The following is a 57671-nucleotide window of genomic DNA, read 5'->3' on the forward strand; positions in this document are numbered from 1 at the left end:
CCTTCGGTTCCGTGAGGTCTGAGTAGATGGACAGGAACGTGTTGGCGGTCGGGCTGATCGCCGTCACGTCGACCATCAGCGCGCTGACGCCGCTGGACGGGATGCCAGCGATGCCGATGGCGTTGAACGTGGTGACGGACTTGGCGCCCCGAACACCTGTAGTGCCGCCGGTGCCGTCCCGGGTGTCCAGCAGGGTCACGCTGTCGATCGGGACGAAGTCACCACCCCTGCCGGCCGCGTCGGCGCGGACTGCCGTTGACGCGACAGCGATCAGTCCAACGGACAGTGTCGTAACGAGTAACGCCGCGACCATCTTATCGGGCAGCAGCCACACTCGGATTCGATGAATCAAGTTCCATCCCCCGTTTCGCATCTAATCTCGTAGAACGATCTCGTCAACAATGGTGTGGACTACACCACACTACCAATTTCGCACAAACCGAAACCCACCCTCGTCGCCACTTTCTTCGTACCCCATGGCCTGGATCGTCTTGTCCGCAGGCGACCTGCGCAGGAAATCAAGCAGACCGTTTGCACGGCCTCCGGAAAGATCATTCGCCGTAGCGAACTCCGAATTGGGATCATGACCAATGATCTCAGAGGCTCGATAGAGCAATGAGAGCGCAGCCAGCGGCTCTCGCGGATCACCCGTGATTGCCTGGGAAATCGCCGCAGCTAGTATGCCGGCACGAAGCTCACGTGCACTCTGATGACGGACCGCAAGGGACGCGGCTCGCTCCGCGAACGCATTGAGCACCCGGTCAGCGCCACCTGGCATGAGCCGCTTGATCTGTTCGAATTCGGCGCCGTCCGCCACCTCGAGGAGCAGGTCTTGAATCTGGCCGTCCCGGGCAGACGGCAGGCTGTCGCGGCCGTAGTTCACGTTGTTGTTCGGCTCAAAGATTGAGAATTCCTGCCCGTCGCGGTTCACAACGATCAACTCCTTGGAGGGCGCAGATAGCCCGCATCCCACTTGTAATCAGCATCTGCGAGCATCTTAAGTTCCCGAGCCATAACGGTCAATCGACCGTTGGTAGAGTCCCACAAATTCCCGCGTATCGGGGACGCTAGGTAAACATCCTGCTTGTTCTTTATAACCGCGTCTACCCATGCGTCGTTCTTTGCGATGGTCCAGTCCGGGATGTTGAGAACGTCGTGGCCAGCCCAGCCCTGGGCCACCTCGGTGTCCGGCAGACGACCGATAACTGCAATGTTTCCTGGCTTCGGAGCGCCAGCACCGAGGATTGAGCAATTATGGACCAATACCGGGCTACTGCCGGAGATTACATAGTACGTATGGATGGCGTCGACGGTGAGGTTATAAACCTGGCGCTGCTCAGTCCACTCCCGAGTTGCAACCACAGACGCTGGCCGGTGGTCAGCCGTCTCGAAAACGTAACCATTAACCAGATCCTGCGCCTCGACCCAGCGGCTCTGATCCGCGACCCAGAACGGGTGGCCGCCCGTAGCGGTCAGCCTCTCCGTTCGATCACCCTTCTTGCCGTCAGTGTCGATGGTGATCTCGACGAGGTCCTTGCTGCCCACACCGACGATCAGCGCCGTAACCGCACGCTTTTCGGTACGTCCGGTCGTGGGGTCCGTTGCCAGCACCCTTTCGCCGACCCGCACCTGGTCGATGCTCTTGGATCTGCCGTCCGCCATCAGCACCCGGGTTTCGCCGGTGAAGCTGTTACTGGCGCACTTGCCGAGCAGGCCCCGACCAATGCTGCGGGCCTCGCCCATACCCGCGTTCAGCGCCTTACTGCCGGCCGACCGGAGACCGCCGCCCAGGCCCCGGATGCCCGCACCCAGCGCCTGGCCGCCCATGGACCCGAGCGCACCACCCAGGGCGCCGGTGAGGCCGCCCATGGCGGTGGCGCCAGCGAGGTCCCAGCCGCGCTTGCCGTTCATGTAGCCGGTGACCGCCGAGCCGACCGCGCCGGCGAGCGCCCCGCAGGCCACCGCCCCGACACCGGTCCAGCCGATGGCCGCCCCGCAGCCCAGGCCGACGACCGCACCGACGGCGAACCCGGCGATCTCAGCGGCGTGGTCCTCGACGAACTGGGTCGCCTTGTCCCACATCTTCTCGGTGCCCTCGACGAGCGGCGCCAACTTCTGTGCGGCTGCCAGCCAGAGGTTCTGTTTGAACTTCTGTGGGTCCTGGATGGCCATTGTGGTGACCGCGACGACGCTCGCCGCCATCTTGAAGCCGGTGGAGACCACCTTGCCGAGCGTGATGAGCGGCTTGGTCAGGGCCTGGATCACCGGCAGCTTGGTGAACTTGACAGCTTGTTTGATGGCCGACTTCGCGGCGGCTGTCACCGCGACCTTTGCCTGGTAGATGCGTTGCGCGACCATCTTGGCCTGTTGTTTGGCCCAGTCGGCGGCGCGGGCGACCTGGTTGAGTCCGGACTGGATCTTGTTGCCGACGTACTTGGCGGCGCTCACCGCCTTTTCGGCGATCCACTTCGCGCTGTTGGAGATCGCTCGGCCGACCGCCTTGATGCCGGACCACGCGTAGTGAGCGACAGTTGACACGAAGTTCCTGGCGTAGCTGTACGCCGTGTACGCGCCACTGACGACGTTGGAGACGGTGTTGCTCACCGCGCTCGCGGCACGCTTCATCCAGCGTGGCCAGTGGCCGTCCGGGTCGTCGAAGTCCAGTGGGGCGCCAGCACCGTAGGTGTAGCGGTTGGCCAGGATCGAGTCGCCGGAGGTGTAGTTGACGCTGTCCCGCGAGGTGAACGTGCCGGTGCCGGGCTGGTACCAGCGGGCACCCATGTCGACCTGCCCGGTGTCCGGGTCGGTCCAGTCCCCCTGGAAGCCCAGTCGGCCCGTGCTGCCGGTGCTTGTCACCTTCTTGCCGAACGGGTCGTACGCGGTGGAGTCGTTCAGCGTGGACAGTTGGGTGTCGGCCGGGTTGATGGCCGCCACCACGTCACCGTGGGCGTCGGTCAGCGACAGCCGCTTGTTGGCGGCCTGGGCGGTGGCGAGCAGCTCGTCGTTCGGGCCCCGGCCGTAGTACTCGTACCCGTCGTGCACGACCTCGTCGCCCAGACCCGCGTAGACGAAGGAGTTGCCGGTGCGAGACGCGACCCGGTCCAGGCCGTCGTAGGTGTAGGTCTGGTCCTGCGCCCCGGTGAGCCGGTCGAAGGCGTCGAACGAGAACTGCTCGGCCAACCCGGAGCTGGTGCGGGTCCGCAGGGTGCCCCGCGCGGTGTACGCGTAGGTGTAGTCGCCGTCGGAGAGCAACCGGTTGCGCTCGTCGAAGGTCGCGGACTTGGATCCGGCCCGTACCCGGTTTCCGCTGGCGTCCCAGGCGTACGTGACGGTCCCGGCCGGGCTGGTCCAGGAGATCAGCCGGCCGGCCTTGTCATAGTCGTAGGTGTTGTTGCCGGCACCGGCGGTGCCTGTGGTGTTCTTGCTGCTGAGGTGGCCGTTCAGGTCGAAGCCGTAGGTGACCGAGGCCACCGTCTGGCCACCTGCGTTGCGCAGCACGTCGCTGGCGACCCGCCCGTAGTCGTCGTACCCGAAGGTGCGGACGCGGCCGGCGCCGTAGTCGACGGTCTTGACGTCACCGGCGGCGTCGTAGCCAAGCTTCTGCTGCTGGCCGGTGATGCTGTCGGTGAGCGTGTCGAGGCGACCCTTGACGTAGCCGAAGCTGGCGGTGCCGGTCAGATCGGTGCGGCTGGTCACCCGGCCGTCGTCGTTGTAGTCGAAGCTCGCCGTGCCGGAGGGGCCGGCGGTGGACAGCAGCCCACCCCTGTCGTTCCAGCTGTACGTGTTGCTGCCACCGGGGGCATTGACGCTCTTCAGCCGGCCGTCTTGGTCGTAGTCCAGGGTCCGGGTCGCGGTCGGGGTGTCACCCCCGGAACCGGTCTCCACTGTCAGTCGGCCGGCCGCGTCGTAGGTCCGCGTGCGGCTCACCCCACCCGGGGCGCTGAGCCGCACCGCGTTGCCGTCGGCGTCGTAGGCGACGGTCCAGGTGCGGTCCGCGGAGGTCGGGTGGCTCGCCGTGGACGGCTCGATCGCCGACTCCGGCAGACCCAGAGTGTTGTACGTGTAGATGGTGGAGTTGTTGCGGCCGTCGGTGTAGCGGGTTCGGTTGCCGGCGGCGTCGTACCCGAACGTGGTGGTGATCGGGTCGGCGTCGGTCGGCTCGATCTGCTTGACGAGCTGGTCCGCCGCGTCGTACTCGTAGGTGGTGACGGTGTTGTAGGGGTCCTTCGACGAGGTCATGTTGCCGGCCACGTCGTAGCCGTAGCTCTGGGTGCGCAGGACCGTGCCGTCGGCCTTGAGGTTCATGGTGCTGACCCGGTTGCCGAACTGGTCGTACCCGCTCCGGGTGGTGCGGCCGAGGCCGTCGGAGACCCGGACCTGGCGGCCGGCGAAGTCGTACCCGAAGATCATGGCCTCGCCGGTCGGGGCGGTGCTGCGGGTGATGTCGCCGGCCCCGTTGAAGGTGTTGACAGTGGTTGCCCCGGTCGGGGACGACGACGAGGTCAGGTTGCCCGCGTCGTCGTAGGCGAGCTTGCTGACCAGGTTGCGGGTGCTCGGCCGGCGCTCGACGACGGTCTGGGTGACCTGCCGGTCGAGGTCGTCGTAGGTCGACTCGATACGGGCGCCGGTCGGCCCGGTGACCGAGAGGACCTCGCCGGTGCGGGTGTAGGTGTAGCGGGTGAGCGCCCGGTCGTCGTTGGTCTTCGACGGTTCGTCCCGGACGGTCAGACGGTTGAGCTGGTCGTACGTGTAGCTGGTGACGCCCGCCGGGTCGGTTTCCTCCAGCACGTTGCCCAGGGCGTCGTAGCGGCGCTTGTGCTCCGGGGTGACCGTCTGGGACACCCCGGGCGCCTGGTACGTCGGCGCGAGGCTGCGCACCACCCGGCCGAGCTTGTCGTACTCGGAGGTGGAGACCCGCCCGAGCGGGTCCTTGACCGCGACCTGCTCATTGAAAGTGTTGTAGCCCACCGAGCTGCTCGGGTTGGTGGAGACGGCCGTGTTGCCGTCGCTCTCGGCCAAAACGGTCGGGCCGCTCTGCCCGATCTGACGGCCAAGTTCGTCGTAGCGGAAGGTGCTTGTGTACTTCGCCTTGTCGGCGCCGCTCACATTGCCACGCGGGTCGGTGACCGAGGTGCGCAACCCGCGCTGGTCGTACGTGTAGCTGGTCACCCTGCTCTCACTGCCGGCGGTGACCTTCTCGGTCTTCACGTTGCCGGCGTCGTCGTAGGTGTAGTCGACGACCTCGGAGGTGGCCAGCACATCCCAGTTCAGGTTCGACGGGTTGCCGGTCCGGACAGTCTGGGTGACGTTGCCGTTGTAGTCGTAGGTGAAGGTGTTGGTGCGCCGTACCCCGCTGGGGTCGATCACGGAGCTCTTCACCTTGCCGGTCTTGTCCGGCGTGTGGTCGGTGATCTGGGTGCCGTTGGCGCCAACCTTGCGGGTCACGTTGCCGGCGCCGTCGTAGGTGTTCTCCTCCACGACGTAGTCCCGTTTGGAGCCGTCGGGGTTACGGAAATCCTTGAGGGTGATCTTTTCCAGCAGGTCGTCGCGGTAGTACTTGTACTCCAGTCGCCGGCCCATGGCGTCGGTGTCGCTGGCGAGCCGCCCGGCGAAGTCGTACGAGTAGGAGTGCAGGATCAGGTAGTCGCCGGTGCCCGTGCCGGGGGTGCCGGCCGGGTCGCTGCGCCAGTCCCGCAGCCGCACCTCGGCCACCTTGTTCTGGGCGGTGTACGCCCAGTCGTAGCGGTTGCCGTTGGCGTCGGTCATGGTCGTCTTGTTGCCGAACCGGTCATAGCCGTAGCTGGTCTCGTTGCCCTCCGGGTCGACTACCCGGACCGGTCGGCCCTCGTCGTCGTACTCGGTGCTGGTGACCCGCTCGGGGTCACCGCCGAGCAGGTCGGAGACGGTGACCTTGGTGGGGTTGCCGTCGGCGTCGTACTCGTTGACCGTCCGGCTCTGGTGCTGCTTGCCGGCGACGGCGTCAGCGGTGACCGGGCCGGTGACGGTGGCGACCCGCGAGTGCGCGTCGTAGGTGATCGTGGTGGTGACACCCGCGGGATAGGTGTCGGAGATGACCTTCTCGGTGATCCGCCGGCCGAGCGCGTCGTAGGTGTACTCGGTCACCAGCCCGGACGGCTCGGTCACCTTGTGCAGGTCACCGTTGGCGTAGTACGCGTAGGCGGTGGGCTTGGTCTGCGCGTTGGTGATGCTCCTGGCCAGCAACCCGGGCGGGATGATGCCGTTGACGCCGACTTCGCCGCCGGAGGTGTAGGCGTGGGTGACCGCGCTGCCGTCGGGGTTGGTCTGGGTGAGGAGCTGTCCGGTCGGGTGGTACGTGAAGGCGGTCCGGTAGTTGTTGTCGGTCGGTCCGGTCGAGCGGCCGTCGCGCTGCTCGACGGCCAGGTCGACCCGGGGGTCGAACGGGTCGGTGACGGTTGTCGAGTAGGTGTAGTAGTTCGTGAAGCACTGTGTGGGCGTACGGCAGCTCTTGCGGGTGGCGAGACGCCCCCGGCTGTCGTAGGTCATCTCGACCGTGTCGCCGTTCTCGTTGGTGACCTTGCTCTGCTGGCCGTCCTCGTTGTAGGAGAACGAGCGGATGGCCATGCCGTCCAACGGGTGGCGCACGAAGATCGGCCCACCGGCGTCGCCAGGAATCACCGTGCAGAAGGCGGGATCGTTCGGGTCGGGCTGGGTGCAGACCTCGGTCGGTGGTGGGCTCGGGGTCGGGCTGGTCTGCCCGGGGCGGTCCTCCTCCCGGGTCTCCAGTCCGAGCGGGGTGCCGGAGCGCAGCAGACGACCGGCAAGCGCGTCGTACTCGTACAGGTAGGGGCGGTTGGCCGGGTCGAGGACCTGGACGCTGCGCCGCAGATCCGTGTCGCCGCCGTAGACGGTGGGCTGGCCCACCTTCCAGGTGCCGCCGTTGTCGTCGGTGTACTCCTTGACTCGGTCGGTGGCCGTGTCGTACTCGACCTCGGTGGCGACCCGGCCGCTGGGCAGGGTGACGCGGGTCAGCTGTTGAGCGGCCGGCTTCGCGTACCGGAAGTGCGCCTTGGCCGTGTCCGGCCCGATCGGGTGGGAGTAGACGGCAACCTCGTCGATCGTGCCGGCGAAGTAACGCTGGGCTGTGCTGCCCCAGCCCGACCACGACCCGGGCGTGGTCGCCGAGGCGAGACCGACCTGGTTGAAGGTCAGCAGCGAGTGCTCGATCGGCTGCCCGGTCTGCCCGGCCGGGTTGGGGACCTTCTCACCGTCGAGGTACATGGTCTGGGTGTTGGCCATCGCGGACAGCACGACGTGGTGCCACTTGTTGTCGTTGACGGTGCTGGCCGAGGTGATCGGTGCGATCGTGCCGTTGGCGAACTGGCCGCGCAGCTTGCCGTCGGTGCCGGTGTAGAGCAGGGGCGCGCCGCTGGTGGCGGCGGTGCCGACGGCCTTGTCCTGGTAGCCGATGAGCGGGCCACCGGTCTGGGTCAGGCCGATCTTGAACCACAGCTCGACGGAGACGTCGCGGCTCTTCTTCACCAGCCCCTTGGGCAGTTCCAGATACGCCGAGGTGCCGTTGAAAGCAGCGGCGGTGCCGGTGGTGCCCTCCACCACACCGGGCTGGCCCAGCGTGACGTTGTTGCGGTACGTGCCGGCGTCCTTGCCCAGGTTGATCGCCACGTCGCTGGCCGCGCCGGTGCCCTCGGCCTCGCCGAGGCGGTAGTACGAGTCGGGCTTGGCGTCGAGCACGGCGGTGCGGTAGTGCGATCCGGCCGCGTAGGCGTAGTTGGTGCAGGCCGACTCCGGGCCGCAGACAGTGGTCAGCAGGTCACCGTTGTAGGTGTAGTTCCAGGTCAGTCTCGCGCCGTTGACCTGGTCGGTGCTCACCGTGGCGATGTGGTTGCCGTTCCAGGTGAAGATCAGCGACCGGCCGGCCGTGTTGCTCTGGCTGTTGGAGACCTGAGCCCGAGCGAGTTTGCCGGTCATCGGGTCGAGGGTCAGATTCACTGAGCGGCCGGATTTGTCGCTGATCTTCTGGAGCTTGTAGAGCAGCGAGAACTGGTACGTGCTGCCGGAGCGGTCGACCAGCTTCCAGTTGCTGCTGTCGACGGTGAGCTTCGCGACCCGGCCCGGCGGCGGCGCGTACGTGCCGTCCGGGTTCTTGCCGAACCGCACCTCCTGGCCGTCCGGGTAGCGGACCACCACGTTGCCGGTGCCGTCGTTGTCGGGGACCAGCGTCATATCGTACCGGCTCGACCAGCCGGCGCCGAAGACGCCGGACGTGCGGGGGTCGAGGCTGTTGTAGGTGCGGACCAGGTTCAGCTCCGGCCCGACGGTGACCACAGTGGCGTCCACCGCGGAGGTGGCGAAGTTGCCGGTCTGAGCGTCGAACTCGCGGCCCTGCTCGGCGTTGGGTGAGGTGGCGATCCGGGACAGCAGGTCCGGTTGTGGCACCGACGCGAGCATCGTCGAGTACGGCGAGATGACCTCGTTGGCGCTGTCCTTGACGAAGGACCGCCACAGGTAGCTCTTGCCCCAGACCATTCGGCCGGCGGGCACCACCCAGGACTGCTTGGCCTGGTAGCCGGAGTTGGTGCAGTTGGTCGCCGCACCGGCGTCGGTGCGGTCGCAGATCTCGAACTTGAACGACAGGGAGGCGCCGGGCGCGGCGTCGGTGTCCACGGCCCGGGCCCAGAGCAACGGGGTGAGCGTGGGCGCCTGGTAGCCGTTCTCCGGGTAGAGCTCCTGCACGACCGGCGGCACGTCGAACACCTGGAGCACGATCCGCCCGGGTGGCACCTGGTGGTCGGTGAAGACCGCCCCACCCGTACGCACCATCGTGAAGTCGAGGAAGTAGTTGCCGGGCTCCAACCGCTTGACTGTCGCGTCGAGGGTGACCTTCGCGCCACGGGCCAGCGTGGTGGGCAGGTTTGCCGCCCGCTGCTGGGTCACCGCGGCGCCGGTCTGCGCGTTGTAGACCCGGTAGGCGAGGTAGTAGTTGGCCGGCGTCCAGGCCTCGGCACCGAGGTTGGTGACTGTCACCTTCACCTTGCCGTCCTGGTTGCGCAGGACGGCCGGCTCCGGCGTGGGCTTCGGGATCGCATACCCGGCGTTGTACGGGCTGTGGGTGACGTAGAGCGCCGGGGGGTTGGCCGTGTCGGTACCGGCGAACTTCTTCCACGCCAAGGTGTCGGTGGTCGACGCGCGCAGCGAAAGGCCGTTGTTGGCCTGCTGGCCGTTGGCCCAACGCTGCACGAGGTTACGACCGGCGACGCCGAGGTCGAACATCTCGCCGGCCGCCGGGCACGCGGACTGGGACTGGCCGAGAGCGACGTACCCGTGGGCGAAGGAGCGGCTGACCAGCGAGCCACCCACCGACGGACCCGGGTACGAGTAGCCGGTGCCGGCCGACCACGACCCGGTGACCGGGTGGACGGTGACCGCTCGTGCCTTGCAGGAGCCGGCGTCGAAGTTGACCGCAGAGAGCGCCGCGCCGTGGATGGTGTGGTTCTGGAGTCGGCTGACCAGGTCACCGAACTTGAGGTAGGCCGCCGCGTTGTCATTGGCGGAGCGACCGACGAGCAACTCGTCCTTACCCACGACGGAGCGGTCACCGTGCACGTACATGCTGCTGTCGGCCTTGACCGCGTCCACCGGCGGGCCGACCGTCGGGTCGACCTCCACCGGGTACCGCCGGGCCGGGTCGGCCAGCCACGCCCGGTCGGGGGTGACCTTCAGCGCCGTCTGCCCACCCGTGGTGACCAGCTCGTACGCGACCTTGGTGGAGGTGGCGGGGCCGGCCGTGCCCGATCCGGCGTCCACCATGTATCCCGGCGGGATCACCCCCCGTGCGTGTCCGTCCCGGTCGCTGAGGACAACCTGACCGTCGACCAGCTTCGCGGTGAGGTTGCGCAGACTCAGCGGGAACACGTACGACGCGGGTGCCTTGGCCGAGTGCAGGACCAGGGTTTCCTTCACACCACCGGCCCGGGGCTCCAGACGCAGGTCGACGTCGGGGCGTACGCCGGAGTAGGTGACGGCGTTCCCGTCCACCCGGCCCGGTGCGTTGGTGGCCTCGGCCAGACCGTAGCCGAACTCGGTGTCACCGTCGAAACTCAGCCGGACCAACTGGCTCGCGGCGGCGTGACCGGCGAGGCGCAGACCTACCGAGTCGGCGGTGGTCCCCCACCCGTCTGCGGCCGGCACCAGGGCGTGGTCGATGGGTGCCCAGGTGCCGTCCGGCTTGCGGTAGTTGATCGGGGCGGAGGAGAACTCGGTGGTCTGGGTGCCGTCGGCGTTGTCGAAGACGCGCTGGTCGACACCGCGCTCGGCCGGTCGTTCCCGGCTGGTGCGCTTGTCGAAGCCCTTGGTGTCGTCGACGGGTGCGGTGGCGACCGACGCCTTGTTGCGTCCGGGGGCGGGCTTGTCGGCGAGCTTGTGCGGCGGGTACTGCGCGCGCTGCGACTTCGGGAGGTCGCGGTTGGGTCGTCCGGACGTGACGTGGGCCTTGCCCGCCGCCGAGCCCCATGCCTGGGTCGGCTTCTTGCCGCCGCCGTGGCCGGTGGAGGTGGCACCGTCGCGGTCCCGGGCACCGCCCGTCGGCAGCGCGGTTACCCCACTGCCGCCCAGGTTCAGCATCAGCACACCGGCCAGGGCGGCCGCCAGGACCGACCGGGTGGCGCCGGACCCGAACACCGAGCGTTGCCGGGGTAGCCGACCACGCAGATCGGTCAGCCGACCACGCAGATCGGTCAGCCGACCGCGCGGGTCGGGCAGACGGCGGATGCTGAAGGACATGGTCACCCCTGGATCGAGGACGGGTTGAGAGGCGGAGCGAGGCAAGCGAGGGCCGCGAGACCGGCGTCGGTCACGCGAAACCGTGTGTGATCACCGTTCCCTTCACGGGCACGGCAGTACTCGTCGACCCATCGGTCGACGAGAATTCAGGAGAAACGAAGACGAAAATCGGGTGGACGGAAGTCACGTCGGAACGGTTCGCCCAACAAATCCGATCTCGCCTCGCCACGGCAGAACGCCGCCAGGTTCACGGTCACAGCTTCACACCCCCGTGTGCTGCTACTCGTCAATATGCCGCTGTAGGTTGCAGCACTGTCAATCGACTGTCAAGCGACGGCGGCGAAGGGCGTGCGGATCAGCGCTGCGACCTGGGAGGATTACTTTCCGTCAAGACACTGGGCGTTTGACGGCTTAGGTCCGTTTGCTACGCGCTCCGATCCGCGTCGACAATCCATCGTGGACACCGTCGGACTTCCCGATCCGCACCGAACCTCCGCCCGTCGACCGCCCTCGGCAGGCGATCCACGGCCGTAAATGACGGATCGCATCCATGGTGGATGAATGCACGCGGCGAACAAGGTAGGCAGTTTCGGACCGGCCGGGAATCGCGCCCTTCGTGATCTATAGCAGTCTATTTGTTTGTTGTTGATGGAGGATACGTTAACGGGACGATCCGCATCGGCTTGCCTGCTGCCCTACTCTGAAGGAGCCGCGGCGCCACTTCGGCAAGTCGAGGCCTTAGCGCCTGCATCCCGGGCGGATGGAAGCCACCGTATGATCTGGACGAAGTTCAGAAGCGACCGCACCCCTCGCCGACTCCACGCCGTGTCCGACCTGCGGTTTCCTGCCAGCGGACGTCAGCACCTACGAAATCGGTATCCCCACCTCAGCGACGACGACATCGTTCTCGTCGAAACCGCGACCCGGCAGTGGTTCCGGATCATCGCCCGCCAGCCCAACGCGAAGCTGTCGATGCCCTCGGTGGTCGTGGACGACCTGTGGCAGGAGTTGACCCTCCACGCGCAGGACTACGCCACCTTCTGCGACGCGGCGTTCGGGCGTTCCACGCACCACCGACCGATGTCCGCGATGAGCGGCGACACGACCGACGCCAATCGCGGGCCTCTCCTGCTCGCCACGCTGGGCCACGGCCGGCGGGACGAGGGGTGCGGCCCGACCGGCCTTCCTCTGTTGTTCCGGGTGGACCAGGAACTGCACATCCGCGATGGCAACCGCTACCTGGCCGACTGCGGAGGCCGAGGCGAATGCTTCCCGGTTTCCGGGCGGGTCTGCCTGCAGCACCTGGCAGGGCCGGGCAAGCGGCCCAAACCAGCCGGCATTCGCGGCGATCTGCCCTTCAACGACGGCCGCCACGGCTACGCCGGCGGCGGAGGCGGCGGCGGCGAGTTCAGCGGTGGGGGCGATGGCGGAGGCGGCGACGGCGGTGGGGGCGGTGGGGGCGGCAACTGAGGCCCGGCTCGGCCACCTGGGACGGTCGGCACCTTGTCAGCGGGCGTGGCGTTCTGCGGCCGTATGCCACCAGGCGGGCGGGCTAGGGTGGGTGACCGTCGCAGTCGGCTGGTCAGGGTGCAGGCCGATTCTCCAAAGAAGTCCTGACCCACCAGGCCAAGCGACAGTCGGCCGCAGAAACAGCATTGTTCAGGGACACCCGCGTCGCGGAACTGATCCTCGTGGGAGCCGACGTCCCGCACCCGGATTCCCCCGCTCGGACAATGAGGCGCTGAGACTAGCGGAGCCGGGTCAGCGCGGTCACCGTCCGGTCCGTGCCGTCGTAGCTGCGCGCGGCGTCGAAGTCGCCCGTCGGGCGCTGCCCACAGGCGACGGCGCGGGCCAACCGCAGGTCCGCGTTGCGGAACCGCAGGGCCAGGCTCAGGTGCGGCACCCACACCTCCGGCGCGTGCCACGGGCGGTGTCCGTCGGCCTCGGCGAGGACGTCCCAGACGGCGGCGTGCAGCGCGGTCAGCGCCGGAGTGGGTCGGACGAGCCAGACCAGTGGGGCGCTGCCGTCGAGGACGACGACCCGGTCTAGCGGCACCGGCACCGGCAGCGCGGCGTCGAACAGCTCGGCCAGGCGGTGCTCGACTCCCGGCGGGAACTCGTCGACGGCGGCGAGGGTGAGGTGCGGCCGGTTGGTCGGGTGGGTGTTGCGGGCCAGGCTGGGCAACCCGGCGGCGGCCAGACGGCCCCAGACCGCCCGGACCGCGACCTCCAGGCCGGGTGAGCAGACCAGTTCCACAGTACGCACGCGCCTACGCTAGCCGGACGGTTCACGCCGCCCCCACGGATCGGAACCGAGCCACACCCTTCAGGCTGAGTGGCGGCGGTGAGCGTCCCCGGCCGACACCGGGTTGACCTCACCCGCGATCCGGGCGCGGTGGGTCAGATCGAAGATGGCGACGACGGTGATGGTGGCCGCGCCCAGCAGGCCCACCGCCAGCGGCGGGAGTCGCGCCGCGACCGGGCTCAGGATCAGGCACGCCACCACGGCCGCGAGGCAGTGCCTCGTCAGGCGGCCGAACACCCAGATCTCGAAGATCATCCGCCCGATGAGGAAGGTCAGCGGCCCGACCAGGATCGCCACGACGTTGCCGGCCGACCGCTGCGCGTCGGGCTCCTTCAGCATCAGTTCGCCTCCGATGCCGGTGAGCAGGATGCCCGCCACCATCACCAGGTGGGTGTAGCTCGCCCGGAGGTTGAGCCGGTACGGGTCCACCGCGGTGTCGATCTTCACGGCGAGGCTGCTCGTGGTGCGATAGAAGTAGGTCCACCAGAGGAAGACCACCGTCCAGAAGGTGAGCAGAAATGCTGTGGTGTCCGCCAGGTCCCGCGTCGATAACCGGTAGAAGTTGCCGGTGGCCAGGATCGTCTCGCCGAGGGCCAGGATGATGAACTGCCGGTACCGCTCGTTCAGGTGTTCGCCCGAGAGGTGCCACTCGTTGGCCCGCGCCCGGCCGAGCCACGGCACTGGCCATCCCAGGACCGGCCCCGAGTAGTCGATCGCCAGCGCGCATGCCCACAGCAGGACTCGGGCTTCGCCGCCGCTGGCCGCCGCCCCGGCGAACCAGACCGTCGCGGACATCAAATACCAGACGACTCCCCGTACCGGCCGACGCCAGGCCGGGGTGCCGCGCAGGTAGAGGGCCATGACCAGGGTCCGGCCGAGGTGGATCCCCAGGTACGCGCTCACGAAGACGAAGCCCTGGTCACCGAAGGCGTCCGGAACGTTGATGGACATCAGCAGGCTGCCGAGCATGACGCAGATGATCAGGATCTGCACCGTGGGCCGTTCGCAGTCGAGGCTGTCGGTGGCCAGGTTGGTGTTGTACCAGATCCACCAGAAGGCCAGCAGGAAGATCACGGCCTGCGCGTCGGCGAGCAGACTGGGCTCCTCGACCAGGGTCGCCGACAAGCGGCCGAGGGTGAAGATGAAGACGAGGTCGAAGAACAGCTCGACGGCGCTGGACCGCACCGGGTCGACCGGACCCGCCGCGACTTTCCTGGGCATTTGCCCATTTTCGCAGTCGATCGGAAGACGAGGACTCGACTGTCTTTATTGACGGGTCAGAGCCAGCCGTTGTCCCGAGCGGTGCGGACGGCCTCGGCCCGGTCGGCGGCGCCGAGCTTCTGCACGGCGGCGGAGAGGTGGTTGCGCACGGTGCCGGTGGACAGGTGCACCCGGCGGGCGATCACGGCGACCGGTGCGCCGACCTCGGCCAGCCGCAGCGTCTCCAGTTCTCGTGGGGTCAGCGGGCACGGGGGCAGGGTCAGCGCGTCGGCGGCCAGCGACGGGTCGACGTAGCGACCTCCGGCGTGCACCCGGCGGATCACGTCGGCCAGGGCCCAACCCGGCGAGCCCTTGGGCAGGAACCCTCGGGCGCCGGCGGTCAACGCGTGGCGCAGGTGCCCGGGGCGGCCGTGTCCGGTCAGCACGACCACCGCGCAGTCGGGTCGGACCCGGCTCAGCTCGGCGGCTACCGCGATGCCGTCCAGGCCGGGCATCTCCAGGTCCACCACTGCCACGTCCGGGCGGTGCGCCAGTGCCGCGGTGACGGCCGCCGGCCCATCGGCGGCGTGTGCCACCACCTCGATGTCCGGTTCCAGGTCGAGCAGCGCGGCGACGGCGACCCGGATCAGGTCCTCGTCGTCGGCGAGCAGGACGCGGATCACGACCGCGCCGGCACTGTGGCTTCGAGGGTGAAGATCGCGCCCTCCCGGCGTACCCGCAGCTCGCCACCGGCAGCGGCGAGCCGGTCGGCCAGCCCACGCAGGCCGTGGCTGTGCGCGTCCGGGGCACTGTCGTCGGCGCCGTCGTTGGCCACCGTCATCCTGGCCACGTCATCCTCCCGATCGATGCGGATCCGACACCAGTCGGCCCGGCTGTGCCGCAGCACGTTGGTGCTCGCCTCCCGCAGCACCGCCGCCAGCTCGATGGCGGCGGGCTGCGGCAGGTCCGCCGGTAGTGGCAGAACCGTGCACCGCACCCCGCAGGAGCGCAGCACCCCCACCACCGCGGTGAGCTGTTCGTCGAGGTCGACGGCCCGATAGCCGTGCACGGTCTCCCGTACCTCGCTCAGCGCGGAGGCGGCCAACCGTTGCACCTCGGCGGCTTCCCGCCCGGCCCGTTCCGGGTCGACCGGGGCGAGCCGGGCGGCGAGTTCGGCCTTCAACGCGATCACCGTGAGGCGGTGCCCCAGTACGTCGTGCACGTCGCGGGCGAAGCGCAGCCGCTCCTCGGCGGCGGCCAGCCGGGCCTGGGCGGCCTGGCCCTGCCGGGCCTCGACGAGCAGGTCCCAGAACCAGACCTGGAGCCCGTTGACGGCGGCCACGGCCACGCCGATCCCGCCGGTCACGGCGAGGTGGCGCGGGACGGAACCGCCGGTCCACCAGGCCACCGCGACCGCCACCGCCAGGACGCCGACCGCGACCGCCAGCGCGGCCCGCCACCGCACCAGCAGCGGCGTCATGCCGATCAGCGCCGCACCGAGCCAGGCCCAGGTCGGCCACCTGCCGGCCGCCACCGGACCCACCAGCGGGACGGTCAGCACCGCCACCACGACCAGGCTCAGCTCGGCCCGACGCCGCCAGCGCCTGTCGAGCCACGGCGTCACGGCCGCGTACAGGACGCCGGTCTGGGCGATCACGAAGGCGAGGATGCCGACCGCGCCGAGCGCCACCCGGCCCGGGTCGGGCTCGCGGGTCAGGCCGACCGCCGGTAGCAGGACGCTCGCCCAGACGCCGGTGGCCAACGACACCAGTGTCGCCTGCCGGGCGCGGCGCAGCCGGCGGTCCGCCCGGGGAGTCACCGCCTCGCTCGCCACGCACCGATCCTAGGACCGTCCCGCGCATGCCCCACCCCTGCGAACCGTCACGGTCGGGCCGTGCGGTCCGCACGGTTTTCCCGTGACGAACGGGTCTGCCGGCCACACCGGGGGCACCGGCAGGGTCGAGGCATGGAAAACACCCGGATGTACGCGGACAGCGCCACCGCCGTACCGTCACCCACTCCCCTACCCACCGACGACCCGGCGCCCCCGGGCGCGGCACCGGCCAGCAGCAGGCGGCGGCTGCTGTGGCACCTGGGCGAGATGGCCCTGGCGATGGTCGCCGGGATGCTGCTGCTCGGGCCGTTGTGGGAGCTGGCCGGCACCGCTCTGGGCGTCGGCGAGTCGCTGGCCCGGCCGGAGGTCGCCGCACTGGTGATGGCCACGAACATGACCGTCGGGATGACGGTGGCGATGCGTTACCGGGCGCACCGCTGGCACGCGGTCGGTGAGATGGCCGCCGCGATGTACGTCCCGTTCCTGCTGCTGTTCGTGCCGTTTCGGGTCGGCCTGATCGACGCCGACGCGCTGCTGCTCGGCGGTCACCTGCTGATGATTCCCGCGATGGTGCTGGTGGCTCTCCGGCACCGACACCAGCCGTCGGCGCCGGTACGCCGACACCGGGTCGTGGTGGCGCTCGCCCACCGCTGGCCGGCCGTGTTGGCGCTGCTGCTGACCGTGGACATGTGGGTCGACCCGAGCGTGCTCAGCCCGTGGACGATGCTGGTGCTGCCCGGCGGCTACCTGGTGATCGGCATGGCCCGCCGCACGCTGGGCGGGCGGGGCGTGCTCGCCGCCCAACTCGTCGGTCTGGCCGTCTGGGTCGCCCTGACGGTGGGCGCGGTGCTGGCCGGCGGGCGGACCGCGGACTGGCTGGTGGCGTTCGGGTGGTTGGCGCACGCCGGCTGGGACGTGGCGCACCACCGCAACCGCCGGGTGGTGCCGCGTAGCTACGCCGAGTTCTGCGTGGTGCTCGACGTGGCCCTCGCCGCGGTGATGGTGCTGGCCATCCTGACCACCGACGCCTGACCGAGGCCGCCACCGGGATCATGGAACAGCCGCAGCACGAGCCCGGGGACAGCTCTTGTGGCGGTCGCCGCAACGGCCCGGACGGCGTGATGAAAGGCTTGGCACATGAGTTCCGCACCTGCACAGCACGACGCACCGATTGACGCCACGCCCGACGGCACCGACGAGGTGAGCGCCTTCACCGAGCTCGGGCTGCGCGCCGAGCTGTTGGGCGCGCTCGCCGCCCTCGGGTACGAGGAGCCGACCCCCATCCAGCGGGAGGCTATCCCACCGCTCCTGGAGGGTCGAGACCTGCTGGGTCAGGCGGCCACCGGCACCGGCAAGACGGCCGCGTTCGCGCTGCCGTTGCTGAACCTCATGACGCCCCACCGCCAGGGCGGCGACCCGGTGGCGCTGGTGCTGGTGCCGACCCGGGAGCTGGCGGTGCAGGTCTCCGAGGCGTTCCACCGCTACGGCAAGGACCTGGGCGCGCGGGTGCTGCCGATCTACGGTGGGCAGCCGATCGGGCGGCAGCTGCGGGCACTGGACAGCGGCGTCGACGTGGTGGTGGCCACCCCGGGGCGGGCCCTCGATCACATCGCCCGGGGCACCCTGCGCCTCGGTGGGTTGGCGACGGTCGTGCTCGACGAGGCCGACGAGATGCTCGACATGGGCTTCGCCGAGGACATCGAGGCGATCCTGGAGCACGCTCCGGCGCAGCGTCAGACGGTGCTCTTCTCGGCCACCATGCCGTCGCGCATCGACGGGATGGCCCGCCAGCACCTGCGGGAACCGGTCCGGATCGAGATCGGCCGCGAGCAGACGGTCGCGGGTGAGGCGCCCCGGGTGCGGCAGAGCGCGTACATCGTGACCCGGGCGCACAAGCCGGCCGCGCTGGGTCGGGTGTTGGACGTGGAGTCCCCGACCGCGGCGATCGTGTTCTGCCGCAGCCGGGAAGAGGTCGACCGGTTGACCGAGACGATGAACGGTCGGGGCTACCGCTCCGAGGCGCTGCACGGTGGCATGAGCCAGGAGCAGCGCGACCGGGTCATGGGCCGGCTGCGGGCGGGCACCGCCGACCTGCTGGTGGCCACGGACGTGGCGGCCCGTGGGCTGGACGTCGAGCAGCTGACCCACGTCGTCAACTACGACGTGCCGTCCGCCCCGGAGTCGTACGTGCACCGGATCGGTCGGGTGGGTCGGGCTGGCCGCGAGGGCGTGGCGATCACCCTCGCCGAGCCGCGTGAGCACCGGATGCTCAAGACCATCGAGCGGGTGACCGGCCAGCGGATCACCATCGACAAGATCCCCACCGTGGCGGACATGCGTACCCGGCGGTTGGAGATGACCCAGGCGGCCCTGCGCGAGAGTCTGCTGGAGGACGACCTCGACCCGTTCCGGGTGATCGTGGAGACGTTGACCGACGAGTTCGACCTGATGGAGGTCGCCCTCGCCGCCGTGAAGCTGGCCCACGAGGTGACGTCGCCGGGTTCCGACGACGAGCAGGAGATCCCGCAGGTTCCGGTCCGGGGGCCGCGCGAGGGTCGGCCGGAGGCCGGTGGCCGGGGCGGCGATCGGCGGGGCGGTGGCCGGCCACGCTCCGGCGGTGGCAACACCGTCCAGGTCTTCGTCGGCCTGGGTCGACGTGCCGGGGTGCGCCCGCAGGATCTGGTCGGCGCGATCACCGGGGAGACGGGCATCCGCGGCCGGGACATCGGTTCGATCGAGATCGCCGACCGGTTCTCGCTGGTGGAGGTGCCGCAGGGGGTGGCCGACGAGGTCATCTCCGGGTTGCGCTCCAGCACGATCAAGGGCCGCAAGGCCACCGTGCGCCGGGACCGCGGCGGCGACGAGCGCTGAGCACGCCGCCGGCGACCGCCGGCCTGAGTACGCCGCCGGCGACCGCCGGAGTACGACGGTCGCCGGCGTCAAACCTCAGAAGGAGTACGGGCCGAAGCGGCCCCACGCCACCACGGCGGCGAGCAGGAGCAGCACCGCGCAGGTGATCGCGCCCTGGATCTCGGTGCGACGCCCCTCCGCGGTGTCCTGCTTCTTCCTGTCGCGCAGGTGCACGAGGATGCCGCCGACCATGACGATGACCAGCCCGAGGGCGGCGATCGGGGTGAGCACTGTGGCGATGTCGGTGAGTGGGGGCAGCACCAGCCCGAGGGCGGCCAGCAGCTCGACGGTACCGAGTGCCTTGACCTGGGTCGGCGGGACCGGGTCCACCCACCGCATCAGTTCGCGCAACTTGTCCTTGGGCTGGGTCAGTTTGGCGAAGCCGACGCCGGCGAAGACGACGGCGAGCAGGATCTGGATGATCCAGAGCACCAGGTTCACGGGGGTTCCTCCGGGGGGACGCCTCGCGGCGAAGAGGTAGTTGAGGATTCAAGCGAGACAGTAGACCTCACCCACGTACCAAAGGACCCCCGCCGTCTCCGATGACGGCGGGGGTCCTTTGGTCGGAGCGTCAGACCGCGAAGAGCGCCGGACCGTCCAGCGTCTTCACGTCGGCCGGGCGCAGCGCCAGGGCGAGCACGTCGGCCACGTCGGCCAGGGTGTGCACGGTCAGCGCCTCGCGCACCTCGGTCGGCAGGTCGTCCAGGTCGGGCTCGTTGCGGGCCGGGATGATCACCTCGGTGAGGCCGGCTCGGTGCGCGGCGAGCAGCTTCTGCTTCACCCCACCGATCGGCAGCACCCGACCGGAGAGCGTCACCTCACCGGTCATCCCGAACTCGGGGCGGACCGGGCGACCGGTGACCAGCGACGCCAGGGCCGTGACCATGGTGATGCCGGCGCTCGGACCGTCCTTGGGCACCGCGCCCGCCGGGAAGTGGACGTGGATCCGGCGTCCCGCGAGAGCGTTCGGGTCGATGCCGAAGCGCCGCCCGTTGGAGCGCAGGTAGGAGAGCGCGATGTGAGCCGACTCCTTCATCACGTCACCGAGCTGGCCGGTCAGGGTCAGCCCCGGCTCCCCCTCCATGCTTGTCGCCTCGATGAAGAGCACGTCCCCGCCGGCGCCCGTGACGGCCAGGCCGGTGGCCACGCCGGGCACGGCGGTGCGCTCGGCCGATTCCGGGGTGAACTTCGGCCGACCCAGGTAGCCGGCGAGGTTGTCGGTGCCGACGCGTACCGGCGTCGGGTCCGTCGCCAGCGTCACCGCCACCTTGCGCAGGATCTTGGCCAGGGCGCGCTCGAGCTGCCGGACGCCGGCCTCCCGGGTGTACTCCCCCGCGATCAGCCCGAGCGCCTCGTCGGCGACGCCGACCTCGTCGGCGGTCAACCCGGCCCGCTCCCGCTGCCGGGGCAGCAGGTGGTCGCGGGCGATGGCGACCTTCTCGTCCTCGGTGTACCCGTCCAGGGTGACCAGCTCCATCCGGTCCAGCAGGGGGCCGGGGATGGACTCCACCACGTTGGCGGTGGCCAGGAAGAGCACGTCGGACAGGTCGAGGTCGACCTCCAGGTAGTGATCCCGGAAGGTGTGGTTCTGGGCCGGGTCGAGCACCTCCAGCAGGGCGGCGGCCGGGTCACCGGCGTAGCCGGCGGCCAGCTTGTCCACCTCGTCGAGGAGCACGACCGGGTTCATCGAACCGGCCTCGCGCAACGCGCGGACGATCCGACCGGGCAGCGCCCCCACGTAGGTGCGCCGGTGCCCGCGGATCTCCGCCTCGTCGCGGACGCCGCCGAGCGAGACCCGGACGAAGTTGCGCCCGAGCGCTCGCGCCACGGACTCGCCGAGGCTGGTCTTGCCCACCCCGGGAGGACCGGCGAGGGCGAGCACCGCGCCGGATCCGCGACCGCCGACCACACCGAGGTTGCGCTCGGCCCGCCGGTTGCGCACCGCCAGGTACTCCAGGATGCGGTCCTTCACGTCGGCCAGGCCGGCGTGGTCGGCGTCGAGCACCGCGCGGGCCGCGGCCAGGTCGGTGTTGTCCTCGGTACGCGTGCCCCACGGCATCTCGAGCACGGTGTCCAGCCAGGTACGGATCCAGCCCGCCTCCGGGGAGGCGTCACTGGCCCGCTCCAGCTTGCCGACCTCGCGCATGGCCGCCTCGCGCACCTTCTCGGGCAGCTCGGCGGACTCGACCCGGGACCGGTAGTCGGCGGAGCCGTCCGGCTCGTCCTCGCCCAGTTCCTTGCGGATGGCGGCCAGCTGCTGACGCAGCAGGAACTCGCGCTGGGACTTCTCCAGCCCCTCGCGGACGTCACTGTTGATCTGCTCGGTGACCTCCTGCTCGGCCAGGTAGTCCTTCACCCAGCCGACCAGCAGCTCCAGCCGGGCGGTGACGTCCGGCGCGGCGAGCAGTTCGGTCTTCTGCTCCAGCGTCAGCCAGGGCGCGTAGCCGGCCGAATCGGCCAGCTCGGAGAGGTCGGTCATCCGCTCCACCGCGTCGATGACCTGCCAGGCGCCCCGCTGTTGGAGCACGGAGGTCACCAGGGCGCGGTACTCGCGGGCCAGTTCCCGGGCCCGACCGGCGTAGGCGGGTTCGTCGAGTTCGGTCGCCTCGACCCAGAGGGCGGCGCCGGGGCCGGGCACGCCGGAGCCGATGCGGGCCCGGGACAGGCCACGGATGACGGCGGCGGGCTCACCCTCGGGGAGCCGGCCGACCTTCTCGATGGTGGCGACCACGCCGACCGGCCCGTACTCGCCGTCGATGCGCGGCACGGCCAGCAGCTTGCGGTCGCCGGTCGCCCGTGCCGCGTCGATCGCGGCCTGGGTGGTGGGGTCGAGGGTCACCGGGATGACCATGCCGGGCAGCAGTACGGCGTCGGTCAGGGGAAGTACCGGAAGAGTTGCCATCGAACACCTCGCGTTGAGTTGAGCGTGTCTCACTCAAGTAACAAAGCGTTCCCCTTGTTCCGGCATGTGACCTAGACCACTGGGTTGGTGCCGTACAGGCGGGGGTCACCCGGGGGCAGCACCGGTTCCGGCGCGTTCGCCCGCGGGTTGTCGTCGTACCGGAACTCGCCCTTGCCGTCCGGCGAGGGCCCGGACGCCCAGCGCCCCTGGGCAGCGTCGGTGCCCGAGGAGAAACCCAGGTAGGTGTAGCCGTACTCCTCGGCGAACTCGCCCGAGTCGGGGAACGCCTCCGGCACCGGCATCTCCTCCAACCCGTCCTCCTTGAGCTGCTCGATCGCCGCCAGCCACATGTTCTGGTGCATCGTGTCGCGGGCCAGCAGGAAGCGCAGCATCTGCTTGACGCCCGGGTCGTCGGTCATGTGGAACAACCGGGCGACCTGGAGCCGACCCTGCGCCTCGGCGGTGACGTTGAGCTGGAAATCGGCCAACAGGTTGCCGCTGGCGGTGACGAACGCGCCGCTCCAGGGCACTCCGTTGGAGTCGGTGGGCAGGGCGCCACCACCACCGTGGATGAAGTGCGCCGGGTTCTCGCCGGCGTACGTCGCGGCACCTCCGGGGTCCTCCGCGATCCCCTCGGTCAGCGACAGCGGCGCGTTGTCCAACAGCCGGGTGATCATCGTGACGATCATCTCGACGTGGCCCATCTCCTCGGTGCCGACGTCGAGCAACAGGTCCTTGTACTTGCCGGGCAGCCGGCAGTTCCAACCCTGGAAGAGATACTGGTTGGCGACGGTCATCTCGCCCCACTTGCCGCCCAGCACCTCCTGCAACCGGCGGGCGAACGCCGCGTCCGGGCCGTCCGGTCTGGCCTCGAACTGCAGATCCTTGACGTGGCTGAACATCCAACCTCCTCGGCACCAGAAACAGGTAGCGAGGCCGTTCCCGCCCCGGTGACCCGCGCGGGCCAACCGGTGTCCCGCCCGGGTCAGCGCAGCGGGCGAGCCTTCGGCAGCACCACCTCGAGCGCCACTCCACGGGGCCGCAGCCGGTGTGCCCGCAACGCTCCCCCGTCCGTCGCGACGAGCTGCCGCACGATCCACAGGCCCAGGCCGGACATCCCGACGGCCGGCGCCGGACGCCGCAGCGCGACCAGCAACGCGTCATCGACCCGACCCTCGTCGGTGACCAGGATGCTCACGTCGGGGCCGCGCACTGTGGCGTAGAGCCCTACCTGTCCGTCCGGTGGCCCGTGCCGCAACGCGTTCTCCACCAGGTTGACCAGCACCTGTCGAGTTCGTCCGGCCGGCACCGGGCAGGAGGCCGCCCGGCGGGTGGCCCGTGCGCGCCGACGGCCGACCGGCACCAGCGCGGCGGCCTCCCGCAGGATGCCCGCCAGCGCAACGGCCGGCTCCGGCTGCGGGGGCAGCGTCAGCACACCGGCGCCGGCGGTCGCGTCGCGCAGCAGGCTCTGCAGGTGGGCGGCCTGGTCGCGGGCCAGCTCACTGATCGCCCGCCGGTCGTCGCTGGTCAGCTCGCGTCGCTCGTCGGCCAGCGCGCGAGTCAGCGAGGTCAGGGTGCTGATCGGGGTCCGGAACTCGTGGCACAACACCCGCAGCAGCAACTCCGAGTCGGCCTCCGTCGGGCGCCTCTCGCCGGGCGCCGGCTCGAGGTGGCGCAACCCTCTCAGCAGGTGCCGCAAACCGTGCCGCACACGCATCCACCCAACTCCTCTTGTTCGGTGCGAACCCGCATGATCGGTACCCGCTGGGGAACGGCCCAGACATGCCGGGAGCCTCCACCTTGCGACTCGTCGTCGTGGACGATCACCCCCTTTTCGTCCGCGGCCTGGAGTTGCTGCTCCCGATCACCACGAACGGCCGCGCCGAGGTGGTCGCCTCGACCGGCGACGCCGCCGCGGCGGCGGCGCTGGTCAGCAACTGCCGCCCCGACCTGGCCCTGGTCGACCTGCACATGCCACCGCCCGGCGGCATCCGAGCGGTGGCCGCGATCCGGCGGACCACACCACGGGTACGAGTGGTCGCGATGTCCGGTTTCGCCGACCCCGCGTCGGCGGTGGAGGCGCTGCGGGCCGGCGCCGAGGGGTTCCTGCCGAAGACCAGCGAACCGGAGGAACTGCTTCCCCCGCTGCTGGCCATCCTCGACGGCTGGGCGGTGCTGCCGGCCGAACTGCTGCGCGCCATGCTGCGGCCCACGCGCTCCGCCCCCGTCGACCTGGACGGCGAGGAACGGCGACTGCTGCGGGCGATCGCCGCCGGCCGCAGCACCGTCGACATCGCCGAAGAACTGCACGTCTCCGAACGGACGGTGAAACGCATGACCGCCGCGTTGCTGCGCAAGTTGCGGGTCTCGAACCGGGCCGAGGCGGCCGCCGTCGCCGGTCACAGCGGCATCCTCGGGGAATGAAGCCTCGCCATCGGACCGATTCACGGTTTTGCTCGGTAACGGAATCGCGACGCGCCGAATGAATGGAAGGCATATTGTTGCGGATTACCGGGGTGATAGGTCAGACTTTGGACACATCCCGCCGCACACAGGGAGTAATCGGCAATGGCGAGAAAAGTAATCACGGTCCTGACCGACGACCTCGACGGTGGGAAGGCCGACCGGACGGTCGAGTTCAGTCTCGACGGCGTGGCCTACACGATCGATGTCTCCGACGAGAATGCCGGCGTCCTGCGCAAGGCGCTCGACCCTTACATCAATGCGGGCCGGCGGATCGGGCGCGGCCCGGTGGAGAGCGCCCGTTCGGTCCGGCGGCCGGGGCGACCCGCTGGCGCGGGAATGGATCGGGAGCAGAACCGGGCCATCCGGGAATGGGCCGTCAAGAACGGCTACAAGATTTCCGAGCGGGGCCGGATCCCGGTTGAGGTCGTCGAGGCGTACAAGAGCCGCTGACGCGACTCGACGACGGGGCCCCGCCGGAAACGGCGGGGCCCCGCCGTTTGTCCGGACACCTGAAGTGAGCGACGGCCGGCCACCCCGGGTTGTCGCCCCGGGTGGCCGGCCGCCGTTGGTACGTCAGGTCAGTTGACGTCGATGCGCACCGAGTCGAAGGCGGGGGTCTGGTTGGCCCGCTCCATCATCGGCAGGCGGTGCGAGCCGTCACCGGCCCAGACGGAGCACTGGGCGGTACCCGACTCCGGCAGGCCCGGAATCTGGATCGTCACCTCGTCGGCCTGGGCGCCACCGCGGCCGTCCTCGGTCGCGACGAAGAACGCGGGCACCTCCTGCGGCTCCGGCGGAGCGGTCAGGCTGTCCAGCATCCGGCAGGCGGTGTGGAAGTGACCGCGGACCAGGCCCTGGTCGTTGAGCAGCGAGCTCTCCACGTAGTAGCCACCCTGACCGGCGGCCAGGAAGCGGTCCCGGACCAGGTTGCGGGTGCTGACCCGCAGGGTGAAGGGCTGGTTCTGGCCGACCTGGTCGGGGAACTGGGTGATCAGCAGCGACGGGTTGTTGGCTGCGGCGCCGACCTCACCGAACTCGGTGCTGACGCAGCGGTCGCCCCTCTGGAAGCCGTCGTGCGGTTGGAGCCGGCTCTCGTCGCAGTCGTTGGCGAGCACGCCGAGCCCGGCGCCGGGCTCGGTGCCGCCACCGTTGTTGCCGCCACCGTTGTTCCCGCCACCGGGCGTCGTGGTGGGCGTCGTGGTGGGCGTGCTACCGCCACCGTTGTTGCCGGTGGGCTGCACCTGGCACTCGGCCAGCTGCGCGAGGCCCTGCGGCCGGGGTCCGACCCGGTCGATGGCGGTCGTGATCCGGTCCAGCACGGCGCGCCGCTTGCCGGCAAGCGGCTGCAGGATGGCGCTGCGGATGAACGCCTCACCCTTGTTGCCCTCGGCGGCCAGTCGACGATCCGCCTCGGCGATCTGGGTCTGCAACTGGGCGAGGTTGCGGTCCACCTCGGCCCGCGCCCGGTCCGGCACCTGCGGCAGTTTGGCCGCAACATCCGGACAGGCGATGGCCGTGCCGGTGCCGACAGTGCCGTCCTTGCCGTCCTCGCACTCGGGAACCGACTGCTGTCCGTCACCCCAGTGGTTGCGCACCCACCGACCGTTCTGCCAGGTCCGGCTGGTCGAGCCGCCGCCAGTTGGCGCGGTCGCGCCCGGGCTCGGCTCCACGCACTGCCCGGAAGCCGGACGTGGCTTATTTGTCCGCCGGTCCTGGGCCGACGAAATCTGAGTCACGGCGACAACTCCGCCGAAGACCGCGAGCGTGCCGACAACTGCCAGCAGACGCTTGCTCCGCGCGTTGCCGGAAGGCCGGCGCGCCCGAGTGGACCTGCGCATCGAATTGCTCTCCTTCTCGATCCGGTAGTGGATTTCTGCCCTCGGCGGACCGACGGATGTGTGTTGGCACGCCGCGGCGGGTGACCCACCGTGACCTACCCGGTAATGCGTCGATGGCCGACGATGCCCTTTCCGCACCGTCTCCCGCGCCCGGTGGACGCGGATGGGGAGATCCTGTTCATTCGCGCAGGAGTACGGGGTGGCGGCCGGGAAGGTTCAACAGACGTACAGGAAATTGCCGCGACCCGACGCGGAGCCGGCGCGGAGCGGGGATCAGCAGGTGAAACGGGCGCCGGTCAGTCGGCGCAGAGGTGGTCGAAGGCGAACCCGCCGACCAGTTCGTGACGGCGCTGGCTCAGCGCGACGATCTGCGCGGTCCACTCGGCCCGCGGCAGCAGGTCCGCGACCGCGTTCTCCCGCAGTCGATCCCCCACGGCGACGGCGGCGAGATCCTCGGCAAGCCGGGCCGCGTCGATACCGCAGGAGAAACGGTGTTCGGTCACCGAGACGCGTTCGATGAGGCACGCGTCGGGGCGTACCTGCACCCAACTCCACCCCTGCGCCGGCCCGTCCACCCAGCGCACGTGCAGCCCTCGCACGATCGGGTCGGCCACCTGCCCGGCCACGTACGCCTCCACCGCCGCCGCGCGGGTCAGCGCGCCGAGGTCGTTGACCGGCCCGGTACGCCCGTCCGGCAGCCGGCCCAGGATGTCCCGGAAGCCCACCGGCGCCGGTTCGGGCCCGGCGGCGGTGGACCCGGCACCGCCCGCGGCGTAGGCGCGCGCGTCGATCACGTACTCGACCAGGCGGCGGCCGTGGTCGGCGGCCCGCAACGTCGGCGAACCGATCCGCAGCACGGGCAGGCCGGCGGCCGCGCTCACCGCGTCCTTGAGTCGCTCCACGCGTTGTTCCGCTGATCCCGCGGACGGCACTGCGCCGATCTCCACGGCGACGATCGGGCGGCCGGTGTCGGCGGCGTAGACCACGAAGTCGAAGCTGGCACGACTTGCCGAGGTCCACTGGCTGCCGGTGACACCGGGTGGGCGGCCCTGGACCAGATCACTGAGCCGGCGTGCCGACAGGACCCGGTGGCCGGCGCGGCTGGGCAGCGCGTCGCGCCCCGCCTCGGCGGGCATCGTCCGCAGCCAACCGCGGTCGTCGCTCCCGATGCTCGTCATCTGCCTGATCCATCCGCCGGTCGGTCGAGCCGGGCCGAGTCTAGGTGGTCGATCATGGGCCACCGACTTCTAGTGTGACCGGGATCACAGCAGCGTCGACGTTCCAGGGATGGCCCCCGGGTGTATCCAGCGACCGCCGGTACCCGACCGGTCCGGAGGTGACCATGTCGCGACAGCAGTTCGGCTTCCTCGCCGGGTTCCTCGCCGTGGCGGTCTGGGCACTCGCCGGCGTCGGCGTGGCCGCCCTCGCCGTGCTCGCCGGCCTGCTCGGATGGCTGGTCGTCCGGGTGCTCGACGGCGACCTCGCGCTGACCGGTCTCGGCGACCGCCGCGCCGACGCTCGGCGACGCCGATGACCACCCGCCCGTCCACGGGGACGAACCCCGGTACCGGCCTGGCCACCGGAACCACCGGTTCGGAGCGCCGACCGGGCGACGCGACGGACGTCGCGCGGATCGCGGTGCAGGCGGCCAGCCTCGTACCGGGCGTGTCCGTCGTCCGCCCGGCGGCGGTCCGCTTGGACGACCGGTCCGTCGGACTCGACCTGCACCTCATCACCTGGTACGGCCACAGCGTGCCGACGATCGCCGAAACGGTTCGGGCGGTGGTCGCCGACCGGGTGGCCGCCCAGACCGGGCTCACCGTGGCGGTGGTGACCGTCACCGTGGACGACCTGCTCGTCCCCGGCGTCGACGGGCCCGGAGCCGGCGCCGCGGCACCCGAGGACGGCTGAGATGCGCACCGCCAACCGGGTCGCCTCGTTGCTGCTGGCCACCGCCCTGCTCATCGGTGGCGCGGCGGTGGCCGTCCAGGCGTTGCTGCTCACAGTGCACCGCCCGACGCCGCTCGACACCACCGGCTGGTTCGACGCGCTGAGCGGCACCCGGTGGCACGACCCCACGGTCCGGGCCGTGGCCGGCGGGACGCTGCTGCTGGGACTGGCCATCCTCGTCGCCCAGCTGCGCCGCTGGACACCGATCCGCCTGCGAGCCGACGAACGCGACGGCTGGTACCTGCACCGGCGCTGTGTGGAGCGGCGGCTCGCTGACGCCGTCAGCGCGGTGCCGGGCATTCGCCGCGCCCGGGTCCGGGTCCGACGGCGCGGCGGCCAGTGGCGTCCCCGGGTCCGCGCGACCGGCGACCCGGCGGCCCGGGTGGAGATCGAGTTCGCCGTGCACCAGGAGTTGCACCGGCTCACCGCGCCCCGCCCCGCCCGGATCGACGTCCGGCTGCTGCCTCGGCGGCGGCCGGCGTGACCAACGCCGGGCACCGACTGTTGTGGACCATCATCGCGCTGCTGCTGGTGGCGGGCGGCGCGGCAGCGCTGGCGGCCAGCCTCGGCACGCTGCCCGGAGTCGACCCGGCGTCGGTGCTGCTCAGCGCCGAACTTGTCGAACGGTGGCGGCTGGCCGCCCCGTGGAGCACCCTGGCCGCGGCCGTCGCCGGGGCGCTGTTCGCGCTGGCCGGGCAGCGTCTGCTGGCCCGGGAGCTGCGGGGCCCGGGCGGCACGCTGCGCGGCACCCTGAGCCACCCCGGACGCCGGCCGGGCCGGACCCGGCTGGCCGCCGACGTGCTCGCCGACGCGCTGGTGCGCGACCTGACCGGGAACCCCGGGGTACGCCGGGCCCGGGTGGTGCTCACCGGCGCGCCACCGCACCCCGACGTGTGGATCCGGGTGGACCTCACCGCCGACGCGCCGACCGCTGGCGTACGCGAGCACGTTCGCGCCGCGGTCCGTCGATTCGCGGCGACGACCGACTGCCAACCCGCACACCTCGACGTGACGGCCCGCATCGAGCCCGGCCACCTCTGACCCAGCGCCGGCCCGAGGGGCATGATCGGTGCTGGCGGCGAACGGGGGGATACGCGGATGCGGGTGGTGTCGCTGGTGCCGTCACTGACCGAGGCGGTGGCGCTGACCCTGCCGGGAGTGCTGGTCGGGGCCACCGACTGGTGCAGCCACCCGGCCGGGCTCGACGTGGCCCGGGTCGGCGGCAGCAAGTACCCCGACCTGGACCGGGTGCGCGCGCTGCGGCCGGACCTGGTGCTGCTGAACGTGGAGGAGAACCGCCGGGCCGACGCGGAGGCGCTGCGGGCGGCCGGCGTACCGGTGCGGGTCACCTATCCGCGGACCGTTCCCGGCGCGTTGACGGAGCTGGGCGACCTGCTGACCGAACTGGGCGCGCCGACGGAGCCGGCCTGGCTGCGGGCCGCACGGCGGGCGTGGGAGACGCCACCCCGGCTCACACCGACCCGCCGCGCGGTGGTGCCGGTCTGGCGTCGGCCGTGGGTGGTGCTCGGCGGCGACACGTTCGCCGGCGACGTGCTGCGCCGCCTCGGCGTGGTCAACGCCTACGACGAGCACCCCGAGCGCTATCCCCGCCCGGCCCTCACCGAGCTGCGCGAAAAAGAGCCCGACCTGGTGGTGCTGCCCGACGAGCCGTACCTGTTCACCGCCGACGACGGGCCGGAGGCGTTCCCCGGCGTACCGTGCGCCCTGCTCTCCGGGCGGCACCTCACCTGGTACGGCCCGTCCCTGGCCGAGGCGCCCGCGCTGCTCGCCGACCAGTTGTCCCGGCCGGTGCTGGTCGACTGACCCGGCGGCTCAGCCGTTGGGTCGGCGGCGGGCGGCTACGGTGCTGGCGGCGATGGAAACCGCCAGGGTGACCACCACCACGGCGAGCGTCAACCAGACCGGCAGCTTGCCCACCGGCGTCTCGGCGAGAATCAGCTTCAGCCCGGCGAAGGCCAGCAGCAGTGCCAACCCGTACCGCAGGTAGCCGAAATGCCGCAGCAGGCCGGCGAGGCAGAAGTAGAGGCTGCGCAGCCCCAGGACGGCGAACGCGGTGGCCGTCCAGACCAGGAAGGTGCTCGTGGTGATGGCGAGGATCGCCGCCACCGAGTCGATGGCGAAGACCACGTCGGTGGCCTCGATGGCGACCAACGCCACCAGCAGCAACGTCGCCACCCGTCGGCCGCCCACCCGGGCGGTGAACCGGTCGCCGTGGTAGCGGGCGTCGGTGGGCACCAGCCGCCGGAACAGCCGGACCACGACGTTGCGTTCCGGGTCGACGTCCGGCTTCCCGCGGACGGCCAGCCGCCAGCCGGTCCAGATCAGGAACGCGCCCAGCACGAAACCGGCCCAGGTGAGCCGGTCCAACAGCTCGGCACCGGCGAAGATGAACAGCAGCCGGAAGACGAGTGCCCCCACGACACCCCAGAACAGCACCTTGTGCTGATAGCCGGGCGGCACCTGGAAGTAGCCGAAGAGCAGCGCGAAGACGAACACGTTGTCCACCGAGAGCGCCTTCTCCAGCAGGTAGCCGGAGAAGTAAACGATGGCCGGGTCACCGCCGAGCCCCCACCAGACGGCCAACCCGAACAGCAGACCCGCGCCGATCCAGACGGCGCTCCACAGCAGCGCCTCGCGGAGCTCGATGACGTGGTTGTCCCGGTGCAGGAGCACATCCACGGCGAGCAACACCGCGATCACCGCGCCGACCGCCGCCCAGGCCCACAGCGGGACCGCGACCGTCGCCTCAGCCACCGACGCCCTCCGCATCGACCACGGTGCACCGCCCGTCACCAGGCCGGCCGTCCCCTTCCGAGCCTAGGTGAATCGGCGACCTGGCATCGGGCGGTCCACCGAAGTCGGGGCGGGCCCCACGACGACGATCTCGCACCTACCGACGAGCACAGCGGCGCCTGCGGACCCGAGGAGGTCGAACGTCCCGAGCGGTTGCGGTCTGTCGGCCCTGCCGCCGAGACCGCCATGGGCGTCCACTGAAGATGCCACCGGGAAGCGCGGTGCGAAGCTGAGAAAGGACGTGGGGACCATGACCGCGACGATCGAGCGGGTCACCGCCGAGAACACCGCACCGAAGGCCGGCACCGCTCACCAGCGGGCCGTCCGGTACATCCTGGCCGGCACCCGGCTGGCACTCGGCTGGATCTTCCTCTGGGCCTTCGTCGACAAGATGTTCGGCCTCGGGATGGCCACCGAGTCGAAGAACGCCTGGATCAACGGGGGTAGCCCCACCAAGGGATTCCTGACCTTCGGCGTGACCGGCCCGTTCAAGGATCTCTATACCGGGATCGCCGGCGCCGCCTGGGCGGACTGGCTCTTCATGGTCGGCCTGGTCGGGATCGGTGTCGCGCTGCTGCTCGGCATCGGCATGCGGGTCGCCGCCGTGGCCGGTGGGCTGCTGCTGGTCCTGATGTGGGCCGCCGTCCTGCCTCCGGAGAACAACCCCTTCATGGACGACCACCTGATCTACGCGGCGGTGCTTGCGGTCCTGGCGCTGGTCAACGCCGGTGACACCTGGGGCCTCGGCCGGGTGTGGGCGACGCTGCCGATCGTCCGGCGGATGCCCTGGCTGCGGTGAGCACCGCACACCCCCTCGGCGGGCGTCACCAGCACCGGTGACGCCCGCCACTACATCGCCCCACCGCCCGGGCCCGCGGCACCACCGGCGCCGTCGGTGCACGACCGGAGGATGGGCCGCAGAGCAGGTTGCGGGTCCGCCGGACATCGGTGAGGGATGATCCGGCAGGATCGACGGTGACCGGACACATCACCCAACAACGGCAGGAGATCCCCGCATGAACCAGGCAGCAGGCGCCCAGTCGGGCAAGCCCGAGGTTGGTCCGACCGAGGGTGCACCGCCGGCCGACCTCGTGATCGAGGACATCACCGTGGGCGACGGCCCGCAGGCCGAGCCGGGCCAGTTGGTCAGCGTGCACTACGTCGGCGTGTCGTACTCCACCGGCGGCGAGTTCGACTCGTCCTGGAACCGGGGCCAGGCGTTCGAGTTTCCGCTCGGCGGCGGTCAGGTCATCGCCGGCTGGGACCAGGGCGTAGCCGGCATGCGGGTCGGCGGTCGGCGCCGCCTGATCATCCCGCCGCACCTGGGGTACGGCGACCGGGGCGCCGGCGGCGTCATCAAGCCGGGCGAGACGCTGGTCTTCGTCGTCGACCTGCTCGGCGTGAACTGACCGATTGTCGGGGTCGCCGGCCCACGCCGGCGGCCCCGGGCGCCCACCTCGTGGACGGGGGCTCAGGCGGCCAGTTGCAGGTCGGTGGTCGCGACCACCGGGCGACGCGCGGCCTCGATCGCCGCGGCCGGCTCCAGAATCGCCATCACGCGGTGCAGCCCGCTGACGCGCAGCACCCGCGCCACCACCGGGCTCGGGTCGACCAGTACCAACTCGCCACCACAGGCCCGCACGCGCAGATGCGCGGCGAGCAGGGTGCGAACGCCGGCGGCGGAGAGCAGCCGCAGCCCGGACAGCTCCAGGTGAAGCACCGGGCGGGCCGGCGCGGACCACAGCGCGGACCGGAACGCGCCCACCGTGGCGATGTCGATCTCGCCGGCCACCCGCATGAGGACCATCTGGTCACCCACGCTGACCTGCACGTCGAGCCGATCGCTGTGCTCTTCCATGCCCAGAAATCTAGCCGCCACCACCGACACTTTCGCCCCTCCAGGGAGTGATTCCGGGTACGCCCAGGGGCATACCCCGAGGTACCCCACCTCCCTCTCGGGGTGGAGTCGGGGGTCCAGACGGCACGCCGCGCGGGCGCGGAACGCGGAGTCGGCCGAGAACGGGGTGGAGAATAGGTCGATGCTGATCCCCCGGCCCCGGCCGCCCCGGCTGATCCGTCCCGTCCGCGAGCCGGCGACCACCCCTCCGGCGCTGGCCGGGGCGTGGGCCCCGACCGACCGCCGGCTCGACCACGCCGAGGTGCTCCCCCTCCCCGCGGGCGCCGTCGGCCCCGAGGACGTGCTGGTCGACGCGGTCGGGCGGGTGATCAGTGGCGACGAGGACGGTCGGATCTGGTGGTGGCCGGTCGACGCGCTGGCCGGCACCCGACCCCAACTGCTGGCCGAGACCGGGGGCCGTCCGCTCGGCATCGAGCTGGACCCGTCCGACGAGGCCCTGGTGGTCTGCGACGCGTATCGCGGGTTGCTGCGGGTCACACCGGACGGCGCGGTACGCGAACTGACCGGAACGGCGCCCCCGGTGCACCTGGCCAACAACGCGACGGTGGGCCGTGACGGCACCATCTACTTCACCGACAGCTCCGACCGGTTTCCGGTCTCCCACTGGAAACGGGACCTGTTGGAGCACCGCCCCAACGGTCGGGTGCTGGCCCACCATCCGGGCAGCGGCCGCACCGAGGTGGTGACCGACGGGCTGTACTTCCCCAACGGGATCGCGCTGACCCCGGACGAGTCGGCGCTACTGCTTGTGGAGACCAGCACGCACCGCCTGCTGCGCGTCGAGCTGAACGGCGGTGTGCGGGTCCTCGCGGACCTGCCCGCGTACCCGGACAATCTCGCCTCGGTGGGTGACGGGACGTACTGGATCGCGTTGCCCAGCCCACGGGTGCCGATCGCCGAGCGGCTGCTGCCCCATCCGCGGCTGCGTCAGATCGCCGCCCTGCTGCCCGATGCGATGCAGCCGCAGCCACGCCGCTACGGGCTGGTCGCGCTGGTCGACGGCACGGGCGCGGTCCGCCGGACGCTGCACGGCCCGAACGGCCACTACTCGATGATCACCGGGGTACGCCAGCACGGCGACCAACTCTGGCTGGGCAGCCTGACCGGCTCCGGGGTGGCCCGCGTACCCCTGGGGTGATGGGCGGCGACAGGGCCGGTCCGCCGTCGTGGCGGGCCGGCCCTGTCCTGCCGTCAGTGGTGTCTCAACGGCCGCTGACCGAGGGCGCCGGTGCGGGTGATCCGCCGGCCACCGCGCCCGGATGCGCCGGGGCGACCGGTGCGGGCTTGAGCCCCGGCGGCACCGGCAGGGCGCTGCCCCGGGCGAACTCGTCCCAGCTCACGTTCCAGGCGGTCCAGCCGTTGCCCGGCTGCAGCTCCACCTCGGTGCCCTTGACGGTGACCAGGTCACCAACCTGCGTCACCCCCATCAACCAGTCCGCAGCCGTCGCGGAGACGTTCGCGCAACCGTGCGAGACGTTGGTGTTGCCCTGGTCCCCCTCCGACCAGGGGGCGGAGTGGATGAACTCGCCGCCCCAGGTGTAGCGCTGGGCGTCGTCGACGTCGACCACGTAGCCGCCGTCCGGCTCACCCCGGGTGTCGAAGGTGACCCGCTCGTGCTTCTCCATGATCACCATCTTGCCGCTGGAACTCGGCGTGCTCGGCTTACCCAGGCTGACCGGGATCCGGCGGACCTGCTTGCCGTCGCGCAGCACGGTCATCTGCTTGGTGGCGTTGTCGATCTCCAGGGAGACCTGTCGTCCGATCTTGGAGGTCGCGGTCCGCTCGGCGTCGCCGACCAGCTTCTTTCCGATCGGCAGACCCTCCAGGCCGGCCCGCAGACTGATGGTGGTCCCCGGCTTCCAGAAATCGGGTGCCCGGTAATAGACCTGACTTCCGTCCTCAAGCCACGACCACGCACCTGGCTGCGGTGGATTGGTCTTTACGAACAACCGGCGCTGGACATCCGCTCTGGCCTCTTTCGGAATTCCCGGGTCGAACGCCACCGTTACCGGCATCGCCGTGCCGTACGTCCGATTGCCGTTGAAATAGAGGGTGCTGGTGATCTGTGGTTTGGTCGATTTGGCCATCGTCGTGAACGTGGTGGTGCGGGTGGTGGTGGCCCCGGAGTCACCGGTCGCGGTCACCTCGGCGGTGTAGGTCCGTCGTGGTTGCAGCGGAGCGTTCGGCACCCAGCCGGAGCCGTCCTCGCGCGGCTCGGCGTCGACCTGCTTGCCCTTGTCGTCGGTGAGGCGTACGCCGGTGACCCGCCCGCCCTTGACCACGGTGCCCACCTCGGCGCTGACCGGGACGTCCCGGGCCTTGTCCCCCGGTGTCACGGCGAGTTCCGGCGCGGCGGCGTGCTTCTTGGCCGAGCCGGTCGCCGACTCCCGGTCGGCGGTGCACGCACCCAGGGCGAGTGGTGCGGCTGCGATGGTTACCGCCAACAGCGTCAATCGCCGCCTAGACGTCATGTTTCAGTCCCCCCGTTTTCGACTACCCTCCGCCACATTCTGACCTGCCCAACAGGAGTAGCCGCAGCATTCCGAAATAATCGTCAGCGCATTTACCGGCGCATTTTCCGACAATGTTCCAGTTGGCGGAACAGGGGTTCAACCGACCCATGTCGGGCGCTCTGCTCCGGTTGAGCGACGCAACGTCGACTGTCCGAATGGCGGGCGCGTGGTGGCACCCGGGGGCGACGTTTGTCCGGTCTGCGGGCACCGGTGCGGCCGACCCGGGGCGGCCGGGGCCGGGCCGGGCCGGGCGGATCGCGCACGGCGCGGTGGGCGGGGGAAGTAGAAGGTCATGCCGGGTGGCGCACCTCGTGGGCGGACTTTTGTCAGTTGAAGCGAAACTTCCGGCGAACGCGACAAAGCTTTGCCTTCGTCCGGGGGCAAGGGTAAGGTCTCGATCTAGATAGAGGGTTGCCCATTCGTCGATCAACTTGCCGCCACCTCTGCCGGGTCGCCGCGTTCCGCTCCCGATGGGTCCGGGCCGCACCCGCGCCGTCCCTCACCGTCCAGCCGGAGCCCGCCTCCGGCCGGTTCGGCGCGCCCGGCGGACGGCAGTCAGGTCGACCGCCGCCGACGGCGTACCAGCCGTCAGGAAGGGACCACCACCATGGATCAACAACTCAACCGACCGGGGCCGACACCGGCATCCGAGCCGGTCAGCCGGCGTGGAGTGCTACGCGCCGCGACCGTCTCCGCTGCCGCAGTCGGCGCCGCCGGTCTGCTCGCCGGTCCGGCCTCCGCCGCACCCGCCGCGCCCGGCCAGCAGGCCCAGGGCCGCCGTCGGGTGCCGGTGGACCGGATCAGCATTCAGCTCTACACGCTGCGTGATCAGCTCGCCGCCGACCTGCCCGGCTCCCTGGACGCGCTGCGCCGCATCGGTTACCGGCGGGTGGAGCACGCCGGTTTCGTCGGACGCACCGCCGCACAGTTCCGGGCCGCGCTCGACGAGGCCGGGCTGCGTTCCACCTCCGGGCACGTCGGCATCCCGCAGCCGTTCGACGCCGCCACCTGGGAGCAGGCCCTCGCCGACGCCAACGTGGTGGGCTGCAAGAAGATCGTCCACCCGTACTTCGGTCGGGACGCGAGCGGTCAGCCGATCCGGGACCCTGCCGTCTACCGGGCCCTGGCCCGGGACCTGAACCGCGCCGGGCGGCTCGCCGAACGCGCGGGGCTCGACTTCGGATACCACAACCACCAGCTCGAGTTCGTGCCGCTGACCGGCGGCTCGACCGGGTTCGACATCCTCACGGCGCAGACCGATCCTCGGCTGGTCCACTTCGAGCTCGACCTCTACTGGACCTGGCGGGGCGCCCACGACCCGGTCGACGTGTTCCGGGCCAACCGTGGTCGGATCCGCCAGGTGCACGTCAAGGACCTCGACGTCGACGGTGGCTTCGCCGACCTCGGCGACGGCGTCATCGACTTCGGCCGCATCTTCGCCCACGAGCGGGAGGCCGGCATCGAGGAGTACATCGTGGAGCGTGACGACGCGGGCACCGCGCCGCGCTCCCCCGCCGACGCCCTGGACACCGCTCGCGTCGGCTTCGACTATCTCGCTTCACTTCGGTACTGAAACCACCCCGGGGGACACACCTGATGAACAGGACCGCATTCGCGTCCGCCCTGCTACTGGTGACGGCCGGCCTGGCCGTACCACCGTCGGCAGCGGCCGCAGCGCCGGCCGCACCGCCGGACAGCAGCTTCCAGAAAGTGACACTGAACGACTTCCCGGGCGAGCCGATGAGCCTCGCCGTTCTGCCCGACCTGCGGGTGCTGCACACCTCCCGCACCGGTGAGGTCCGCATCCACGACCCGCGCACCGGGCTGAACACCCTCGCCGCCGACATCCCGGTGTACGAGCACGACGAGGAGGGGTTGCAGGGGGTCGCCATCGACCCGAACTTCGCCCAGAACAAGTGGGTGTACCTCTACTACTCGCCGCCGATGGAAACTCCTGTGGACGACCCGGCGACCCCGGGCGTCAACGAGGGGGACGCGCCGGAGACCGGCACCGAGGCGGACTGGCAGCCGTTCAAGGGCGCGCTGCGGTTGTCCCGGTTCAAGCTCGACGGGTCGAAGCTGAACCTCGCCAGCGAGCAGCAGATCATCGACGTGCCGACCGACCGGGGCATCTGCTGCCACGTCGGCGGCCAGATCGACTTCGACAGCAAGGGCAACCTGTACCTGTCGACAGGTGACGACACCAACCCGTTCGCCTCCGACGGCTACATCCCGATCGACGAGCGGGCCGACCGCCACCCGGCCTTCGACGCCCAGCGCACCTCGGCCAACACCAACGACCTGCGCGGCAAGCTGCTGCGCATCAAGGTGAAGAACGGTGGCGGTTACACGGTGCCGGCCGGCAACCTGTTCAAGCCGGGCACGGCGCAGACCCGCCCGGAGATCTACGCGATGGGGTTGCGCAACGCGTTCCGGTTCTCCGTCGACAGGCGTACCGACAACGTGTACGTGGGCGACTACTCCCCGGACGCCTCCAACCCGAACCCGGAGCGCGGCCCGGCCGGGCACGGTCGGTGGATGCTCGTGGACAAGCCGGCGAACTACGGCTGGCCGTACTGCGTGACGCCGACCATCGCGTACCGCGACTACGACTTCGCCACCGGCGAGTCGGGCGCCAAGTTCAACTGCAAGCGCCCGGTCAACGACTCGCCGCACAACACCGGCAAGCGCGTGCTGCCGCCGGTCGAGCAGCCGGAGGTCTGGTACGCGGCCGCCCCCTCGGCCGAGTTCCCGCAGCTGGGCACCGGCGGCATCTCTCCGATGGGTGGCCCGGCGTACGAGTACGACGGGACCAGCACGTCGCGTACCCGCTGGCCGGCCTACTACGACGGGGTGCCGCTGTTCTACGAGTGGTCCCGCGACTACATCAAGGAGTTCCGCCTCGACGAGGACGGCGACGTGACGGACATCCGTCCGGTGGCGCCGTCGCTGGTGGTGGACAACCCGATGGACATGGAGTTCGGCCCGGACGGCGCGCTCTACGTCCTGGAGTACGGCGACGGCTACTTCGCCGAGAACCCGGACGCACAGCTGTCCCGGATCGATTTCGTCCGCGGCAACCGGACGCCGATCCCGAAGATCAGCGGCACCCCGACCGTGGGGCAGGCCCCGCTGACCGTCGCGTTCTCCAGCGCGGGCACGACCGACCCGGACGGTGACAAGCTGAGCTACGCGTGGGACTTCAACGCCGACGGCTCGGTGGACAGCACCGCTCCGAACGCGAGCTGGACGTTCCCGGAGAACGGCTCGTACACGCCGACGTTGAAGGTGACCGACCGCACCGGACGGTCCGCCTCGGCAACCCTGCCGCTGGTGGTCGGGCCGACCGCGCCGGTGGTCGAGTTCGTCACCCCGGAGGCTGGGCAGCCGTTCCAGTTCGGGCAGACGGTGGCGTACGAGGTGAAGGTCACCGACGACCTGCCGGTGGACTGCTCCAAGGTGAAGGTCACCTACGTGCTCGGGCACGACGAGCACGGGCACCCGCTCTCCACCTCGACGGGCTGCACCGGAAGCATTCCCACCTTCCTCGACGGTGGGCACAGCGGTGCGGACAACCTGACCGCCGTGTTCGTCGCGGAGTACACCGACGCGGGCTCTCCCGCGCAGTCGGGCTCGGCCACTGTCGTGCTGGACCCGACCCCGGTGGCCGGCCTGGCCGGCTGACCAACCCACGATGACAGCGGCGGCGACCGGATCACTCCGGTCGCCGCCGCTCGTCGTCTCTGCTCCGGCCGGCGCGAGGCGCACACGCGCACATCGCGCGACGACGCGGGCGGGCCCCCGCTCGTCGTTCAGGTCCAGTCGTTCTCGACGTGGTTGTCCCGCCACCGTCCGCCCACCGGCGGGGTGTCCAGTCGCATCCCCTCGTCGGCGTTGCCGGCCAGGTCGTTGTCCTCGACCCGGCAGTCCACGCAGCTGCCACGCCCGGTGATCCACAGTCCGTGCGTCTGGGTCTGGTTGTCGTGGTTGTCCCAGATCCGGTTGCCTCGCACGGTGGCCGAGTCGAACGGCGCGTCGATGGTGATACCGGCCCGCAGTTGGGGTGCGGCGGCCAGTTCGTACGCGCATCCTGGCGGTGGCACGTCCCCGCTCCACGCCGAGAACGCGTCCGGGCGGACCGGGGCGAGCGTGAGTTCGTCGCCGGTGTTGGAGGCCACCATGGCAATGGTCTTCCCGACCCGCAGGACCTTTCCCCGATGCCCGTCGTGCGGCCAGGTGGCCGACCGGTCCACCAGGCACCGCTCGCTGTAGCGGACGGCGTCGCCCGCGCCCCCGGTGCCCTCGCCGTACTGCCGCCCGTTGTTGCGGATCCGGTTGTTGAGCAGCACCGCGTCGGTCATCTGGTGGTTGATCCGGACCGCGTCCAGGCCGTTGCCCCAGAACTCGTTGCTCTCGATCACCACGTCCCGGATCGAGCCCCGGTAGCCGCGTCCGAGGTCGTGCGCGTGATAGCCGTGCCGCCCGTTGCCGCTGATCCGGTTGCCGCGGACGGTGTACGGGCCGGGGCTGTTGCCGATGCTGACCCCGTCGTACATGTTGCCGTCGATGACGCAGTCGGTGAGCAGCCCACCCCGGCCGGCCACGGACGAGGTGCCCTGCGCCGACACGTCGAATCCGGTCTCCAGGTTGCCGGTCATCGTGCAGGCGGAGACGATCAGGCCGTCGGCGCCCCAGTCGGAGATGCCGAAGCGGTTGCCCTGACTGTGGCAGCCGATGATGCGGTAGCCGCGCGGCGGCGCCCAGTAGTCCTTCTGCAGTTCCAGGAAGATGCCGTTGGTGCCGTTGGCCAGGGCGGTGCAGTTGGCGATGGTCAGCCGCTCCACAGCTCCCCAGCCGCCGATGCCGATCCCGATGCCGGCGCCGCCCATCTGCTCGCCGTTGTCCAGTCGGCCGCAGCCGACCACCACCACGCCGTCGATCAGGGAGTCCTGGAGGAAGTCGCAGCCCAGCCCGGTGGCCGCGGTGTGGTGGATGTAGAGGTTGCGGAAGACGCCCCGCACCACGTACTGGAGGCCGAGGCCCTTGGCCAGGTAGTTGTACTCGGCCATGGCGACGCCGGAGCCGTCGATCTGGAAGTCGGAGAAGGTGCAGTCGGCGATGTGCCGGTCCCGGTCGGCGCCGTGCTGCACAGTGGTCCAGAAGGCCAACGGGGTGGGGTCGGCCCGGTTGCCCTCGTTGCTGAGCATGAACCGGGTCGCCGCCGGTCCCGCGCCGATCAGCGACACGCCGCTGCGCCACACCGTGCCGGCGTCTCGGATCGAGTAGATGCCCGGCGGGCAGTAGATGACCCGGGCCCGCCCGTCCGAGGCGTACCCGGCGCCGAGGCGGTCCACGAGGGCGGCCAGCGCCGGTTGGTCGTTGGTCGAGCCGTCACCGGTCAGCCCGTAGTCAAGCGCGTCGCAGTAGAGCGGCGCGCCGGCGGAGGCGGGCCGTCGTACCCGGACCGAGTTCAGTAGCAGCTCGTTCGCCACGGCCACAGGCCCGGCTCCCTTCGTCGCGTTCGGTGCGCTCCGGCGGGGCCGACTTCCCGGTGCAGCCGCCGGGAAACCCCGGCCCGCTGGCACCGCCGGGAGACCCCGGACGTGCGCCGGCCCCGGCGCCGCACGGGTGGCGCCGGGGCCGGGGGTACGCGTCAGACGGCGGCGATCAGCAGCGCCGGGCGCTCCACGCAGTCGGCGACGTGCCGCAGGAAGCCACCGGCCACCCCGCCGTCGCAGACTCGGTGGTCGAAGGTGAGGCTGAGCTGGGTCACCTTGCGGACCGCGAGTTGCCCGTCGACCACCCACGGCTTGTCCACGATCCGTCCGACCCCGAGCAGGGCCGCCTCGGGGTGGTTGATGATCGGTGTGGAGCCGTCGACGCCGAACACCCCGTAGTTGTTCAGCGTGAAGGTGCCGCCGGTCAGCCGGGCCGGGGGCAGGCTGCCGGCTCGCGCGGCGGCGGTGGTCGCGGTCAGTTCGGCGGCCAGTTCGGCGGTGGTGAGCCGCTGGGCGTCGCGCAGCACCGGCACCAGCAGACCCCTGTCGGTCTGCGCGGCGATGCCGAGGTGCACCCCGGCGGACTGGATGATCCGCTGCCCCTCGGTGTCGACCCTGGCGTTGAGCTGCGGGAATCGGCGCAGCCCGCTGAGGCAGATCCGGGCCAGTAGGGCCAGGATGCTCACCGGCGCGTCGGGCGTCGCCGCGTTGATCGCGGCGCGGGTCTCCAGCAGCCCGGTGGCGTCCACGTCGACCCAGATGGTCACCTCCGGGATCTCCCGCCGGCTGCGGGAGAGCTTGTCGGCGATGACCTTGCGGACGCCGGTGAGCGGGACGATCACGTCGCCGTCCCCGACCGGCGCCGAACCCGGCTGCGGGTCCGGAACGGCGGCGAGTCGGGCGGCGGGCACGGTCGGCGCGGCCTCCACGTCGGCGCGGCGGATCACGCCCCCGGGCCCGGTGCCCCGCAGCGTGGCGAGGTCGACGCCGCGCTCGCGGGCCAGCCGCCGCACGATCGGCGAGATGACCAGGGCGGCGGGCGGCGGCGCCGGGTCGCCGGACCCGGCACCCGCGTCGGGCGCACCACCGGCGGCAGCACCGGTCGGGTCGGCGTCGGCGGTCGAGTCGGTGTCGGCCGGTTCGGGGGCCACCGCCAGGCGGGGCCGACGCCGACGGCGGGTGGTGTTGCCGTGGCCGGTGCCGTACCCGATCAGCACATTGCCGGAGCCGGCCCGCTCCTCCTCGCGGTAGGTGGCGTGTCCGGCGGGCTCGTCGCCCCCGTCCAGCGGCGCGATGGTGATCAACGGCTGGCCGACCGGGCGTACCTCACCGGCCGCGCCGTGCAGGGTGACCACCCGGCCGGCGTACGGGCAGGGCACGTCGACGACGGCCTTGGCGGTCTCCACCTCGACCACGCTCTGGTCGACAGTGACCACGTCGCCGACGGCGACCCGCCACTCGACGATCTCGGCTTCGCTGAGCCCTTCGCCCAGGTCGGGCAGGAGGAAGACCTGTGTCCGTCCGACGATGGTCATGCCGCCGCCCAACGCGCGTCCGGCTGGTCGTCCCACTGGAGGCGGGCCACGGCGTCGAGCACCCGGTCCACGCCGGGCAGGTGGGTGTGCTCCAGCATCGGGGCCGGGTACGGGATGTCCAGCCCGGCGACCCGCAGCACCGGGGCGTGCAGCGCGTGGAAGCAGCGCTCCTGCACCCGGGCGGCGATCTCCGCGCCGACGCCCGCGAAGCCGGGCGCCTCCTGGATCACCACGCACCTGCCGGTACGGCGGACGGAGGCGGTGATGGTGGCGTCGTCGAACGGCACGATCGTGCGCACGTCGACGACCTCCAGGTCCCATCCCTCCTCCCGCGCGGCCTCGGCGGCCTCCAGCGCGACCGGCACCGCCGGCCCGTACGCCACAAGTGTGGCGTCGCGTCCGGGCCGGCGCACGACGGCCCGGCCGAACGGTTCGGTGCGGGTCGGCAGAGACGCCTCGTCGCTGGCGAAGTAGAGCTTCTTGGGCTCCATGAAGATCACCGGGTCGGGGTCCTCGATGGCCTCGCGCAGCAGCGAGTACGCGTCGTCGACGGTCGCCGGGGTGACCACCTTCAGCCCGGGGGTGTGCGCGTAGTACGCCTCGGACGAGTCGCAGTGGTGCTCGACCCCGCCGATCCCGCCCGCGTACGGCACGCGGATGACGATCGGCACGCTCAGCGCGCCCCGGGTGCGGTTGCGCAGCTTCGCCACGTGCGAGGCAATCTGCTCGAACGCCGGGTACGCGAACGCGTCGAACTGCATCTCGACCACCGGGCGCAGGCCGGACATGGCCAGGCCGACGGCGAAGCCGACGATGCCGGCCTCGGCGAGGGGGGTGTCGAAGCAGCGGTTCTCGCCGAAGCGGGCCTGGAGGCCGTCGGTGATCCGGAAGACGCCGCCGAGCGCGCCGACGTCCTCACCGAAGACGACGACCCGGTCGTCGGCGGCGAGGGCGTCGGCGAGCGCGGTGTTGAGCGCCTTGGCCATGGTGGTGGCCATCAGGCGTCACCCTCCTCGGCGTGGGCGGCTGCCAGCTCGGCGCGGACCTGCTCGCGTTGTTCGATCAGCTGCGGGGTGGGCTCGGCGTAGACGTGGTCGAAGAGGCTCAGCGGGTCGACGGTGGGCTGCTCGTTCATCCGGGTCCGTAGGTCCGCCGCGTACGCCTCGGCCTGCTCGGCGATCTCGGCGACCGCCGCGTCGTCGAGCACACCGCGGGCCCGCAGGTAGGTCTCCAGCCGGGCGACCGGGTCCCGGTCCCGCCAGGCGTCGACCTCGGCGCGGTCGCGGTAGCGACTGGCGTCGTCGGCGTTGGTGTGCGGCTCCATCCGGTAGGTGTGTGCCTCGACCAGGAACGGCCCCTTGCCGGCCCGGGCGTGGGCGACCGCGCGGGTGAGCACGGCGAGCACCGCGACGGGGTCGTTGCCGTCGACCTGCTCGCTGGGTACGCCGTACCCGACGCCCTTGTAGGCCAGCGACGGCGCGGCGGTCTGCCGCGACAGCGGGACGCTGATCGCGTACCTGTTGTTCTGCACGAAGTAGACGACCGGCGCCTTGAACACGGCGGCGAAGTTGATCCCCTCGTGGAAGTCGCCCTCGCTGGTGGCGCCGTCGCCGATGAAGGCCAGCGCCACGGTGTCGCGACCCTGGTACGCCTCGCCGTGCGCCAGTCCGGCGGCGTGCACGCACTGGGTGGCCAGCGGGGTGCACTGCGGCGCGGTGCGTACCTCGGTCGGGTCGTAGCCGCAGTGCCAGTCGCCGCGCAGGAGGGTGAGCACCTCGACCGGGTCGATGCCCCGGGCAACCAGCGCCATCGACTCGCGGTACGTGGGGAAGACCCAGTCGGTGTCGCGGACCGCGAGGACCGCGCCGACCTGGCACGCCTCCTGACCCCGCGAGGACGGGTAGACGGCGAGCCGGCCCTGCTTGGTCAGGGCGGTCGCCTGGGTGTCGAAGCGGCGGCCGAGCACCATCCGGCGGTACAGCTCGCGCAGCACCTCGGCGGGTGGTTCGGGGTAGTCGGCGCGGGCGGGCAGCGGCGTGCCGTTCTCGGCGAGCAGGCGGACCGGCTCGGCGTCCGGTAGCAACGAGCGTGCCGGGTCGGGCGGGGTGACCGTCCGACGGGCGCGCGGGGATGCCCTGCGGACCGCCTGGGGAGTGGTCGTCACGGCGGAACCTCCTGGGACGTGTGGTGAGCCTATGCTTCCGCTTGTGGATGATTGACTCAAGATCGACACAGAAGGCGGGACGGTTGGCATGCGGAGGGCCCATCAGTGAGCCAGGAGACCGCCGACGAAGCGAGCCGGGGCGCGGGATCGGGACGATCGGCCCGAGTGTTGGACGAGGTCGACAGGCGGATCCTCGACGAGCTGGTCCGCGACGCCCGGACGTCGGTGCGCACCCTGGCCGAGCGCATCCACATCTCCCGCACGAACGCGTACGCCCGGGTGGAGCGGTTGCTCCGCGACGGGGTGATCACCGGGTTCCGGGCTCAGGTGGCGCCCGAGGCGGCCGGGCTGGGCACCTCGGCGTACATCGCCCTGACAATTGAGCAGAACACCTGGCGGGAGGTGTCGGCCGAGCTGGCCCGGGTGCGCTACATCGAGCACGCCGCGCTGCTCAGCGGCGAGCACGACGTGCTGGCCCTGGTTCGGGCGCCGGACAACGCCGCCCTGCGGGACGTGGTGCTCGACCGGGTGCAGCGCATCGCCGGGGTGCTGTCGACGCGGTCGTGGTTGGTCTTCGAGGAGTTCGACGGGACGCAGAGCCCGTGGCAGTAGCGCCATAACACGAACCAGATGACAAAACACCCGAGGTGGCTGTTTCGGGGATAAATACGCCTTACGCTCCGCGACGTGGTTATCGCAAACGAGTTGTGGACACAGGCCAGGGCCGTCGCCGCCCCGCCGCCACCGCCCGCGTCGGCGACGCCGGCCGGCGCGCGCTCCTTCCGCGGGGACATCGAGGGCATGCGGGCCGTGGCCGTGCTGCTGGTGCTTCTCGGCCACGCCGGAGTCCCCCACCTGCCCGCCGGCTTCGTCGGCGTGGACGTGTTCTTCGTGATCTCCGGCTTCCTCATCACCGGTCTGCTACTCGAAGAGCTCGACCAGCGGGGACGGCTCTCGCTCACCACCTTCTACGCCCGACGGGCGAAGCGCCTCCTGCCCGCCGCCGCGACGGTGCTCGTCGCCACCCTCGTGCTGACCTACTTCTTCCTGCCGCGCGGCCGCTGGTCCACGACAGCCTGGGACGTCATCGCCAGCGCCTGCTACGCCATGAACTGGCGGATGGCCGGGCAATCCGTCGACTACGTCGCCGCCAACAACGCCCCGAGCATCGCCCAACACTTCTGGTCCCTCGCCGTCGAGGAGCAGTTCTACCTCGTCTGGCCACTGCTGCTGCTCACCCTCGGCTGGTTCGCCCGCCGTCGCGGACGGGGTCACCGCGGCCTCTACCTGCTCGGGCTCACGCTGATCGCGGTCCCCTCGTTCGCCTGGGCGCTGTACGTCTCGCCGACCGACCCGTCGGCGTACTACGTCACGACGACCCGGATGTGGGAGTTGGCTCTCGGCGGTGCCGTCGCCGTCACGGCGGCCCGGCTGGGCCGGTCTCCGCGTGTGGTGGCCGTGCCGCTGGCCTGGGCCGGGCTGCTCGCCGTCGGCGCGTCGGCCGCGCTGATCGGCTCGACGGCCGGCTTCCCCGGGTACGCCGCGCTCGGCCCCACCCTCGGCACCGCCGCCGTGATCGCGTTCGGCCCGGCGGCCGGCCGCGCCGGACCTGCGCTGCTGCTGGGCCGACAACCACTGCGCTACGTCGGTGGGATCTCCTACTCCCTCTACCTGTGGCACTGGCCGGTGCTGATCGCCGCGCGGGCGCAGTTCGGGGAACTCGGCGTCGGTGCCGCGCTCGCGGTCGTCGCCGTCTCGACGATCCCCGCCGCGCTGACATACCACCTCGTCGAGAATCCGGTGCGCCGGTCACCGACCCTCACCCACCAGCCATCCGTCGCCCTGCGCGTCGGCGCCGTGTGCACCGGCGCCGCCGCGCTGGCCGGTCTGGCGTTCCAGCTGGCCATCCCCTCGACGGACGGCCCGGCTCCTGCCTCGACGGTCATCATGGGCCAGGTCCCCGGTGCCAGCACGCAGGCGGCGCCGCCGCCCGCGCCCGGCGCCGTGGCTCTCGGCTCCTCGCCCCGCACCAGCCGCGCCGGGGTACCCGTCGACCGGGTCGACTCGATCATCCCCAACCCCGCGGCGGCGGCTCGGGACGCGCCGCTGTTGCAGCCGCCGAAGAGTTGCCACGTGTCGCTGGAATCCTCGACCCCGGAGGTGTGCGTCTACGGCAAGGAGGACGCGCCGACCAGGATCGCGCTCGTCGGCGACTCCCACGCCGACCACTGGGTACCCGCCATGCGGCGCGCCGCGGAGACGAACGGCTGGCGCCTCGAGACCTACACCAAGGGCGGCTGCCCGTTCCTGACGGCCGAGATCCTCCAGAATGACCGGCCCTACACCTCCTGCACGGAGTGGAACCGGAAGGTGCGGGAGGGACTGCTCGGCGGGAACCGCCCCGATCTCGTGATCGTCACCAACGCCGAGTACCCGGTCAGAGGCGAGCCGGGGCGGTCCGCGATGGCCCGCGAGATGAGGAAGACGTGGAGCGGCATGGTCGCGGAGAAGATTCCGGTGGTGGTGCTGCGGGACACGCCGCTGCACCTCAACGACATCGCCGAGTGTGTGTCCAAGAACCCGAAACGCCTGACGACGTGCGCCAATCCCCGAGACGAGGCCCTCGGCCGTGGGGGCGGTCCCGCTCAGGAGGAGGCGCTCGACGGACTCGTCGGCGTCCGTCTGGTCGACCTGAACGACTGGATCTGCCCCGCGGACCGCTGTGCCCCCGTCATCGGAGGCGTCCTCGTCTGGCGCGACGCGCACCACCTGAGCGCCACCTACTCGTCGACTCTCGCAGGGCCGCTGGGCACCGTGCTCAAGCCCGTGATCGCCGCGCTGTGACCTCCACGGTCGGCCGGAAGGCTCACCGCTCGGGCGGGGCCTCCAGGCCGTCGCGGTCGGCCAGTTGCAGCAGGGGCTCCAGCGAGTGCCGGTCACCGTCCAGGCCGGCGTGCGGGTCGCCGCGCTCGGCGAACCGGGCCGGCATGCTGAGCACGTCGAAGTCCTCCGGGCGGACCTGGTCCAGCTCCGACCAGTCCAGGGGTGCGGAGACCAGCGCGGCCGGCGTGGGCCGGATCGAGTACGCCGAGGTCACCGTGTGGTCCCGGGCCATCTGGTTGTAGTCGACGAAGACCGGCCGGTCCCGCTGCTCACGCCACCAGGTGGTGGTGACCAGGTCCGGCAGCCGGCGCTGCATCTCCCGGCCCAGCGCGAGCACCGCCCGACGGCAGTCACCGAAGCTCCACCGCGGCTCGATCGACAGGTAGACGTGCAGGCCCCGACCGCCGGTGGTCTTCGGGTAGCCGGTCATGCCCAGCTCGGCGAGGAACGCCCGCACCTCGTGCGCCACCGGCACCACCTGCTCGAAGCCGACGCCGGGCATCGGGTCCAGGTCGATGCGCAGCTGGTCGGGGCGTTCCACGTCGGCGGCGGTGACCGGCCACGGGTGGAACCGCAGGGTGCCCAGGTTGGCGGCCCAGATGACCACGGCCAGCTCGCTCGGCGCGACCTCGTCGGCGGTGCGGCCACTGGGGAAGGTGATGTGCGCGGTCCGCACCCACTCGGGCGCTCCCGCCGGCAGCCGCTTCTGGTAGAACGCGTCGCCTCGGTTGGTCTGCCGGGTGGCGATCGTCGCGCCCTCGAACACGCCCCGGGGCCAGCGTTCCAGCATGGTCGGCCGATCCCGCAGCGCGCGCAGGATGCCGTCACCCACCGCCAGGAAGTAGCGGACCACGTCCAGCTTGGTCAGCCCTCGCTCCGGAAAGTACGGCTTGTCGGGGCTGGAGACGCGGACCAGCCGCTCCCCCACCTGGATCTCCTCCGCCGCCGTGGCCACGCCCCGAGGGTACGCGGCGGTCGGGTGATCAGCGGGGCACCGACCACGATCAGCGCTGTCCCGAACCCGACGGCACCGCCAGGCACCGACTGGCGTCGATTCCACCTCTTGACCCGGTCGGGCAGGATGGCGTCGTGCGCCAGCAGAAGACCGGATCGGGCGGGGCACCCACCGTCCGGATCGACGACGCGTCGACCGAGGACATCCCCGCCCTGCTCGCCCTCGACGCGCTCTGTTTCCCGCCCGGCGACCCGGCGTACGAGCCAGCGGCGCCGAACGAGATCGAGAACGGCGTCACGGCCGGGCACGTCCGGGTGGTCCGCGCCGGCACGGAGATCGTCGGCTTCCTCCAGTACGAGTTGCCGAGCGCCCATCACCTCTATCTGAGTGGGCTCGGGGTGCACCCGGATCAGCGGCGCACCGGTGTGGGTGCGGCACTGCTCGACGACTTCGTGGCCCGGGCACGGGCGGTGGGGGCGCAGCCCCACCCGACCATCTCCACGGTGACCAGCCCGGAGAACCTGGCCATGCTCGGGTTGCTGCTGTCCCGCGGGTTCGTCGTGCGCACCATCGTGTCGGGCTACTTCGGCCCGGGACGCGACCGCTACTACTGCCAGCACAAGTCACGGGTGGAGTACGTCGACGCCGACGAGCGCTATCTGATCCCGGTTGCCGCGTCGGCGCAGATCGCCACCCTGCTGGCCGGCGAGCAGAACGTCATCACGGGACTGGTGAACCTGCCCGCCGGGCCGGCCCTGGAGCTGTCCCGGTTCGAGAAGGAAGACTTCGCGGCCCTGCAGTCCGACGAGAGCGCCGCCGGGATCACCTTCGCCAGCGGCATCCTGGCCTCGATCGCGTTCGTGCTCGGCCTGTCGTTCGCCTCCCCGGCCTATCCCGATGGGGTACGGGTGCTGCTGATGTGCTCGGCCCTGGCCACCACCGCGTCGCTGATCATCTATGCCAACACCTCCGGTGAGCTGGCCCGACTGCGAACCAACAGCTTTGGCCGGTACACAAAGTGGGGCAACGTGCTGTCGGAGTTCGGCGGTGTCTTCCCCTTCCTCATCGCCCTACCGGTCACCTTCGCGAAGATCACCTCCTCGGTGGGCGTGGCCCTGGCGGCCGCGGCCCTCTTCGGCGCCGCCCTGCTCGTCTACGACCGGTCGACCTTCGCCATCTCGGCGCGCTTTCGACAAACCGTCAGCACGACCGCCCTGTCCGTCTTCGTCGCCGCCACGCCGGTGCTGGGCGTCCTCGCGGTACGCCACTCCGCTCCGACGGTCCCCTGGGCCTGGACGGGAGCGGTACTCCTGGCCCTGGCCGCCCAGTCCTTCACCTACCTCTTCCGTCGGCGCGACGAGTCCACACCCCAGGCGGGGCCGCGTCCCTGGCAGAGCCGCCGCTAGGCAGCGGTCCGATTACCGGACGCTCGTGCCGGGTAGGGGGGCGGCATGGCGGAACTGGCAACCCTCTGGATCGTCCGGCACGGCGAGAGCACCGCGAACGTCGCGGCGACGCGGGCCGAGGCGTCGGGCGCGGAGCTGATCGACCTCACCCACCGCGACGCCGACGTGCCGCTCTCCGCGACCGGCGAGGATCAGGCTCGGGCGACCGGCCGGTGGCTGGCCGACCTGCCGGATGCGAAGCGCCCGGATGTGGCGGTGGTGTCGCCGTACCTGCGCGCGGTGCAGACCTCTCGGCTGGCCCTGGCCGGCACCGACATTCCCGTCCACCGCGACGAGCGGCTGCGCGACCGGGAGCTGGGCATTCTCGACGGGCTGACCGGGCACGGGGTGCGGCGGCGGCACCCGGACGAGGCCGACCGTCGGGAGCGGTTGGGCAAGTTCTACTACCGGCCGCCAGGCGGGGAGTCCTGGACGGACGTGGCGTTGCGGCTGCGGACGCTGCTGGGCGACCTGCGCCGCGACCACGAGGGTTGCCGGGTGCTGCTCTTCGGACACGACGCGCTGGTCTTCCTGCTTCGCTATCTGGTGGAGGGGTTGACCGAGGACGAGCTGATGGCGCTCACCCGGCAGGACGTGATCGCCAACTGTTCGATCACCGAGTGGTCGGCGGACGGCGAGGAACGACTGAGGCTCACCGCCTTCAACGATGTCGAGCACCTGCGTCAGCAGGGCGCCCAGCCCACCAGGGAGGACGAGATCCATGCCGAGCCGGTCTGAGGTGAAGGTGATCACGCCGGGGCTGCTGCGGGACTGGGCGCTGCCGGTGCCGGTCGGCGGGAAGGAGAGCCGGGGCACCGTGCTGGTGGTCGGCGGCTCCCGCTTCACGCCGGGCGCGGTGCTGCTCGCCGGGGTGGCCGCGTTGCGCGCCGGCGCCGGGGTGCTCCAACTCGCCGCCGCCGAGTCCACCGCCGCCGCCCTGAGCATCCAGGTGCCCGAGGCGCTCGTGGTCGGCCTGCCGGAGACCGCCGACGGCGCGGTGGCCGCCGACCGGGACGGCCAGCTCGGCGAGCTGGTCGCGCAGGCCGACGTGGTGACCCTCGGCCCCGGCCTGAAGGCGATCGACGAGACCAACCGCCTGTTGGGCCTGGTCCTGGAGGCGGCCCGTCCGGATACGTCGCTGGTGCTCGACGCGTACGCCCTCGGTGCGCTCAGCCACGCACCGGACCTGCTGGTCGGCTCGGGTCGGCCCGTGGTGCTCACCCCCAACGTCACCGAGGCCGGGCACCTGCTCGGGCGGGACCCGGGCGACGACCTGGACGCCGAGGCGGCCGAGTTGGCCGCCCGGTACGAGGCGGTCGTGTCGCTGTACGGGCACGTGGCTGCCCCGGACGGGCGGGGTTGGCGGGAGGAGAGCGGCGACGCCGGGCTGGGCACCTCGGGCAGCGGGGACGTGCTCGCCGGGTTGTTGGCCGGGCTGCTGTCCCGGGGTGCCGACCCGGCGCAGGCGGCCTGCTGGGGCTCGTTCGCCCACTCGGTAAGTGGCCAGCGGCTGATCCCCCGCTACGGCCGGATCGGCTTTCTGGCTCGGGAACTGCTCGACGAGATCCCCCGCACACTGGCCATGGTCTGAGACGTTTTCACCTGTTTCCGCAATGGGCGTGGGGGTACCGGAACTCCACCAGCCGAGACTTTTCAGGGAGGTCACACCGGTGTCGACCGATGCCATCGTCCTGCTCAAAGAGGACCACAAGGAAATGCGCCGCCTGTTCAAGGCCTTCCAGGACGCCGAGGAGGGGCCGGCGAGCCAGCGGCAGAAGCTGGTGGACCAGATCCTGGAGGCACTGACAGTGCACACCTATCTGGAGAACGAGGTGATGTACCCGGAGGTCCGCCGGCTGCTGCCCGACCTGGAGGACGACATCCTCGAGTCGTACGAGGAACACCACGTCGCCGATGTGCTCTGCGCCGAGCTGGCCAGTATGGACGCCGACGACGAGCGGTTCAACGCCAAGACGACAGTGTTGATCGAGAACGTCACCCACCACGTCGAGGAGGAAGAGGAGGAGTGGTTCCCCAAGGTCCGCGACGCGCTGGGCCGCAAGCAGCTGCAGGAGATCGGCGAGAAGATGATCGCGCTGCGCGCGGACGCGCCGCGTACCCCCACCGCGCCGAAGGCGATCAAGAAGGCGCTCGATGCGGTGACGGCCTGAGGCACCCGCTCACACCGAAGGGCCCGGCATCATGCCGGGCCCTTCGTCGTGCACCACGGGTCAGTTCCCCGATCCCGGCTCGGCCATCCGGCGGTGCTGCTCGGACTTGAGCTTGTCCGGAATGATCTTGCCGGCGGCGGTCTGCATCTTGTTCATCAGCGAGCCCGCGGTGACCGTCTGGTCACCCTTCATCATCGCCTCGAAGCCCTGCGCGGCGACCTTCGCCGGGTCGTCCTTCCGGCCCGAGCCCACCCGGGTGTCCTCCATGTCGGCCCGGTCGAAGAACTCCGTGTCGGTCGGGCCGGGCATCAGCGCGGTCACCGTGACGCCGGTGTCCTTCAACTCGTTGCGCAGCGCCTCGGCGAAGGACTGCACGAACGACTTCGACGCGTTGTAGACCGCCTGGAACGGCCCCGGCATGGTGGAGGCGATCGACGAGGTGAAGAGGACCCGGCCCGCGCCCCGCTCGACCATCCCGGGCAGCAGCCGCTTCGCCAGGTGCACCGTCGAGCGCACGTTGAGGTCGACGATCTCCAGCTCGTCGGCGAGGTCGGTGCCGCCGACGAAGGCGCCACCGGCGCCCCGACCGGCGTTGAGCGCCAGCGCGTCCAGCGGCCGGCCGGTCGCGGTGACGGCGGCCACCAGCTCCGTCACGCCCTGCTCGCGGGCCAGGTCGACGCGGACCGACCAGACCTGCGGGCCGCCGTCACGGCGCAGCTTCTGTGCCGCCAGTTCGATGCCGTCGTCCTCGGCGGCGATGACCAGGTCGAAGCCGTGCTCGACGAACTGCGCCGCCAGCTCGTACCCGATCCCGCTGGAGGCCCCGGTCACCAGGGCGAGGGGCCGGTCGGAGGTGGGTGTGTTCATGATCTTGACTCCTTCTGTGCGAACCGTTCGGACCCTGGCCGCACCGCGGCGGTGCGGTGGTCACCTACCGAGTGCCCCGCGACGGACCGCGCAATCCCGTCGGCGGGTCGACTCCCGGAGGGCGGCCCGAACGGCCAGACCCGGCCCGGTAGGATCAGCGCAGGCCGTTACTGGCGCGTGGGGATGGACAACCATCGGGGAGCGGCCTCGTCACGTGGACGTTTGCCGAGCGCCTGGGCCTTCCCGCACGTCTGTTGGAGGTCGCATGTCGCGCAACGCCGAGTCCACCGCATTCCGTAGTGCCCTTGAGGTGATCAGGGCTGTCGAGCCGCGGGTGGCCGACGCCATCGGCGCCGAGCTGACCGACCAACGCGAGTCGCTCAAGTTGATCGCCAGCGAGAACTACGCCTCCCCGGCGACCCTGCTGGCCATGGGCAACTGGTTCAGCGACAAGTACGCCGAGGGCACCGTCGGCCGCCGCTTCTACGCCGGCTGCCAGAACGTCGACACCGTCGAGGCGCTCGCCGCCGAGCACGCTCGGGAGCTGTTCGGCGCCCCGCACGCGTACGTGCAGCCGCACTCGGGCATCGACGCCAACCTGGTCGCGTTCTGGGCGGTCCTGGCCGACCGGGTGGAGTCCCCCGCCCTGAAGAAGGCCCAGGTCCGTCAGGTCAACGACCTCACCGAGGCCGACTGGTTCGCCCTGCGCCGCGAGCTGGGCAACCAGCGGATGCTCGGCATGTCACTGGACGCCGGTGGCCACCTCACCCACGGCTTCCGGCCGAACATCTCCGGCAAGATGTTCGACCAGCGCAGCTACGGCACCGACCCGGCGACCGGCCTGATCGACTACGACCGGGTGGCCGAGGCCGCCCGCGAGTTCAAGCCGCTGATCCTGGTGGGCGGCTACTCGGCGTACCCCCGGAAGGTGAACTTCCGGATCCTGCGGGAGATCGCCGACTCGGTCGGCGCCACCTTCATGGTCGACATGGCGCACTTCGCCGGCCTGGTGGCCGGCAAGGTGTTCACCGGCGACTTCGACCCGGTGCCGCACGCGCACATCGTCACGACCACCACGCACAAGTCGTTGCGCGGCCCGCGCGGCGGCATGGTGCTCTGCCAGCCCGAGCTGGCCGACCAGGTGGACCGGGGCTGCCCGATGGTGCTCGGTGGGCCGCTGCCGCACGTGATGGCCGCCAAGGCGGTCGCGCTCGCCGAGGCCCGCCGGCCCGACTTCGCCGACTACGCCCAGCGGATCGTCGACAACGCGCAGGCGCTCGCCGAGGGGCTGCTGAGCCGGGGCGCCACGTTGGTCACCGGTGGCACCGACAACCACCTGGTGCTCATCGACGTGTCCGGGTACGAGCTCACCGGCCGGCAGGCCGAGCAGGCCCTCCTCGACTCGGGCATCGTCACCAACCGCAACTCGGTCCCGCAGGACCCGAACGGGGCCTGGTACACGTCCGGCATCCGGATCGGCACCCCGGCGCTGACCACCCGGGGCCTCGGCGCCGCCGAGATGGACCAGACCGCCGAGCTGATCCACACCGTGCTGACCCAGACCACCGCCGGCGCCAACGCCGACGGCACCCCGTCGAAGGCGAAGTACAACCTGGACGCCGGCCTGGCCGACAAGGTAGCCCGCCACGCCACCGACCTGCTGGCCACGTACCCCCTCTACCCCGGCATCGACCTGACCTGAGCCGCCGCTCCCGTCGATCTTGGAGTTGTGGTGCCCGACCCGGGCTGGTGCGCGACTTGCGTCCACCACCACAACTCCATGATCGACGCGGGAGGGTGCAGGGGCGACCGTCAGGCCATGGGGCGCTTCAGGTGGTAGCGGTGGACTTCGGTGCTGCCCTGGACGTTGTTGACGTCCTCGGCGGCGGAGACCAGCTCCCACCCCTCCCGACCGGCGCGGTTGAGGTGCGCGATGGCGGTGTCGCCATAGGCCGTGATGTCCTTACGTGACCCGTCCGGCGCGTACCAGACGAACGAGACGTGAAAATTGCGGCCCTGTCCCTGATAGCGACGGACGAGCAGGGCGTACTCCCAGGCAACCATGCGGCTTATTATGACCGTCCACCCAGGACGGCGGCACGCGGGTCGTCGCGCATTGCCATCCGATGAACGCGCTGTGTCAACCCGCCCGGTGCACCGCTCACCCCACCCCGAGGGTACGCAGCTCGCCGGCCGCCACCGTGTCTGAGCAGCCGGCCAGGGTGAGCGCATCGGTCAGCTCGGCGGCGAGCAGCGCCAACGCGTCCCGGGCGGCCGGTTCGCCACCGACGGCCAGCGCCCAGAGCAGCGGTCGGCCGACCAGCACCCCGGCCGCGCCCAACGCGAGCGCCCGCAGCACGTCGGTGCCGCCCCGGATGCCGCTGTCCAGCAGCACCTGGCAACCGTCCCCGACCGCGGCGACGACCTCCGGCAGCATGGTGACGCTCGCCGGTGAGCCGTCCAGTTGCCGCCCGCCGTGGTTGGAGACGACCACCGCGTCCGCGCCGACCCGTACCGCCTCGGTCGCGTCGCGCGGGTCCAGCAGCCCCTTGACCACCAGCGGCAGGTCGACCTGCTCGCGCAGCCACGCCAGGTCCGCCCAGCGCAGCGCCGGCGCGAACGACGCGGCGGTGTGCGCGGCGATCGCGGACACCCCGGGGGCACCGGAGTGTGCCAGCGCGTCGCGACCGTCGGGGAGGTTCGCGGCGACCACCTCGGCCGGCAGCCGGAACGCGTTGCGCAGGTCCCGAGGACGTCGGCCGAGCACCGGGACGTCCACGGTGACCACCAGCGCCCGGCACCCGGCCGCGACGACCCGGTCCAGCAGGTCGCGGACGAGGGCCCGGTCGCGCAGCCAGTAGAGCTGGAACCAGACGTCCGCGCCCACCCCGGTGACCTGTTCGATGGGTGTGCTGCCCAGAGTGCTCGCCAGGTACGGAATCCCGGCCGCGCCGGCCGCCGCCGCCAGACCCAGCTCTCCGTCCGGGTGCACCAGTCGCTGGTACGCCATCGGCGCCACCCCGACCGGCATGGCGTACCGACGGCCGAGCAGCCGGGTGCCGAGGTCGACAGTGTCCACGCCGCGCAGCACCCGGGGCAGCACCGCGACCCGGTCCAGTGCGTGTCGGTTCGCGGCGAGGGTCACCTCGGACGCGCTGCCGCCGGCCAGGTAGTCCCACACGTCCGGCGGCAGCAGGGCCCGGGCTTGCTCGGCGTAGTCGGCGAGCGACACGGCCGGCAGGTCGGTCAGCACCCGCTCACCCATCGCCCGGACCCGGCGTGGCCACCGGCTCGGCCGGGCCGGCCAACTCCTCCACCCCGCCCGGACCGTCGGCTTCGGCAGCCTCGCCCGGACCGGCCGCCAGCCCGAAGCGATCGCGGAGGAACGCCGCCGCGCTCCCCTGCGCCCGCCGCCCGTCGGTGAAGGTCCCCGGCATGGCGAAGAACCCGTGGATCATGCCCGGGTAGTGCTCCAGCCGGGTGGACACACCGGCGTCGCGCAGCCGCTCGGCGTACCGCTGCCCCTCGGTGTGGAGGGGGTCCAGTTCGGCGGTGATCACCAGCGCCGGCGGCAACCCGGACAGGTCGTCGGCGAGCAACGGGGAGGCCAGCGGGTCCCGGGCATGGGCCGGGTCGGCCAGGTAGTGCGTCCGGTACCAGACGATCGAACGGCGGTTGAACAGCGCCGGGTCGTCGTCGCCGGCCGGTTCGCCGCTCTGGTCGGTGTTCGGATAGACCAGCAGTTGCGCGGCGAGTGGGGGCCCGTCCGTCCGGCTGAGCAGGGTGACCGCGGCGGCCAGGTTCCCGCCGGCGCTGTCCCCTCCCACCGCCAGTCGGGTCGGGTCCACGCCCAGCCGGTCGGCGTGCCGGGCGACCCAGGAGGCGGCGGCGTGGCAGTCGTGCACCGCCGCCGGGAAGGGGTGCTCCGGGGCGAGCCGGTAGCCGACGGTGATCACCTGACAGGGGACGGCGTTGGCCAGGCGTCGGCAGATGCCGTCGGCGGTGTCGATGCTGCCGAGCGTCCACCCGCCGCCGAAGAAGTAGAGCAGGGTGGGCAGTGGACCCGAACCGGCCGGCCGGTACACCCGCAGCGGTAGTTCCCCGGCGGGGCCGGGGATCCGCTCGTCGCGTACCTCGGTCACCGGCTCGACCGCGCCGCCGCCGGCGCGGATCGCGGCCAGGTCCGCGGCGCGCGCCTCGGAAAGGGTCTGCGCGTACAGCGGCGGGGTGCCGGCCGCGGCACGGGCCGCACGGTACGCCGCCACCTCCGGATGCAGGGCCATGTCGCTCCTATCCACAGGTGCTCACCAGTAACTTGTCGATTCCGCGCAGGAACAGGCTGCCGCTGTACGTCGGCGTCTCGGTGACCGTCAGCGCCGGGAACCGGGCGAACAGCCGGGGCAGCGCGAGGCGACCCTCCAACCGCGACACCGCCGCGCCGAGGCAGAAGTGCAGACCCACCCCGAAGGCCAGTGACGGAGGGCCGGGACGGGTCGGGTCGAAGGTGTCCGGGGCCGGGAAGCGGGCCGGGTCCCGGTTGGCCGCCCCGATCATGATCAGCACATTGTCGTCCTTCGCGACCGGCGCGCCGTGCAGCACGGTGTCGGCCGGCGCGGCGCGCGCCAGGAAGTGCACCGGGCTCGCCAACCGCAGCACCTCGTCGACGCAGCCCTGCGCCAGCGTGGCGTCGGTGGGCAGCGCCGCGACCGTCTCCGGGTGCGCCA

At 71.1% G+C, this 57671-nt stretch carries 47 protein-coding genes, 1 pseudogene and 1 riboswitch (2 of these 49 running past the window's edge); of the genes and pseudogenes, 22 read left to right on the top strand and 26 right to left on the bottom strand.

The features are described 5' to 3' along the window. The 3 genes from IW248_RS10180 to IW248_RS10190 all read right to left on the bottom strand — a co-directional run. On the bottom strand, positions 1-199 hold the start of the coding sequence (locus IW248_RS10180) for a DUF8189 domain-containing protein (RefSeq protein WP_196926753.1). 2015 nt of this gene lie to the left of the window's left edge; only the first 199 of its 2214 coding nucleotides appear in the window; its start codon is at positions 197-199; its stop codon lies off the left edge, out of view. A gap of 222 nt (positions 200-421) precedes the next feature. Next, entirely contained in the window at positions 422-931 is a 510-nt protein-coding gene (locus tag IW248_RS10185) for a hypothetical protein (protein ID WP_196926754.1), read from the bottom strand. 5 nt (positions 932-936) lie between these two features. Next, on the bottom strand, positions 937-10779 hold the full coding sequence (locus IW248_RS10190) for a LamG-like jellyroll fold domain-containing protein (RefSeq protein WP_196926755.1): 9843 nt from the start codon (positions 10777-10779) through the stop codon (positions 937-939). Between the two features lie 825 nt (positions 10780-11604). Between IW248_RS10190 and IW248_RS10195 the strand changes: the two genes are divergently transcribed. Beyond that, the gene (locus tag IW248_RS10195; RefSeq protein WP_196926756.1) at positions 11605-12249 is read left to right on the top strand and encodes a UCP032817 domain-containing protein; all 645 of its coding nucleotides are present in this window, start codon (positions 11605-11607) and stop codon (positions 12247-12249) included. A gap of 277 nt (positions 12250-12526) precedes the next feature. On the opposite strand, the gene IW248_RS10200 is transcribed toward IW248_RS10195, so the two are convergent. The 4 genes from IW248_RS10200 to IW248_RS10215 are packed head-to-tail and all read right to left on the bottom strand — an operon-like array spanning position 12527 to position 16118. After that, positions 12527-13045 carry a 2'-5' RNA ligase family protein gene (locus tag IW248_RS10200; protein WP_196926757.1) on the bottom strand — a complete coding sequence of 173 codons (519 nt, stop codon included), beginning with the start codon at positions 13043-13045 and terminating at the stop codon, positions 12527-12529. A gap of 60 nt (positions 13046-13105) precedes the next feature. Then, positions 13106-14305 carry a low temperature requirement protein A gene (locus IW248_RS10205; RefSeq protein WP_196926758.1) on the bottom strand — a complete coding sequence of 400 codons (1200 nt, stop codon included), beginning with the start codon at positions 14303-14305 and terminating at the stop codon, positions 13106-13108. Positions 14306-14361: 56 nt separating this feature from the next. Then, positions 14362-14967 (bottom strand): response regulator transcription factor, encoded by a 606-nt coding sequence (locus tag IW248_RS10210; protein WP_196926759.1) that lies wholly within the window; start codon positions 14965-14967, stop codon positions 14362-14364. After that, positions 14964-16118 (bottom strand): sensor histidine kinase, encoded by a 1155-nt coding sequence (locus IW248_RS10215; protein ID WP_196926760.1) that lies wholly within the window; start codon positions 16116-16118, stop codon positions 14964-14966. Before IW248_RS10215 ends, IW248_RS10210 begins: the two co-directional genes overlap by 4 nt. A 132-nt stretch (positions 16119-16250) precedes the next feature. On the opposite strand from IW248_RS10215, the gene IW248_RS10220 reads away from it, so the two are divergent. Both IW248_RS10220 and IW248_RS10225 read left to right on the top strand, forming a co-directional pair. Beyond that, positions 16251-17150 (top strand): hypothetical protein, encoded by a 900-nt coding sequence (locus IW248_RS10220; protein ID WP_196926761.1) that lies wholly within the window; start codon positions 16251-16253, stop codon positions 17148-17150. Positions 17151-17255: 105 nt separating this feature from the next. After that, positions 17256-18989, top strand: a complete 1734-nt coding sequence (locus IW248_RS10225; protein ID WP_196926762.1) for a DEAD/DEAH box helicase — start codon at positions 17256-17258, stop codon at positions 18987-18989. A 75-nt stretch (positions 18990-19064) separates the two neighbouring features. On the opposite strand, the gene IW248_RS10230 is transcribed toward IW248_RS10225, so the two are convergent. The 4 genes from IW248_RS10230 to IW248_RS10245 form a co-directional block, all read right to left on the bottom strand. Then, positions 19065-19469: a DoxX family protein gene (locus IW248_RS10230; RefSeq protein WP_196926763.1), complete on the bottom strand. Its 405-nt coding sequence runs from the start codon at positions 19467-19469 to the stop codon at positions 19065-19067. Positions 19470-19599: 130 nt separating this feature from the next. Beyond that, complete coding sequence (gene lon, locus IW248_RS10235; protein WP_124819492.1) at positions 19600-21930, bottom strand: endopeptidase La; 2331 nt, start codon at positions 21928-21930, stop codon at positions 19600-19602. 71 nt (positions 21931-22001) lie between these two features. Further along, a complete protein-coding gene (locus IW248_RS10240; protein WP_196926764.1) occupies positions 22002-22832 on the bottom strand; it encodes a manganese catalase in 831 nt (276 codons plus the stop codon). An 83-nt stretch (positions 22833-22915) separates the two neighbouring features. Continuing rightward, positions 22916-23647 (bottom strand): sensor histidine kinase, encoded by a 732-nt coding sequence (locus IW248_RS10245; protein WP_196926765.1) that lies wholly within the window; start codon positions 23645-23647, stop codon positions 22916-22918. Between the two features lie 98 nt (positions 23648-23745). Here IW248_RS10245 and IW248_RS10250 point away from each other — a divergent pair, with 98 nt between their 5' ends. Then, positions 23746-24354 carry a response regulator gene (locus tag IW248_RS10250; protein ID WP_307787896.1) on the top strand — a complete coding sequence of 203 codons (609 nt, stop codon included), beginning with the start codon at positions 23746-23748 and terminating at the stop codon, positions 24352-24354. Positions 24355-24498: 144 nt separating this feature from the next. After that, a complete protein-coding gene (locus tag IW248_RS10255) occupies positions 24499-24846 on the top strand; it encodes a histone-like nucleoid-structuring protein Lsr2 (protein ID WP_088989485.1) in 348 nt (115 codons plus the stop codon). Positions 24847-24974: 128 nt separating this feature from the next. On the opposite strand, the gene IW248_RS10260 is transcribed toward IW248_RS10255, so the two are convergent. Both IW248_RS10260 and IW248_RS10265 read right to left on the bottom strand, forming a co-directional pair. Beyond that, positions 24975-26234 carry a hypothetical protein gene (locus tag IW248_RS10260; protein ID WP_196926767.1) on the bottom strand — a complete coding sequence of 420 codons (1260 nt, stop codon included), beginning with the start codon at positions 26232-26234 and terminating at the stop codon, positions 24975-24977. Between the two features lie 296 nt (positions 26235-26530). After that, positions 26531-27412: a PDDEXK family nuclease gene (locus tag IW248_RS10265; protein WP_196926768.1), complete on the bottom strand. Its 882-nt coding sequence runs from the start codon at positions 27410-27412 to the stop codon at positions 26531-26533. Between the two features lie 164 nt (positions 27413-27576). On the opposite strand from IW248_RS10265, the gene IW248_RS10270 reads away from it, so the two are divergent. Genes IW248_RS10270 through IW248_RS10290 form a run of 5 tightly spaced genes read left to right on the top strand, consistent with a single transcriptional unit; the run spans position 27577 to position 30008 of the window. Then, positions 27577-27768, top strand: coding sequence for a hypothetical protein (locus IW248_RS10270; protein ID WP_167493000.1), 192 nt, complete (start codon positions 27577-27579; stop codon positions 27766-27768). After that, positions 27765-28145 (top strand): Asp23/Gls24 family envelope stress response protein, encoded by a 381-nt coding sequence (locus tag IW248_RS10275; protein ID WP_196926769.1) that lies wholly within the window; start codon positions 27765-27767, stop codon positions 28143-28145. The genes IW248_RS10270 and IW248_RS10275 overlap by 4 nt, the downstream gene beginning before the upstream one ends. Before the next feature lies 1 nt (position 28146). After that, positions 28147-28668: a DUF6286 domain-containing protein gene (locus tag IW248_RS10280; protein WP_196926770.1), complete on the top strand. Its 522-nt coding sequence runs from the start codon at positions 28147-28149 to the stop codon at positions 28666-28668. Continuing rightward, a complete protein-coding gene (locus IW248_RS10285) occupies positions 28665-29225 on the top strand; it encodes a hypothetical protein (protein ID WP_196926771.1) in 561 nt (186 codons plus the stop codon). The genes IW248_RS10280 and IW248_RS10285 overlap by 4 nt, the downstream gene beginning before the upstream one ends. 57 nt (positions 29226-29282) lie before the next feature. Next, positions 29283-30008 carry a helical backbone metal receptor gene (locus IW248_RS10290; RefSeq protein ID WP_196926772.1) on the top strand — a complete coding sequence of 242 codons (726 nt, stop codon included), beginning with the start codon at positions 29283-29285 and terminating at the stop codon, positions 30006-30008. Between the two features lie 9 nt (positions 30009-30017). On the opposite strand, the gene IW248_RS10295 is transcribed toward IW248_RS10290, so the two are convergent. Beyond that, on the bottom strand, positions 30018-30974 hold the full coding sequence (locus tag IW248_RS10295) for a TerC/Alx family metal homeostasis membrane protein (RefSeq protein ID WP_196926773.1): 957 nt from the start codon (positions 30972-30974) through the stop codon (positions 30018-30020). Positions 30975-31239: 265 nt separating this feature from the next. On the opposite strand from IW248_RS10295, the gene IW248_RS10300 reads away from it, so the two are divergent. Together IW248_RS10300 and IW248_RS10305 are read left to right on the top strand one after the other, a co-directional pair. Continuing rightward, positions 31240-31797 carry a DoxX family membrane protein gene (locus tag IW248_RS10300; protein ID WP_196926774.1) on the top strand — a complete coding sequence of 186 codons (558 nt, stop codon included), beginning with the start codon at positions 31240-31242 and terminating at the stop codon, positions 31795-31797. Positions 31798-32014: 217 nt separating this feature from the next. Then, a complete protein-coding gene (locus IW248_RS10305) occupies positions 32015-32407 on the top strand; it encodes an FKBP-type peptidyl-prolyl cis-trans isomerase (protein WP_196926775.1) in 393 nt (130 codons plus the stop codon). 62 nt (positions 32408-32469) lie between these two features. Here IW248_RS10305 and IW248_RS10310 read toward each other — a convergent pair whose 3' ends face one another. Beyond that, positions 32470-32856, bottom strand: a complete 387-nt coding sequence (locus IW248_RS10310) for an STAS domain-containing protein (protein WP_196926776.1) — start codon at positions 32854-32856, stop codon at positions 32470-32472. Positions 32857-33037: 181 nt separating this feature from the next. On the opposite strand from IW248_RS10310, the gene IW248_RS10315 reads away from it, so the two are divergent. Next, positions 33038-34054: an SMP-30/gluconolactonase/LRE family protein gene (locus IW248_RS10315; RefSeq protein ID WP_196926777.1), complete on the top strand. Its 1017-nt coding sequence runs from the start codon at positions 33038-33040 to the stop codon at positions 34052-34054. 64 nt (positions 34055-34118) lie between these two features. Here the strand turns inward: IW248_RS10315 and IW248_RS10320 are convergent, their stop codons facing one another. After that, positions 34119-35387 carry a L,D-transpeptidase gene (locus tag IW248_RS10320; RefSeq protein ID WP_196926778.1) on the bottom strand — a complete coding sequence of 423 codons (1269 nt, stop codon included), beginning with the start codon at positions 35385-35387 and terminating at the stop codon, positions 34119-34121. Positions 35388-36036: 649 nt separating this feature from the next. On the opposite strand from IW248_RS10320, the gene IW248_RS10325 reads away from it, so the two are divergent. Then, positions 36037-37002: a sugar phosphate isomerase/epimerase family protein gene (locus IW248_RS10325; RefSeq protein ID WP_196926779.1), complete on the top strand. Its 966-nt coding sequence runs from the start codon at positions 36037-36039 to the stop codon at positions 37000-37002. A 23-nt stretch (positions 37003-37025) separates the two neighbouring features. After that, entirely contained in the window at positions 37026-39113 is a 2088-nt protein-coding gene (locus IW248_RS10330) for a PQQ-dependent sugar dehydrogenase (protein ID WP_196926780.1), read from the top strand. 128 nt (positions 39114-39241) lie between these two features. On the opposite strand, the gene IW248_RS10335 is transcribed toward IW248_RS10330, so the two are convergent. The 4 genes from IW248_RS10335 to pdhA all read right to left on the bottom strand — a co-directional run bounded on the left by IW248_RS10335 (position 39242) and on the right by pdhA (position 44626). Next, positions 39242-40921 carry a right-handed parallel beta-helix repeat-containing protein gene (locus IW248_RS10335; protein ID WP_307788368.1) on the bottom strand — a complete coding sequence of 560 codons (1680 nt, stop codon included), beginning with the start codon at positions 40919-40921 and terminating at the stop codon, positions 39242-39244. 161 nt (positions 40922-41082) lie between these two features. Beyond that, a complete protein-coding gene (locus IW248_RS10340) occupies positions 41083-42474 on the bottom strand; it encodes a dihydrolipoamide acetyltransferase family protein (protein WP_372432759.1) in 1392 nt (463 codons plus the stop codon). Then, a complete protein-coding gene (locus tag IW248_RS10345; protein WP_196930124.1) occupies positions 42459-43463 on the bottom strand; it encodes an alpha-ketoacid dehydrogenase subunit beta in 1005 nt (334 codons plus the stop codon). The genes IW248_RS10340 and IW248_RS10345 overlap by 16 nt, the downstream gene beginning before the upstream one ends. Further along, positions 43460-44626: a pyruvate dehydrogenase (acetyl-transferring) E1 component subunit alpha gene (gene pdhA / locus IW248_RS10350; protein WP_372432109.1), complete on the bottom strand. Its 1167-nt coding sequence runs from the start codon at positions 44624-44626 to the stop codon at positions 43460-43462. Before pdhA ends, IW248_RS10345 begins: the two co-directional genes overlap by 4 nt. 165 nt (positions 44627-44791) lie before the next feature. Between pdhA and IW248_RS10355 the strand changes: the two genes are divergently transcribed. Next, a complete protein-coding gene (locus IW248_RS10355) occupies positions 44792-45238 on the top strand; it encodes an Lrp/AsnC family transcriptional regulator (RefSeq protein WP_307787898.1) in 447 nt (148 codons plus the stop codon). 75 nt (positions 45239-45313) lie between these two features. Further along, positions 45314-47470: an acyltransferase family protein gene (locus tag IW248_RS10360; protein ID WP_196926784.1), complete on the top strand. Its 2157-nt coding sequence runs from the start codon at positions 45314-45316 to the stop codon at positions 47468-47470. A gap of 22 nt (positions 47471-47492) precedes the next feature. Here the strand turns inward: IW248_RS10360 and IW248_RS10365 are convergent, their stop codons facing one another. Further along, on the bottom strand, positions 47493-48464 hold the full coding sequence (locus IW248_RS10365) for a DNA polymerase domain-containing protein (protein ID WP_196926785.1): 972 nt from the start codon (positions 48462-48464) through the stop codon (positions 47493-47495). A gap of 134 nt (positions 48465-48598) precedes the next feature. Between IW248_RS10365 and IW248_RS10370 the strand changes: the two genes are divergently transcribed. The 4 genes from IW248_RS10370 to IW248_RS10385 all read left to right on the top strand — a co-directional run bounded on the left by IW248_RS10370 (position 48599) and on the right by IW248_RS10385 (position 52080). Continuing rightward, positions 48599-49870: a GNAT family N-acetyltransferase gene (locus tag IW248_RS10370; protein WP_196926786.1), complete on the top strand. Its 1272-nt coding sequence runs from the start codon at positions 48599-48601 to the stop codon at positions 49868-49870. 45 nt (positions 49871-49915) lie between these two features. Next, positions 49916-50647, top strand: a complete 732-nt coding sequence (locus IW248_RS10375; protein ID WP_196926787.1) for a histidine phosphatase family protein — start codon at positions 49916-49918, stop codon at positions 50645-50647. Then, positions 50631-51500 (top strand): NAD(P)H-hydrate dehydratase, encoded by an 870-nt coding sequence (locus tag IW248_RS10380; protein ID WP_124819454.1) that lies wholly within the window; start codon positions 50631-50633, stop codon positions 51498-51500. The genes IW248_RS10375 and IW248_RS10380 overlap by 17 nt, the downstream gene beginning before the upstream one ends. Positions 51501-51579: 79 nt before the next feature. Next, positions 51580-52080: a hemerythrin domain-containing protein gene (locus tag IW248_RS10385; protein ID WP_196926788.1), complete on the top strand. Its 501-nt coding sequence runs from the start codon at positions 51580-51582 to the stop codon at positions 52078-52080. A gap of 60 nt (positions 52081-52140) precedes the next feature. Here the strand turns inward: IW248_RS10385 and IW248_RS10390 are convergent, their stop codons facing one another. Further along, positions 52141-52947, bottom strand: a complete 807-nt coding sequence (locus IW248_RS10390; protein WP_196926789.1) for an SDR family NAD(P)-dependent oxidoreductase — start codon at positions 52945-52947, stop codon at positions 52141-52143. 156 nt (positions 52948-53103) lie between these two features. Beyond that, positions 53104-53193, top strand: a riboswitch (ZMP/ZTP riboswitch). A 19-nt stretch (positions 53194-53212) separates the two neighbouring features. Between IW248_RS10390 and IW248_RS10395 the strand changes: the two genes are divergently transcribed. Further along, positions 53213-54649: a glycine hydroxymethyltransferase gene (locus IW248_RS10395; RefSeq protein ID WP_196926790.1), complete on the top strand. Its 1437-nt coding sequence runs from the start codon at positions 53213-53215 to the stop codon at positions 54647-54649. A 110-nt stretch (positions 54650-54759) separates the two neighbouring features. Here IW248_RS10395 and IW248_RS10400 read toward each other — a convergent pair whose 3' ends face one another. The 4 genes and pseudogenes from IW248_RS10400 to IW248_RS10415 all read right to left on the bottom strand — a co-directional run. Further along, positions 54760-55020 carry a hypothetical protein gene (locus IW248_RS10400; protein ID WP_091397680.1) on the bottom strand — a complete coding sequence of 87 codons (261 nt, stop codon included), beginning with the start codon at positions 55018-55020 and terminating at the stop codon, positions 54760-54762. Positions 55021-55108: 88 nt separating this feature from the next. Continuing rightward, positions 55109-56212, bottom strand: coding sequence for an alpha-hydroxy acid oxidase (locus tag IW248_RS10405; protein ID WP_196926791.1), 1104 nt, complete (start codon positions 56210-56212; stop codon positions 55109-55111). 103 nt (positions 56213-56315) lie between these two features. Further along, a pseudogene (gene lipP1, locus IW248_RS10410) lies at positions 56316-57230 on the bottom strand (LipP1 family hormone-sensitive lipase); the annotation flags it as partial. A 7-nt stretch (positions 57231-57237) separates the two neighbouring features. Continuing rightward, positions 57238-57671: the final stretch of a cytochrome P450 gene (locus tag IW248_RS10415; RefSeq protein ID WP_196926793.1), read on the bottom strand. Its footprint extends 778 nt past the window's final position; the window shows 434 of its 1212 coding nt (coding positions 779-1212); its start codon lies off the right edge, out of view; the stop codon is at positions 57238-57240.

Origin of the sequence: Micromonospora ureilytica, assembly GCF_015751765.1 — a bacterium.
Classification (GTDB): Bacteria; Actinomycetota; Actinomycetes; order Mycobacteriales; family Micromonosporaceae; genus Micromonospora; species Micromonospora ureilytica.

Coding starts and splice junctions, on each gene's coding strand:
- IW248_RS10190 (WP_196926755.1), bottom strand. CDS start 10,779: ATGTCCTTCAGCATCCGCCGTCTGCCCGACCCGCGCGGTCGGCTGACC.
- IW248_RS10205 (WP_196926758.1), bottom strand. CDS start 14,305: ATGCCCAGGAAAGTCGCGGCGGGTCCGGTCGACCCGGTGCGGTCCAGC.
- IW248_RS10220 (WP_196926761.1), top strand. CDS start 16,251: ATGGAAAACACCCGGATGTACGCGGACAGCGCCACCGCCGTACCGTCA.
- IW248_RS10225 (WP_196926762.1), top strand. CDS start 17,256: ATGAGTTCCGCACCTGCACAGCACGACGCACCGATTGACGCCACGCCC.
- lon (WP_124819492.1), bottom strand. CDS start 21,930: ATGGCAACTCTTCCGGTACTTCCCCTGACCGACGCCGTACTGCTGCCC.
- IW248_RS10240 (WP_196926764.1), bottom strand. CDS start 22,832: ATGTTCAGCCACGTCAAGGATCTGCAGTTCGAGGCCAGACCGGACGGC.
- IW248_RS10245 (WP_196926765.1), bottom strand. CDS start 23,647: ATGCGTGTGCGGCACGGTTTGCGGCACCTGCTGAGAGGGTTGCGCCAC.
- IW248_RS10255 (WP_088989485.1), top strand. CDS start 24,499: ATGGCGAGAAAAGTAATCACGGTCCTGACCGACGACCTCGACGGTGGG.
- IW248_RS10260 (WP_196926767.1), bottom strand. CDS start 26,234: ATGCGCAGGTCCACTCGGGCGCGCCGGCCTTCCGGCAACGCGCGGAGC.
- IW248_RS10265 (WP_196926768.1), bottom strand. CDS start 27,412: ATGACGAGCATCGGGAGCGACGACCGCGGTTGGCTGCGGACGATGCCC.
- IW248_RS10270 (WP_167493000.1), top strand. CDS start 27,577: ATGTCGCGACAGCAGTTCGGCTTCCTCGCCGGGTTCCTCGCCGTGGCG.
- IW248_RS10275 (WP_196926769.1), top strand. CDS start 27,765: ATGACCACCCGCCCGTCCACGGGGACGAACCCCGGTACCGGCCTGGCC.
- IW248_RS10280 (WP_196926770.1), top strand. CDS start 28,147: ATGCGCACCGCCAACCGGGTCGCCTCGTTGCTGCTGGCCACCGCCCTG.
- IW248_RS10290 (WP_196926772.1), top strand. CDS start 29,283: ATGCGGGTGGTGTCGCTGGTGCCGTCACTGACCGAGGCGGTGGCGCTG.
- IW248_RS10295 (WP_196926773.1), bottom strand. CDS start 30,974: ATGCGGAGGGCGTCGGTGGCTGAGGCGACGGTCGCGGTCCCGCTGTGG.
- IW248_RS10305 (WP_196926775.1), top strand. CDS start 32,015: ATGAACCAGGCAGCAGGCGCCCAGTCGGGCAAGCCCGAGGTTGGTCCG.
- IW248_RS10310 (WP_196926776.1), bottom strand. CDS start 32,856: ATGGAAGAGCACAGCGATCGGCTCGACGTGCAGGTCAGCGTGGGTGAC.
- IW248_RS10315 (WP_196926777.1), top strand. CDS start 33,038: ATGCTGATCCCCCGGCCCCGGCCGCCCCGGCTGATCCGTCCCGTCCGC.
- IW248_RS10320 (WP_196926778.1), bottom strand. CDS start 35,387: ATGACGTCTAGGCGGCGATTGACGCTGTTGGCGGTAACCATCGCAGCC.
- IW248_RS10325 (WP_196926779.1), top strand. CDS start 36,037: ATGGATCAACAACTCAACCGACCGGGGCCGACACCGGCATCCGAGCCG.
- IW248_RS10330 (WP_196926780.1), top strand. CDS start 37,026: ATGAACAGGACCGCATTCGCGTCCGCCCTGCTACTGGTGACGGCCGGC.
- IW248_RS10375 (WP_196926787.1), top strand. CDS start 49,916: ATGGCGGAACTGGCAACCCTCTGGATCGTCCGGCACGGCGAGAGCACC.
- IW248_RS10380 (WP_124819454.1), top strand. CDS start 50,631: ATGCCGAGCCGGTCTGAGGTGAAGGTGATCACGCCGGGGCTGCTGCGG.
- IW248_RS10390 (WP_196926789.1), bottom strand. CDS start 52,947: ATGAACACACCCACCTCCGACCGGCCCCTCGCCCTGGTGACCGGGGCC.
- IW248_RS10395 (WP_196926790.1), top strand. CDS start 53,213: ATGTCGCGCAACGCCGAGTCCACCGCATTCCGTAGTGCCCTTGAGGTG.
- IW248_RS10405 (WP_196926791.1), bottom strand. CDS start 56,212: ATGGGTGAGCGGGTGCTGACCGACCTGCCGGCCGTGTCGCTCGCCGAC.